At 46.7% G+C, this 57,671-nt stretch carries 47 protein-coding genes (1 of these 47 running past the window's edge); 22 read left to right on the top strand and 25 right to left on the bottom strand.

The window, feature by feature from the left end; genetic code table 11:
- On the bottom strand, positions 1-478 hold the 5' portion of the coding sequence (locus OM95_RS06545) for a hypothetical protein (RefSeq protein ID WP_041871670.1). The gene continues 134 nt to the left of window position 1, outside the view; only the first 478 of its 612 coding nucleotides appear in the window; it begins with the start codon at positions 476-478; its stop codon lies off the left edge, out of view.
- A 217-nt stretch (positions 479-695) separates the two neighbouring features.
- Between OM95_RS06545 and OM95_RS06540 the strand changes: the two genes are divergently transcribed.
- Positions 696-1,331 carry a phosphatase PAP2-related protein gene (locus OM95_RS06540; RefSeq protein WP_041871668.1) on the top strand — a complete coding sequence of 212 codons (636 nt, stop codon included), beginning with the start codon at positions 696-698 and terminating at the stop codon, positions 1,329-1,331.
- Here OM95_RS06540 and OM95_RS06535 read toward each other — a convergent pair.
- The 3 genes from OM95_RS06535 to OM95_RS06525 all read right to left on the bottom strand — a co-directional run bounded on the left by OM95_RS06535 (position 1,328) and on the right by OM95_RS06525 (position 6,905).
- On the bottom strand, positions 1,328-2,080 hold the full coding sequence (locus OM95_RS06535; protein WP_041871667.1) for an alpha/beta fold hydrolase: 753 nt from the start codon (positions 2,078-2,080) through the stop codon (positions 1,328-1,330). The two genes, OM95_RS06540 and OM95_RS06535, sit on opposite strands and share 4 nt — an antisense overlap.
- A 9-nt stretch (positions 2,081-2,089) precedes the next feature.
- On the bottom strand, positions 2,090-6,082 hold the full coding sequence (locus tag OM95_RS06530) for an alkaline phosphatase family protein (protein WP_291515717.1): 3,993 nt from the start codon (positions 6,080-6,082) through the stop codon (positions 2,090-2,092).
- A 238-nt stretch (positions 6,083-6,320) separates the two neighbouring features.
- Positions 6,321-6,905: a YceI family protein gene (locus OM95_RS06525; protein WP_041871665.1), complete on the bottom strand. Its 585-nt coding sequence runs from the start codon at positions 6,903-6,905 to the stop codon at positions 6,321-6,323.
- Between the two features lie 645 nt (positions 6,906-7,550).
- On the opposite strand from OM95_RS06525, the gene OM95_RS06515 reads away from it, so the two are divergent.
- Entirely contained in the window at positions 7,551-8,687 is a 1,137-nt protein-coding gene (locus OM95_RS06515) for a patatin-like phospholipase family protein (protein WP_041871660.1), read from the top strand.
- Here OM95_RS06515 and OM95_RS06510 read toward each other — a convergent pair.
- Positions 8,684-10,552 (bottom strand): potassium transporter Kup, encoded by a 1,869-nt coding sequence (locus OM95_RS06510; protein ID WP_291515715.1) that lies wholly within the window; start codon positions 10,550-10,552, stop codon positions 8,684-8,686. The two genes, OM95_RS06515 and OM95_RS06510, sit on opposite strands and share 4 nt — an antisense overlap.
- Positions 10,553-10,824: 272 nt before the next feature.
- Complete coding sequence (locus OM95_RS06505) at positions 10,825-11,406, bottom strand: NAD(P)H-dependent oxidoreductase (RefSeq protein ID WP_041871658.1); 582 nt, start codon at positions 11,404-11,406, stop codon at positions 10,825-10,827.
- A 74-nt stretch (positions 11,407-11,480) separates the two neighbouring features.
- Between OM95_RS06505 and OM95_RS06500 the strand changes: the two genes are divergently transcribed.
- Entirely contained in the window at positions 11,481-12,176 is a 696-nt protein-coding gene (locus tag OM95_RS06500; protein ID WP_041871655.1) for a PilZ domain-containing protein, read from the top strand.
- Positions 12,177-12,236: 60 nt separating this feature from the next.
- Positions 12,237-13,544 (top strand): hypothetical protein, encoded by a 1,308-nt coding sequence (locus tag OM95_RS06495; protein ID WP_041871654.1) that lies wholly within the window; start codon positions 12,237-12,239, stop codon positions 13,542-13,544.
- On the opposite strand, the gene OM95_RS06490 is transcribed toward OM95_RS06495, so the two are convergent.
- The gene (locus tag OM95_RS06490; protein WP_291515713.1) at positions 13,541-15,064 is read right to left on the bottom strand and encodes a hypothetical protein; all 1,524 of its coding nucleotides are present in this window, start codon (positions 15,062-15,064) and stop codon (positions 13,541-13,543) included. The genes OM95_RS06495 and OM95_RS06490 overlap by 4 nt on opposite strands.
- A gap of 88 nt (positions 15,065-15,152) precedes the next feature.
- Between OM95_RS06490 and OM95_RS06485 the strand changes: the two genes are divergently transcribed.
- On the top strand, positions 15,153-18,209 hold the full coding sequence (locus OM95_RS06485; protein ID WP_291515711.1) for an outer membrane lipoprotein-sorting protein: 3,057 nt from the start codon (positions 15,153-15,155) through the stop codon (positions 18,207-18,209).
- On the opposite strand, the gene OM95_RS06480 is transcribed toward OM95_RS06485, so the two are convergent.
- A complete protein-coding gene (locus OM95_RS06480) occupies positions 18,206-18,709 on the bottom strand; it encodes a TetR family transcriptional regulator (protein ID WP_041871651.1) in 504 nt (167 codons plus the stop codon). The genes OM95_RS06485 and OM95_RS06480 overlap by 4 nt on opposite strands.
- A gap of 141 nt (positions 18,710-18,850) precedes the next feature.
- Here OM95_RS06480 and OM95_RS06475 point away from each other — a divergent pair, with 141 nt between their 5' ends.
- From OM95_RS06475 to OM95_RS06465, 3 genes are read left to right on the top strand one after another with little or no spacing between them, the layout of a single operon-like run.
- Positions 18,851-20,365 carry a GH3 auxin-responsive promoter family protein gene (locus OM95_RS06475; RefSeq protein WP_041871649.1) on the top strand — a complete coding sequence of 505 codons (1,515 nt, stop codon included), beginning with the start codon at positions 18,851-18,853 and terminating at the stop codon, positions 20,363-20,365.
- Entirely contained in the window at positions 20,362-20,940 is a 579-nt protein-coding gene (locus OM95_RS06470) for a LysE family transporter (protein WP_041871647.1), read from the top strand. Before OM95_RS06475 ends, OM95_RS06470 begins: the two co-directional genes overlap by 4 nt.
- Positions 20,937-22,919, top strand: a complete 1,983-nt coding sequence (locus OM95_RS06465; RefSeq protein WP_041871644.1) for a C45 family autoproteolytic acyltransferase/hydolase — start codon at positions 20,937-20,939, stop codon at positions 22,917-22,919. Before OM95_RS06470 ends, OM95_RS06465 begins: the two co-directional genes overlap by 4 nt.
- Positions 22,920-22,962: 43 nt before the next feature.
- Here OM95_RS06465 and OM95_RS06460 read toward each other — a convergent pair whose 3' ends face one another.
- Positions 22,963-23,667, bottom strand: a complete 705-nt coding sequence (locus OM95_RS06460; protein WP_041871641.1) for a transporter substrate-binding domain-containing protein — start codon at positions 23,665-23,667, stop codon at positions 22,963-22,965.
- 79 nt (positions 23,668-23,746) lie between these two features.
- Positions 23,747-24,499 carry an MnmC family methyltransferase gene (locus OM95_RS06455; protein ID WP_041871640.1) on the bottom strand — a complete coding sequence of 251 codons (753 nt, stop codon included), beginning with the start codon at positions 24,497-24,499 and terminating at the stop codon, positions 23,747-23,749.
- A gap of 34 nt (positions 24,500-24,533) precedes the next feature.
- Between OM95_RS06455 and OM95_RS06450 the strand changes: the two genes are divergently transcribed.
- The 4 genes from OM95_RS06450 (at position 24,534) to OM95_RS06435 (ending at position 30,635) form a co-directional block, all read left to right on the top strand.
- Positions 24,534-25,541 (top strand): TIGR01212 family radical SAM protein, encoded by a 1,008-nt coding sequence (locus OM95_RS06450; RefSeq protein WP_291515709.1) that lies wholly within the window; start codon positions 24,534-24,536, stop codon positions 25,539-25,541.
- A gap of 507 nt (positions 25,542-26,048) precedes the next feature.
- Positions 26,049-28,463 (top strand): ribonucleoside-diphosphate reductase subunit alpha, encoded by a 2,415-nt coding sequence (locus OM95_RS06445; protein WP_041871638.1) that lies wholly within the window; start codon positions 26,049-26,051, stop codon positions 28,461-28,463.
- Positions 28,464-28,576: 113 nt separating this feature from the next.
- On the top strand, positions 28,577-29,575 hold the full coding sequence (locus tag OM95_RS06440) for a ribonucleotide-diphosphate reductase subunit beta (RefSeq protein WP_041871954.1): 999 nt from the start codon (positions 28,577-28,579) through the stop codon (positions 29,573-29,575).
- A 136-nt stretch (positions 29,576-29,711) separates the two neighbouring features.
- Complete coding sequence (locus OM95_RS06435; protein WP_041871636.1) at positions 29,712-30,635, top strand: hypothetical protein; 924 nt, start codon at positions 29,712-29,714, stop codon at positions 30,633-30,635.
- Positions 30,636-30,690: 55 nt separating this feature from the next.
- Here OM95_RS06435 and OM95_RS06430 read toward each other — a convergent pair whose 3' ends face one another.
- The 7 genes from OM95_RS06430 to OM95_RS06400 all read right to left on the bottom strand — a co-directional run bounded on the left by OM95_RS06430 (position 30,691) and on the right by OM95_RS06400 (position 36,889).
- Positions 30,691-31,161: a hypothetical protein gene (locus tag OM95_RS06430; protein ID WP_041871634.1), complete on the bottom strand. Its 471-nt coding sequence runs from the start codon at positions 31,159-31,161 to the stop codon at positions 30,691-30,693.
- A gap of 63 nt (positions 31,162-31,224) precedes the next feature.
- Positions 31,225-32,142: an HTTM domain-containing protein gene (locus OM95_RS06425; RefSeq protein WP_291515707.1), complete on the bottom strand. Its 918-nt coding sequence runs from the start codon at positions 32,140-32,142 to the stop codon at positions 31,225-31,227.
- Positions 32,139-32,705, bottom strand: coding sequence for a hypothetical protein (locus OM95_RS06420; protein ID WP_041871631.1), 567 nt, complete (start codon positions 32,703-32,705; stop codon positions 32,139-32,141). The genes OM95_RS06425 and OM95_RS06420 overlap by 4 nt, the downstream gene beginning before the upstream one ends.
- The gene (scpB, locus tag OM95_RS06415) at positions 32,671-34,185 is read right to left on the bottom strand and encodes an SMC-Scp complex subunit ScpB (protein WP_291515705.1); all 1,515 of its coding nucleotides are present in this window, start codon (positions 34,183-34,185) and stop codon (positions 32,671-32,673) included. The genes OM95_RS06420 and scpB overlap by 35 nt, the downstream gene beginning before the upstream one ends.
- Before the next feature lie 2 nt (positions 34,186-34,187).
- Positions 34,188-35,186, bottom strand: a complete 999-nt coding sequence (locus OM95_RS06410) for a segregation/condensation protein A (RefSeq protein ID WP_041871628.1) — start codon at positions 35,184-35,186, stop codon at positions 34,188-34,190.
- A 15-nt stretch (positions 35,187-35,201) separates the two neighbouring features.
- Positions 35,202-36,230 (bottom strand): tryptophan--tRNA ligase, encoded by a 1,029-nt coding sequence (gene trpS, locus OM95_RS06405; protein WP_291515703.1) that lies wholly within the window; start codon positions 36,228-36,230, stop codon positions 35,202-35,204.
- Positions 36,227-36,889, bottom strand: a complete 663-nt coding sequence (locus OM95_RS06400) for a site-2 protease family protein (protein WP_041871625.1) — start codon at positions 36,887-36,889, stop codon at positions 36,227-36,229. The genes trpS and OM95_RS06400 overlap by 4 nt, the downstream gene beginning before the upstream one ends.
- Before the next feature lie 235 nt (positions 36,890-37,124).
- Between OM95_RS06400 and OM95_RS06395 the strand changes: the two genes are divergently transcribed.
- The 8 genes from OM95_RS06395 (at position 37,125) to OM95_RS06360 (ending at position 44,547) form a co-directional block, all read left to right on the top strand.
- Positions 37,125-38,291, top strand: coding sequence for an acyl-CoA dehydrogenase (locus OM95_RS06395; protein WP_041871623.1), 1,167 nt, complete (start codon positions 37,125-37,127; stop codon positions 38,289-38,291).
- An 87-nt stretch (positions 38,292-38,378) separates the two neighbouring features.
- Positions 38,379-39,836 (top strand): peptide ABC transporter substrate-binding protein, encoded by a 1,458-nt coding sequence (locus OM95_RS06390; RefSeq protein ID WP_041871620.1) that lies wholly within the window; start codon positions 38,379-38,381, stop codon positions 39,834-39,836.
- A gap of 19 nt (positions 39,837-39,855) precedes the next feature.
- Positions 39,856-41,058, top strand: coding sequence for an EAL domain-containing protein (locus OM95_RS06385; RefSeq protein WP_041871618.1), 1,203 nt, complete (start codon positions 39,856-39,858; stop codon positions 41,056-41,058).
- Between the two features lie 143 nt (positions 41,059-41,201).
- Positions 41,202-41,423, top strand: coding sequence for a hypothetical protein (locus OM95_RS06380; RefSeq protein ID WP_041871616.1), 222 nt, complete (start codon positions 41,202-41,204; stop codon positions 41,421-41,423).
- Positions 41,424-41,638: 215 nt separating this feature from the next.
- Positions 41,639-42,385, top strand: coding sequence for an SDR family oxidoreductase (locus OM95_RS06375; protein WP_041871614.1), 747 nt, complete (start codon positions 41,639-41,641; stop codon positions 42,383-42,385).
- A complete protein-coding gene (locus OM95_RS06370; RefSeq protein ID WP_041871611.1) occupies positions 42,382-42,771 on the top strand; it encodes a 6-carboxytetrahydropterin synthase in 390 nt (129 codons plus the stop codon). Before OM95_RS06375 ends, OM95_RS06370 begins: the two co-directional genes overlap by 4 nt.
- The gene (locus OM95_RS06365; protein WP_041871609.1) at positions 42,768-43,502 is read left to right on the top strand and encodes a pseudouridine synthase; all 735 of its coding nucleotides are present in this window, start codon (positions 42,768-42,770) and stop codon (positions 43,500-43,502) included. The genes OM95_RS06370 and OM95_RS06365 overlap by 4 nt, the downstream gene beginning before the upstream one ends.
- Positions 43,495-44,547, top strand: coding sequence for a lipid A deacylase LpxR family protein (locus OM95_RS06360; RefSeq protein ID WP_291515701.1), 1,053 nt, complete (start codon positions 43,495-43,497; stop codon positions 44,545-44,547). Before OM95_RS06365 ends, OM95_RS06360 begins: the two co-directional genes overlap by 8 nt.
- A 1-nt stretch (position 44,548) precedes the next feature.
- On the opposite strand, the gene OM95_RS06355 is transcribed toward OM95_RS06360, so the two are convergent.
- Positions 44,549-45,331 carry a DUF455 family protein gene (locus OM95_RS06355; RefSeq protein ID WP_041871607.1) on the bottom strand — a complete coding sequence of 261 codons (783 nt, stop codon included), beginning with the start codon at positions 45,329-45,331 and terminating at the stop codon, positions 44,549-44,551.
- Positions 45,332-45,427: 96 nt separating this feature from the next.
- On the opposite strand from OM95_RS06355, the gene OM95_RS06350 reads away from it, so the two are divergent.
- Positions 45,428-46,129: a YebC/PmpR family DNA-binding transcriptional regulator gene (locus tag OM95_RS06350; RefSeq protein ID WP_041871605.1), complete on the top strand. Its 702-nt coding sequence runs from the start codon at positions 45,428-45,430 to the stop codon at positions 46,127-46,129.
- 31 nt (positions 46,130-46,160) lie between these two features.
- On the opposite strand, the gene OM95_RS06345 is transcribed toward OM95_RS06350, so the two are convergent.
- On the bottom strand, positions 46,161-46,997 hold the full coding sequence (locus OM95_RS06345; RefSeq protein WP_041871603.1) for an alpha/beta hydrolase: 837 nt from the start codon (positions 46,995-46,997) through the stop codon (positions 46,161-46,163).
- 2 nt (positions 46,998-46,999) lie between these two features.
- Positions 47,000-48,280: an acetyl-CoA C-acetyltransferase gene (locus tag OM95_RS06340; protein WP_041871600.1), complete on the bottom strand. Its 1,281-nt coding sequence runs from the start codon at positions 48,278-48,280 to the stop codon at positions 47,000-47,002.
- A 93-nt stretch (positions 48,281-48,373) separates the two neighbouring features.
- Here OM95_RS06340 and OM95_RS06335 point away from each other — a divergent pair, with 93 nt between their 5' ends.
- Positions 48,374-48,928, top strand: a complete 555-nt coding sequence (locus OM95_RS06335; RefSeq protein ID WP_041871599.1) for a TetR/AcrR family transcriptional regulator — start codon at positions 48,374-48,376, stop codon at positions 48,926-48,928.
- Here the strand turns inward: OM95_RS06335 and OM95_RS06330 are convergent.
- The 5 genes from OM95_RS06330 to OM95_RS06310 form a co-directional block, all read right to left on the bottom strand.
- Positions 48,925-50,688: a substrate-binding domain-containing protein gene (locus OM95_RS06330; protein WP_041871598.1), complete on the bottom strand. Its 1,764-nt coding sequence runs from the start codon at positions 50,686-50,688 to the stop codon at positions 48,925-48,927. The two genes, OM95_RS06335 and OM95_RS06330, sit on opposite strands and share 4 nt — an antisense overlap.
- Before the next feature lie 94 nt (positions 50,689-50,782).
- Positions 50,783-51,709 carry a hypothetical protein gene (locus OM95_RS06325; RefSeq protein ID WP_041871595.1) on the bottom strand — a complete coding sequence of 309 codons (927 nt, stop codon included), beginning with the start codon at positions 51,707-51,709 and terminating at the stop codon, positions 50,783-50,785.
- Positions 51,710-51,721: 12 nt separating this feature from the next.
- The gene (locus tag OM95_RS06320) at positions 51,722-52,897 is read right to left on the bottom strand and encodes a hypothetical protein (RefSeq protein ID WP_041871593.1); all 1,176 of its coding nucleotides are present in this window, start codon (positions 52,895-52,897) and stop codon (positions 51,722-51,724) included.
- A gap of 2 nt (positions 52,898-52,899) precedes the next feature.
- Positions 52,900-56,439, bottom strand: coding sequence for a DNA polymerase III subunit alpha (dnaE, locus tag OM95_RS06315; protein WP_041871590.1), 3,540 nt, complete (start codon positions 56,437-56,439; stop codon positions 52,900-52,902).
- 72 nt (positions 56,440-56,511) lie between these two features.
- The gene (locus OM95_RS06310; RefSeq protein WP_041871587.1) at positions 56,512-57,486 is read right to left on the bottom strand and encodes a hypothetical protein; all 975 of its coding nucleotides are present in this window, start codon (positions 57,484-57,486) and stop codon (positions 56,512-56,514) included.
- Positions 57,487-57,671 lie beyond the last annotated feature (185 nt).

The raw sequence follows: 57,671 nt of genomic DNA, 5'->3' as shown, positions 1-57,671 counted from the left end.
CATCAGCCGGGGTCTGCTTATCAAAGAATACGCGCACACCCTCTTGAATGACCATGCGGTTGTTTTTATAGACTTCCATTGTTGCGTAATACGGATTGCAACTTGAATTACCGCACATGGCATGGAAGGCCACCACATAGCCAGCAACATCCACGCGACCGTTGACCTGTTCCGTGCCTGAGTGCGCGGTCGTAACAGGAATTTCTTGATTGTTAATAAGAATCGTCGAGATCACAACACGGGGGCCAGGCTGCCCTTCTGGAGTCCAGTGGCGCGTGACGTTCACAACATCAGCCTCCAAACCTTGCGCGGCGGCCTGTTCTCCGGCGGCTTGAGTTTTTGCACCGTCAACCACCGTCGCTCCCATTTTGTTTTTTTGATAGCGGGCTGCAAACTCTGAATTCTTTTTAGCACAGGCGCTGAAAGAGAGCGCTACTACCGCAAGCAAAGTGATCGTTAAAAATTTAGAGTCTTTCATATCCACCTCAATCACCCTTTACTTGTGCAAGTTAAAAGCCACGCAAGGACAACCCCTAATACCTTGATATCGCAAACAAATCTCACACTGAGACGGCAAGCTTTAAACATCTCTGGGCCGATCAAGACGGATTTTGGCGGGGGTCGTTTAAGGGATCGACAACTTCTGCTTCTCTGACTATCGCAGATACGCTATGGTGAAAACTGAAGGATCGACTATGAGTTTGATTATTAAAAGCCTGCTTGCCGCCTCAGCCGTGGCGATTTGGTTGCTAACGCAAAAATTATTAGGCCAGCGCCGTGAAAAAACAGGGGGGATGATTTACGATTCCCTTCATCAAATCACCGACAGGCTGAACAAGGTTTTACAACATCACCCTTGGGGCGCGCGAGCCTTGTTGATTTCAAGCTCGCTCATCGTCGATGCCCTGGGACTTTTTCTTATTGCCTCTTCTCTTTTCGGTCCTTCGATCCGCCCTCTTTTTGGTTTGTTCTTTTTGTTTGCCCTTCGTCAGATCAATCAGGCGATTACGATTTTGCCGGCGCCTGAAGGCATGATCTGGAAAGATCCAGGCTTCCCGTCATTATTTGTGACCTATGGTGTTTCTAATGATTTGTTCTTTTCCGGGCATACCGCGCTGGCCGTCTTCGGGGCTTTGGAAGTGGCTTCGCTAGGTGGTCCGCTATTTATGGCGTTGGCTGTTTTTATCGTCCTCTATGAAGTGCTGGTTGTTCTTATCTTACGAGCGCACTGGACGATGGATATCTTTGCTGGGGCGGTCACGGCACTATGGATGTTTACCGTGGCAGAAAAACTGGCCCCCGCGATTGATCAGTGGCTTTTGCAGTTTTAAATCTTTTCTTTATCCAGCCAGTTTTCTAACTGATTTAAAATCCAGTGGGGATCATCCAAAAACAGATCGTGTCCCGCATGGGGATGTCTGATCAACGGCAAGTCCCAGGTTTTGGCAATACGCTCTGAGCACGATGGATGCACAACCCGATCTTGTTCTGAAGATAACACCAGAACCGGAACTTCGGGCTTTTGCCGTTGCGGAATCTGCGACGCCAAAGCCAACTGCGATAAAAAGTTTGCTGGACGCAGAGGATACTGTTGGCTGCGCTCTCCCCAGATTGGAGCAATCTTTTTGATGCGCTCCTCAGGAAGGACGCTGGTCATTTTTAGAACACGCTCTTCTTTAACCACGGGGTCTCGTACGGTTGCAAGCCTTGCGATATTGATAAATGCACCCAAGGTCATGCGGTGATAGAACGGGGAATTATTCAAACTTGAGTTCACCAGAACCACAGCCCTCACCTCGTCCGGATAGGCATGTGCCCATTCTAAAGACAGCATGCCACCTAAAGAAAATCCGAAAAGAATTTTTTTATTATCTTGAGGAACCTGAGAGCGCAGCCCTTCAATATTTGGCTGCACTCGCCACGGTGTGGTTTTGTGATAGAACTTGCCGTTACCGATAATATCCGGCGTATGAAGACGATCTTGCGGGAAGCGGGCCTTCATTTCGGGCAGAAAATCCCACCAGTGAAATTCTTCACTGACGATGCCACGAATTAAGACCCACTCTCTAAAACTCGACATGAGCTTCCCTTATGGTTGGAAGCTCAATCCTTTGAAATAAGCTTCCGAAGAATCTTTCGCGTCGTTTGAGTCGTGTTGGATTGTGATCGCCGCGATCTCCATCTCATCCACTGAAACGCCCGGGAAAGCTTTTGCTAAATCTTCCGCCAAGTTGCGCTGGAAGTTCTGAGCCTTACCGAGCATATCTTGGTTATTCAGCAAAAGTTGTTTTGCCTCTGGCAATGTTGCGACGACAATATTTTTGTTGGAGTACCAGTTTTCAAAAATCTGTCCTGCGCTTCTTGTTTCGCCAGAAACCTCGTCACCCCAGTAGTAACCGAAAAGAACTACTTTGTCATTCTTTGGATCGACTAATGTGCGGTCTCCGTTTGCTTTACCCACGCGGATTGTGAACCACACCTGGAAGGCAGAGTCGTCAATACCCGTCTTGCCTTTCACCGGGTCTGCGCCCTTTACACCTTTCGTCACAGCCAGTTTTAGGTTCATTTTTGAAAACTCCACTGGCGAAAATCTGTAGGCCAAAGTAGTCATGCGCATAGAGTTATTAACACTTCTCATCAAAGCCCAAGGCTCACCATTATACTCCGTTGTGATATAACCGAAATCTTTGTTATCATCCAGTCCACCTGGTGAACGAGACTCATAGTTGAACTGATGATCCATGCGGAAGTGAACCATGTTCTTATGGTGGTATTCGATATTAATGCCATTTGGCATGTTCGAACGGGTCGCCGGCGTTACTTTTTTCACCGCCATAATATCCGGAAGCTTTTGCACATCCAACACGGCATAAGGATCGTAACTAAGCTGCGAGCTTGGCAACTTCGTTTTGACCTCATACGAAGAAGCCGGGTCATTCACCGCAGGAATAAGCTGACGGTTCAACTCATGCGAGTTTCCATATGGAAGAACATCCAGCATATGTTCCGCCTTCAATGAATACACGCGAGCCAAATTATCCTTACCGAGACGCACATAACTTTGGGTCTTAAAGGGATGGCGATTGGCTTCCGCTAAGATCACTTGCGCATTCCACACCAAATTGTCCTTATCGTTACCGACATTCAGTTCAGCCATGGATTGCACCAGACCTTTCATAAAGGCCTTTTGATTAAAGCGCGAGGACAAGATTCCCGCCAAGTGATCGGCTTTGATCGTTCCCATATCCAAGGCCATCAGTTTCTGTGGAAATTTTGATGAAGACACGGTCACAACACCATCGTTGCTTTCATCAAACTGACCCAGAATTTTTGTCGCCTTCATGAAGATATGTGAATCTTCCGGATCGCTTTCAAACGTCACCGAGAAGTACCGAGTCAAGCCGATCAAAGAAGATTCATTCTTTCTCCAGAAAGCTTCCATCGCCGTCGGCGTGATGGATTTTGACGCCGTTTTCTCTGTTTTGCAAATTTCAGGACCGTCGTTTTCAGACAATGCCGAAACGAGGGCGAACGGAACATCCGTCGTGTTAAGAATGCTAGAACCATGCAGAGGTGCAGCCACCGCCACAAAACCTTTTACATAAGTCGAGACAAAGGAACCCGCCTTCGTAAAGGCATGAAGTGTATCCACAGCACCCTTCGAATAACCCACAATCAAGTAGCGGGGCGCTTTATGTCCGCGGGCCTGACGAGCTTTGAAGTCCTCACGCAGATACTTAAGAATGATCTCTGCGTTGTAGTCGCTGGCGCAGGTCGCTTCCACAGGGGGAGTGATAACTCGCACACCCATTTCGTCGCTCACCGCATTCAAACCCAAACTGAAAATTTCCCGGTCAAAAATGCTGTTATAAATACCCGGGACATAGACAAGCGTCACGTCTTCAAGTTTTTCATTATAGATCTTCGACAACGCCGTTGGATACACGCGTTCTTCAAGTTCGGCCTCTTTGATCGCCTCTTTCAAAAGATTTTGAACTTGCGACATTTGTTTGGCCGTTGAGCTATTTAGAGCTTTGAAGCTTTTAACGACATCATTTCTTTTAGCCGTCCAAGAGCGTGCAAAACCAAGATCCCGTGTTTCCGGAATATAGGGTTTTTCCTGCACCACGATGGATTTTTCAAGAAGATAGGGCATTTGGTACATCTTCATGACCGCGCGTTTTGCGGGAAGAATGTATTGTTTAAACTGATTCACTGCGGATTCAAGACCCGAAGCATTGGTTTCTTGTTTCCATTCGATCCCTGCTCCTTTTGAGTCCTGAAGCAAGCCGACTTTTTCTTTCACTTTTTGTACTCGGGGATCATTCAGCAAATTATCAACAGATCCTGACGTTAAGACGGCATCCGTGACGGCACCGATATCTTCAGGACTGATCATGGTTGTGACATCAAACTTACTGATATCAAAGCTCATCGGAGTCAGGGCCTGCGACGGAGACTTCTGGAACGGATCAAACTTAAAGGCATCCATAAAACTTTTCATTTCTGAAACCATGAAGTAAGGACGCGTGTCTGAAACAAATCGCGAAATATGCTGGAAAATGCGTTTCTGAGAAAGGTTCTTCGCCTCAGTCTCGATCCCGCGCGTGGCATTTTTCACCACATCCGCAAGAGCCTGCGGGGCGGAAAATTCCGAACGACGAGACGTTTCACCGAACAAAGATTTCGGCTCAATACCTAGGAAAGGCAGAATATCTTTAGAGCGAATTTGCCCCGGAATGGCACGTTTGTTTGAGGCCATCAACCCGTAAGAGGAGGAAGCGGTCAACGAACCATGGGTGCGATACATTTTGGTAAACGCCCCCAGAGAAGAGTTGATGTAGTAACCATCTTTCAAGGTCAAAATAAAATCCGGGAAGTCGAAATTTCTTTCGGAAGCGGATTCCACCAGACGATAAATCGCATCAGGGTAAAGGGAGTTTTCAGAGGCTCTGACAAGGTCTTTGGGTTGAATAGCTTTCGGCGCCGCTTTGGTCGAAATAAATTCCTGCGCGAGACGAAGAACATTGCCGGTTTCGGCATAATAATAGTAAAGCTTGTTCTTTTTGTCGTATTGAATCACCGCACTTCCCTGCTGTGAAGTCACGGCCATTAACGTTTCATTTTCGTTATTACGGTTGATAGTCACCGCCAGATCGAACCAAAGCTCTTTACGGAACTCGTTGATCAAAGTCTGCATGTTTTTACGATCTTTAAGATAGATAGGAGCCCAGGTTCCCAAAGCCATCAAAGGAACAGCCACGTCTTTGGCATCTTTCAGTTGTTGGGCATTGTTAAGGCCGGCTCTTTTAATAACATCACCGATATTAACACCTTCAAGTTCCTGCTCGGGTTTTCCTTCGCTGAAACGTCCGATATTTCCATGGTCGGAAACCAAAACGACTTCAACATCTTGTCCTTTGTCTTTATAGGCTTTTAAAAGACGCTTTAATTCAGCGTCGAGAATTCTCATCACCGGAAACAGACGGTCCTTTTGCGTATGCGCCGTGGAATCAATCGCGCCGATATAACCCGTCAGGAACTGTTTCGGTTTTGCCGCGATAAGATCGTCGACAACAGTTTTGATTTCTAATTTAGGCACTTCTTCTGTGGGGAAATACATCAAAGCTTCAACATAAGGATTAAAGAAATATTCAAAAGCGCCCATGTAATATTTAGGAAAAGAAAGACGGCGATAATAATCGCGAGGATCACCTTGAACCGATTGGGTGGCGTCATCGAAATAAGTGGCTTCCACTGATTTGATCCGGCCTGCATCACCAAAAATATCCGCGGTATGGGTGATTGTTGCCCAAGACAAGTCTGTCATTGAGGGAAAGGGCGCCACATGAGCACCGGATTGAGAGAAGTCTTTGAAGAGGCCTTCGCGTTGCGCCGCCTTGAATGCGAAGTAGCTTAAGCCATCGACACCAATCACAATTGTTTGGACCTTCTGAGGAGCCGCTTCTGCTTTCTTCCACGGCATCGTGAAAGCCTGTGCTTGCGGAGCCGGCGCTGCCATACCTACGATAAAGGTACTTGCCATCGCCACGGTTAAAGCTTTAAAGGTACGGATCTTCATAAGAACCCTCCAAACAAAAAAATGTCTCAACATGAATAAAGGCAAGGAGGATGCCATCGAGAATGCCCTATAAAAGACTTGGCATGTCTCGGTCTGAGATAAGGACAATTTAGGACCACTATTGAAAGAAAGTCCGACGTCGCAGAATGAGAAAGACCTTAAAAGCGAAAAGAGGTTTAAATAAAAAGGGCGCATTTTTTCCATGCGCCCTTTTGTTTCACTGAGAAAATCGAATTGATTACTTCGTCGCAACCAAATTCAAGCTCAATTCAAATTCGTCATTGATAATTTTATCGCCAGCAAGTTCTTTAAAGAAATTGCCTGAACCGTACTTAATGCCCCATTTTGTACGATCTACTTTAACGACCGCAGAACCCGTCACAGAGTCTTTACCAACAACAACTTTTGCAGGAAATTCAATCGGCTGAGTCACACCTTTGATTGTTAAATCACCTTTTACCGTCACTTCGTCTTTTGACTTCGCAGTCACCTTGGTGATTTTGAAAGTAGATGTTGGGAATTTAGGAACATTAAAGAAATCATCATTAGACAGATGACCTACAAGTTTCTTGTTGTACTCAGGATCCTTCACATCATTGTTCGTGATCGAGGCCATGTCGATAACGATATTCGCCGCAGTCAACTGTCCTTTGTTGACAGTGACGTCGCCTTCTTTCACAGCGATCGCACCATCATGCGAGCTGCCAATCTTCTTAGTCCCTTTCCAGGCCACCGTAGAAGCTTTCGTATCAATTTTATAAACATCCGCCGCCTGTGCAGAAACAACACCAAGAACCAACAATGCACTCAACACAAATTTCATTTTTTCTCCTTAAAAAGGTATTTACCTGTTGTCGAACAAACAAACTATTTCGCAGTTACTTAAAGAGATCAACCATCGACAAGAAGAATAAAACTTAGATCCATAAATCACTCTCAACTGACTTTCAAAATCCAGACTTTACGTCCTTCTCAAAAAAAAACCATTCACATTTCCCTAGACCAACTCCAATGACTCCCAAATATTTTCCCGACTTACCTCTCTAGATTCTTCACTTACCCGCATCACAACACACCCCTGCCCTATATTCTTTTGCACACAATCGTCGTGCACCTTTTTAGCGCTGAGTAAAGTGGTTAGCACGAGAAGGCGGACCTCCGGCGCCGCACGACGCGGTACCAAGCCGGCAGAGCGCAGGATGCGCGTGTCCGCCGCAGTGTTAACCACTTTACTCAGCGCTAAAAAGGTGATCCGGGAGTCGAATAGTGACAGAAGAAAATAGAAAGGACTCCGCTCGGGAGTCCTTTTACGAGGTGTTATTTCCTTCAATGGAACCGATAAATCGTAGAGTGATTGTATCGTGCCTCGTTCATACACAGTATCCCCCACTGTGTATTTTCCTTCAAGTCTAGAAATCTTCTTAAACTTCGAAAGTAAAAAGATTAGCGTTTTCCACAGGGGAAAACTATGTCGATAGGTCTAGTGCTTTCAGGTGGAGGAGCTCGCGCCGCTTATCAGGCAGGCGTTATCTCGGCACTGGCAGAGATCGCGCAGAAAAATGGCGTTCAACACATCTTTAAATATTTTACGGGTGTCAGTGCTGGCGCGATTAACGCGACCATGTTAGCCGCAACACCAGGGTGTCGAATTACAGAGGGCAGCGAGAAGCTTCTGAACCTTTGGCGCCATGTTACGGCAGATCAGGTTTACGTCACCGATCCTTTGCAACTTTCTTTTGGCGGGGTGAAGTGGATGGCTGATCTTTCTTTAGGGGGACTTCGACCTCGTTCCCACCGCCGAGCGCTTTTAGACACCAGCCCTTTGCGAAATTTGATTAAGGAGCATTGTGATTTTGCGAATATTCAAAAGAACATTGAGGCAGAAATGTTTTCGGCGCTGGCCATTTCTGCTTTGGATTATTTTTCGACTTCGACAGTCACCTTTGTACAAGGCTCGCCGAAAACTCCCTCTTGGCAGCGCGTCCGCCGACAGTCCGAATCTGCAAAAATTACTGCAGATCATCTACTGGCCTCATCCGCCATTCCACTGTTATTTCCCCCGGTGACGATCGAACGTCGACACTATGGTGATGGGTCGATACGCAATCACTCCCCTTGTGGTCCGGCGATTTATCTTGGTGCAAAAAAACTCATTGCCATTGGTGTTCGTAAAAAACAGGAAGTCTGTTATACATCTCAGCATGTCGAAGACGTGAAGCCCCCCACTGTCGGACGGGTCGCAAGCGTCTTATTGCATGCGGTGATGATGGATGGTTTAGAAGTCGATATCGAAAGACTAGAAAGAATCAACTCCAACATTCTTAAACTTTCTGAGAGCGAACAGGCCACACTTTCCGTCAAGCCGATTGAGTATCTGTGGATTTCTCCGTCGCGAGATTTTTCAGAAATTGCGACCAACAAAGTGGAGCGTCTGCCTCGGATGATACGGTACTTATTGCGAGGCCTTGGTTCCTTACAGGACGCCAGCGAGATCGCAAGCTTCCTTCTTTTTGATCCTGAATACTGTCGCACTCTTACTGAAATCGGCTATGAAGACGGCTGGAAACAAAAAGAGCCGATTGAACGGCTTCTTTCTGGCGATTAAATCTCGACCTGAATACCAACTTCGATAACCTGATTAGGTGGGATGCGGAAGAACGCTGTCGGTCTTTGCGCATTTTTAGCCATAATTGCAAACAGTCTTTCGCGCCAATGCGGCATTCCTGGTTCATCCACTCGGTTGGGAGTTTTATCGGCGATAATAGTTTCGCGTCCCAAGACAAAAGTGGTTTCGGTGACATTGAAGTGAATATCCTTAGAGCGACACGCTTCCAAGATGTGTTTCATCTTAGGGATTTCCATAAAACCATAGTACGCCAAAATACGATACATATTGGGCATGACTTCTTGAATAGAGACCCGGTCTTTTTTGGATACAAAAGGTACTTCCCGAGTTTGAATGGTCAAAATCGCCACGCGCTGGTGCAGCACCTTGTTGTGCTTCAAGTTATGCAAAAGAGGCACAGGCACACCCCAAGGATCCCCCGACATATAGATCGCAGTCCCTGGCGCTCGCAAAGGGGGTTCTCGCAAGATCTTTTGGCAGAAATCCTCTATAGGCATAGAGCGTTCTTTCAAACGACGGAAAAGAACCTGACGGCCCTTCTGCCATGTTGTCATCAGCATGTACACCACAAGGCCAATCACCAGAGGCACCCAGCCTCCATGGGTCACTTTACGAATGTTCGCCGCGAAGAAGGCCAGATCGACAATCAAAAAACCGCCGAAGATGGCCGAGGCTTTTAACAAAGTCCAATGCCACTTCTGCCGGGCGACTTCGAAAGCCAGAATCGTCGTGATCACCATGGTGCCGGTGACCGCAATCCCATAGGCTGCCGCCAAATGAGAGGAAGATTTAAAGGTCAACACCAACCACACAACACCGATAAAAAGAGACCAGTTGACGGACGGGACATAAATCTGACCGATTTCCTGACTAGAGGTATGAACGATGGAAATACGCGGACAGAAGCCCAATTGAATAGCCTGTCGGGTAATAGAAAAAATGCCCGAAATCAAAGCTTGAGAGGCAATCACGGTCGCTGTTGTCGCCAAGATCACCAGCGGCAAAAGAGCCCATTTAGGTGCCATCAAATAAAAGGGATTGGAGACAGCTTCCACGTTATTAAGAAGCAAAGCCCCTTGCCCGAAATAGTTTAAAGTTAAAGCGGGCAAGGCGATAAAAAACCACGCCAAACGAATGGGGCGTTTGCCAAAATGTCCCATATCCGCGTAAAGAGCTTCACCGCCCGTAACAACCAGAACCACAGATCCCAGAACGATAAAACCATGCCAGCCGTTGCGCAGAAAAAACTCTAAGGCATGATGAGGCAAAAGGGCTTCAAAGATATGCGTGTTTTCCGCCATCGAGTGAATTCCCAACGCCGCGAGCGTTGTGAACCACAATAAGAGAATCGGACCGAAGATGATGCCGATCTTCCCTGTTCCATATTTCTGCATCAGGAACAAAGCATTGATGACGAAGATGGTGAGAGGAATAATATAGGGTTCGAAATTGGGCGCCACATACGTCAACCCTTCCATCGCGGAAAGAACTGAAATGGCCGGCGTAATAATTCCGTCACCATATAACAAAGCCGCTCCGAAAAGTCCGATGATCGTCATTAGCCAACGCCGACGGGTCAGGTCTTTATGCTGCTGACTGCGAACAGCCAACGCCATCAAAGAAAGAATTCCGCCCTCACCTTTGTTGTCTGCACGCATGACAAACGCCATGTACTTCACACAAATCAAAATAATCATCGTCCAAAAAATCAATGAGAGAATGCCAATGATATTTTCAGGCGTGGGCTGCAAACCATATTCACCACCAAAACATTCACGAAGAGCGTAAAGAGGGCTGGTACCAATGTCCCCAAAGACCACGCCGAGGGCGCCTAAAGAGACCATAAGGATATTAGAATTCGTTTTATGAGGGTGACCTGAATTATCCACAGGCCGAAAGTGTAGATAAGATCTTTTGTATTGTCACTGAGGCGAAAAATGACGCGCAAAGACTAATTACAGCAAGTTTAGTTGCTTTCAAAACAGGCTCTTTGAGATCATAAAGTCTATGGCACCTAGTTCGATATTTCGTTCTAAATGGTTACTTGCAGCCCTCTTGATCCTTGGCTTGATCTATTTTGAAGGCCGCATTCACAGCAAACTGATCGAGAACGAAGCTACTTCAGCTTCTTTTGCTCGATAAGAGCATTGGCGTCGATTTTAAAAGCTCCCAGCGCTTCGGTGAACTTTTTAAATCCTTTTGCCTGTTTCTCAAGCAATTGTTTAATCAACTCGTCTTGCACTTGCCCTTCTGCATTTAAGATTTTACCCACATTCATAATGAAAACGCGCTCGGGATAAACATAGGCGTTGCGATATCCAAAGACCTGCTGAAGGTGCTCGACAGGACGAAGTGCTCCAAACATCCCACCCAAACCGACAAAGCACACCGGGCGAAATTCAAAAGAGTCCGGAAACTTCATGTGATCGATGAAGTATTTGAGGATACCCGGCATAGAACCATTGTATTCGGGGCAGACCACAATCAAGCCTTCACTCGACAAAACTTTATCGAGATACGGCTTCATCGCATCGGTTGTTTTTCCGTAGTGAATGTCGTCATGCAGATGTTTCTTCAGCTCTTTCAAATCGATAATTTCAACCTGTTCACCCAAAGTTTGATAGACAGATTGAATGTGTTTAGAAATTTTAAGCGTATTGGAGTCAGGTCGATCGGTGCCTGAGATAATGTACTTCATGAATTAAATCTCCTAGACAAAGTGATATACCTTTCGTTGTAATAAAGCACAAGAGACAACTGAGGAGAACATCGGTGGCGAACTCGAAGATTTGGTTTATTCTTTCGGAAGGCCAAGTAAACGGTCCTTTTGATCATGAAGAAATAGAAACTCGCTTAGCATCCGCGAAAGAACCTCAAATCTGGGGCCGCGGCCAAAGCGAATGGATGAATCCGATGCGCTGGCGACAAACCTTAAAAGAATCTTTTCAGACTCTTCCGGCGACGCCTCACGCGGCAGAACCTCAGGGTTTTTGGAAGGTGCGAATCGAGGGGAAAGAAAAATCCCCTATGAAGTATTCTGAATTGATCTCTTACCTGAAAACCCTGAGTGATTTTTCTGCGGTGGATATTTGTGCCGATAGCACGGGCCTTTGGCGAGAAGTCTATGCTGTCCCACGCGTGGTGGAAGATCTGGGCATCAGTCGACGCTCCCACCCCCGCGTTCCGATCGTGGGGACATTGACTTGCCAAGGCAGCAAAGGCGAATTCACATGCCGTGTAATCTCGATCAGCGAAGGCGGTTTAGGTATTAATGACGCCCGTAATCTGCAAATTGGCGAACGCTTTACCGGCACTCTGACCAGCCCTAATCTTTACATCACGGTCAACTGTGCTTGCGAAGTCGTCTATGTCGGGAATGATGGCTATGCAGGTTTGCGTTTTGTCGGCCTTCCTGATGAGTTCAAGAGCTCCATTATCGAATACGTAAATAAATTTGCCACAGCGTAAGATTCGCACAACTCACGGCCCCTTGTGAAAACAGGAAAGCTATGGTTATCATCAACTTCGATGAAGATATTGGGTGTTGTTCTTATTCTATTGCTGACTCTTCCGACGCAGGCCAAACGCAAAACGGAGTGGAGTCTGCACATCGATACAAAACTGGATGCGGTCTATTTCGCACAAGAATATGGTTCAGAAACCAATCAGGACTTATATAAACTTGAACTGGACCCTATCTATGACTGGCGCTATCTGGACAATGTGCGCTTTTTTGTAAAGCCGACCTTCATCGCCAATCCCAATAACAAATCCGAAACGGAAAAATATTTCTTCGATCCTGGCGAAGCCTTTCTGCGCTATCAAACCGAAACATCTTCTCTGCAAGCCGGTTATAATCTTTTTACCTGGGGCGTGACGGACGGTTACAACCCTTTGGATGTGGTGAACTCGAAGCAATATTTCGATCCTTTACACAGCCGCAAAATGGGCACCCCTTCGGTGGTGTGGTCGCAAAACTTTGACAACTGGGATTACGAGCTGGTTTATATTCCGACTCGTCAGGGCGCCGTCCTACCTGGTGAACAAAGTCGCTGGTTGCCGCGCGAGATCTTCGTTCCGCAAACTCCAGAAAACGACCTACTGCTTCTGCTCCCTGAAAGACTCAACTACAGCTATGGCAGCAAGGACGAGTTGGACGACGCTCTGAAGAACAACTACGCCTTTCGCATTCAGCGGCGGGGAAACACCTTCGACTTCGGACTCAGCTACTTTGAAGGCGTGGCCGCTTTCCCATTGATACAACCCGTGGTTACCGGCACCATCGTTTCAGTTTCACCCAAAACCGTGGTCCGCGTGGACCCGGATGTCACGCTGAACGTCACAAACTATCGTATCCGCCAAGGGGGAGTGACGATGGTTGCGAATTCTTGGGACACGTTGTTTAAACTCGCCAGCAGCTATACCAGCAGCATCACGGAAAGTCCTTATTTGCAAAAGTGGACTTTTGAAAACGTCATGGGTCTGGAAAAAACTTTCACTTTCGGCGAAAGTGGTCTTTTGATTGCTGTCTTACAGAAGTCCTTTATCACGACGGAAAAGGAAAACGATTCAAACCTATCAACCACGGAAATTTTTCGCGATGCCTGGATGATCGGCGGCCGTCTTTCCTGGAAAGAGGTTTGGAACTTCTCGCTCTTGGGTCTGTATGATGGGCTTCACGGCAGCAACTACGAAGAACTGACACTGACTCGACGCTTTTGGGACGCGTGGAACTTGAGCCTCACCGCCAGCCTGATTCAAGGATCCAGCGAAACACCGCTAGGAGTCTATGAGAAGAATGACTCCTACACCCTCACACTGTCCCGCTCTTTTTAAGGCGCCAACTGCAATATCAAATCCTGATTTGCCGGAGCCAACACCTTCTTCACTTTTAAACTGACCCCTTCCATAAGCGGAAGCTGAGGGATCTCAAAAGACAAGGTTTTACCCCAGATACCGGCAAGGACTTTATCCCGAATCGTTCCATACAATATGCGTCGGTTCGGTGAGTACTTAGCGACATAGGAAGCATCATAATAAGGCGTCAAACCCAGGGTCGGATTAATGAAAGTGGCAGAGGCCTTGCCGTTTGCAATCTGCAAATTGATTTTTGAATTTAAGGGAACAGACCAGTTCACAAAAGGCACATAAGCGCCCGAGCGAGGGGCCCGCATGCGTGAATACATGTTGGCTTTGACCTGATACTGCAGGCCCGCGCCCTGAATCTCCATGTCTTTGTTTGAATAGACTTCAAAGAGAAACTTTGTTGATTTTGCATAGTCGCGCAAGGCCGGCCAGACAAAAAACTGCAGAAATCGCGAATTCATCAGACTGCTAAAACCCGGCAGCTTATCAGAAGTGATTTGATGAAGCCAGGCATTGGCCGAATACGCTTTTGCCAGAACTTGTTTGACGAAATCCTTAGGTAAAAGAATCTGCGCCTCAGCGCCTCCCCCCACCATCGACCCGGGTGATAAAGTCAGATTTGTAACTTCCTCGTCAGGGGATTTTAAAAACTCAATCTGCAGATGACCTTGCACCAGGGCGCCCGCTTCGCCTTGGTCCGTATATTGATCCACCTTCATTAAGACACGAATATCAGGACGAGACACAATCAACTGACGTGGACTGGAAAAATCCAACTTTAGATCTTGCAGGTAGCTTTCCACATATTTCTTAATGAGGTCTTTTTTAGGTTGAATGAAACTCTCTGAATCGTTGGCCATTTTATCGATCTCAGTTTTCAATAAATCGGCAAATCCTTCGACACCTTCACAGTGGATACCCTCTGAATTCCAACTTCCCGGCGCCCAGGCCACTCGGACTTCCTGAACGACGGCCGACGCAGTGTTCGCCCCCACCGAGGGCCGCAGCGCCAGGGACATCGAGCCTTGCCCTGGCTTCATTATCAGAGACACATTTTTACAAGAGGCTTGAACGCGAAAACGACCGACGATTCCACCGACCACTCTTTCGACAATATGGTCAACACTCACTTCACCAATCACGAGTTGCGCTTTCAGATCTTTAGACATTAACAGTAAAGACGTTTGCTGAGGCTGCAGCGCTGGTTTCTCCAGATGAGTCAGAACTTTCAAAGAAATGTTTTTTATTTTTACAGGAACATCTTGAGCGGCAATTTCCTGATCAGGAAATTGCCAATTCCCTTGAAACTCTTGATTCACGAGGGTTTCCCATTTTTTCGCAATCAAATTTTCTTGAAACTGTCTAGGAAGTGCTAATTGAAATTCTGAGTTAATTTGCGAAACTGAAAGAGCTTCAAAGGAGAAGAACAATGTAAACAGTGATGCAACTAGGCCCTTTGTCGTTATCAAGCTTGATTTAGATTTTCTCATCGTGTTTCCCATCTTCATGTTTGTAGAATACGGCTTATCCCCAATTTTCTAAAGCACTTGTTAAAAAAGAATCGAAAGAAGACAACTGATGAAGAAACCGAAATTGGAAAAAACAAACTTCCCTGATTCCGTCAAAAGAATCTCCATTTCAACTTTGCTTTTAGTTTTTGTGATTACCTTATTAAGCCTCTTTGCTCTTCCTAAATTGCAAACGCAGTACAGCTTAAAGCAGTTTCTTCCTCAGGATAATCCACTCTTGAAGAGAGACGAACATACAAGACAGCTTTTTCAACTTCCAGATTCACAACCGTTCATCATTACAGCAAAGATTTCCCATCCTAGCGAGACCTGGTTTGAAAAAGATAAAATTCAAAGCCTAGAAAGACTCACAGAACTCTTGGCGCACTTTCCAGGAGTTAAAAACACTCTCAGTCTGGCCACGGTTCAAGGCGCACTCAGTAGCGACCATGGTCTAAGTGTGGGGCCGTTGTTAAAAAATCTTCCCACCGAACAATGGCAAAAAGAGACCACCAACAATCCCCTCATCTCACCGACTTTGATATCGAAAGATGGCAGAACTGCTTCAGTCATTGTGAATGTCAAAGCTCTCAACACGACTGAGATTCTGCATCTGCGCCAGAATCTTGAGGTCACTGCCAACGCTGCGGTGCCGTTTTCAAAAGTGGAGATCGGCGGAACTCCGGCGGTACAGACGGACGTGGGTGTTCTTCTTCAGACAGAAATTCGCAACTTTGTGGTCTTGGGTTTTTTGGCCTGTTTCATTGTCTTGGGTTTAATTTTCTCTAATTGGTCACCTTTGATTATTTCGTTTATCGTCATCCTCTGCGCAAATATCATCGTTCTAGCGATCATGGCGTTGGCTGGCTACCCGTTTTCAATTCTATCCAGCACGATCCCCATCCTGACAACGGTCGATGTGGTATCGCTGTGTATCCACACGCTCTTAAGATACACAGAAGAACGTAAAAATCAGCCGCACGCGACCCATAATGAACTGGTCACTTACACCTTCAAAACCTTGTTAGGACCAAACTTCATTGCCTCAATGACCACCATGATCGGCTTCCTAGCTTTACTGACTGTGAAAGTCCCTCTGATCCGGGACTACGGAATCACGGCCGCCATTTCTATCACGACAGGCTGGGTTGTGACGACCTTGCTTCTTTTCCCGATGCTGCACTTTCTGCCGGGTCCCCGAGCTCGCCAGTGGGCCTGGAGTCGTGCGCGCTGGGGACTCTATTTGTTCCGACGTTCTGGAGTGTGGGCCTTCCTGATCATTCTTGTCTCGTCGGCCCTGGCCATCAAAGGACAAAGTCTGTCCTGGTCGGCTCGTCTTTTTGACGACCTTCCCGCCAATCACCAAGTACGTCTTTCCACAGAGACCATTGATAAAGAATTGGGTGGGATGATTCCTATCGACATTGAACTTAAGGGCTCGCCAGAGACGTGGAACGACCCCACCTTATTAGCCCGCCTGGATCAGCATCTTTCCGACATTCGCGCCCTGCCAGGAGTGGGTAGTGTCGTGGGATTGCCCGATCTGGTGGCGGCGGCAAACCTGCATCATTCGCGTCTGCCCGCCAGTCGCTCTTCGACAGCAGAAGTTTTTTTCCTGTACTCGCTATCTAGCAACAGTCCACTGAAAAATTTCTTAAATACGGACTCGTCAAACACTCGCATTTCGGTTCGCACCCAAGATCTTCCCGGTAATGAATTACATTCACTGGTCTTGAAGATCAAAAATCTAACTGAAAAAAAGTTTCCCGAACTTAGCACTGAGATCACAGGCATGGGTTCAACAATTCATCATTTGAATAATGAACTATCGCATGAGCTGATTTTCGGCTTTTGGCAATCCATGGCCGCAATCTGTCTGCTTTTGATTTTCGTCTTCCGCTCTGTGCGTTGGGCCTTGGTCGCGTGTATTCCTAACCTGGTGCCGCCGGCAGCCTTGTTGGGCTTCCTGGCTCTATCCCAAACCCCGATCAAACCCAGTGTGGCAATCATCTTTTCCATCGCCTTGGGTTTGGCATTTAACAACACCGTCTATCTTTTGGAAAGACTGCGCGCGATTCAAAAGAAATATCCGCGTTCACGTGAATTGGAAATCGAAAAGACCCTTTGGCGGGAAGGCAATCCCTGTTTGATTTCTAGCATGACTTTACTGGCTGGCTTTTCAGTATTTATGGCTTCGTATTTTGCCATGAATCGGATCTTTGGATTTTACATGCTTTTATCCATGCTGGCAGGACTGGTGGGTGATTTGATTCTTCTGCCAACTTTGTTGAAAAGTTGCCCGTGGCTTTTGAATTCAGTACCGTGGAAAAAGGAGAAAATAATGGCGACTGCATCTGCGATCTTTATGGCTCTTTTCATCTCGTTCTCACCAACACCGACATTTGCGCAATCCCCCAGCGGCGCACCGACGGTCCAACAGATCGGCGAGCAGATGAGTCAACGCCTTCGCGCCAAGGATGAGGAACTGCAGATTTCAATGAAAATCATCGAAGCCGACGGCTCCAGCAAAGAACGCGAGATGCGCATCTGGCGCTTAAGCCCCAGCAAAAAAGAACACTATCTGATGGTGCGCATGCAAAAGCCTCAGGATCTTAAAGGCACAGCTTTGTTAGCCACTTTAAAAAATGAACAGGAAGACAAATGGATCTATCTACCCTCTTCCAAACAGACCCGTCGCCTGACGGGGGAAAGCGGACAAGGTGGTATTCTGGGCTCAGAACTCAGCACCGAAGACTTTGATTTCAATCGCGAACAAGGTGCGCAGAATGTCCTTAAGAAAACCGTCGAAGTGAAGGGAAAGAAATACTATCTTATCGAAAGTGATGTGAATTCGACCTCACCGAACTATTCTAAAATTATCAGCTTCATCCAAGCTGATGAATTTTTACCCATGAAATCAGAATGCTATGACAAGCAAGGAAAGCTGCTCAAAGTTCTTGATGTTGTGGGATATAAAAAAGTGTCACCGACAAAGTGGCGCGCATCAAAAATTAAAATCCGCAACGTCCAAAACAACCGCGGCACTGAAATAGCGATTTCAGGTGTAAAATTAGATCAGGGACTTAAGACATCCCGCTTTACACCGAAGGCTCTTGCGGACAATTAGCGGCGAATATAGTCTTCGAAAAGATCAGCCACTTTTTCTGAAGGGAGCTGGAAAGTGATCGCCCCCAGCTCTTTCAGATACACTTCAAGAACTTGGGTTTCACTCAAATGCGGAAACTCTTTCTGCAAAGCCTGCAGCAACATTGCTTCGGCGTCGTGGATCATTTTTCCAATTTCGCTATCTTTATTTTTGTTCAGATAATAGAGCACAAAAAGAAAGGGCATTTTCTTAACGTCCTCAAGAATCTGCTTCAGACGATCGCGAATTCCCATAGTCCGTGTCCGTTCAAAATTCCAAAAATTCGCGATCACAAACTTATAGGCCTCTTCCAAGGCCGTCTTTTTCTCTTTACCGAAGTAGTAATATATCAGAGAGCGGGTGACTCCCGATTCCCGGGAGATATCTGAAAGTGTCCAGGCCAGATGACCCTTCGCCACTTCCATTTTGAGGATTGCATTGCAGACGGCGAAATAGATGTCTTCTTTGGACTGTGTTGCCATAATGCAATTTTGACAAAAACCCTTAAAATCTGTCAACCGAAGTCGGCGAATTCGACAGTTTTACCGCAAACCTGTCAAGGGAACTCCGCGACATAAGACCTAAACCGAAATAGATTCCTCCCATCAAGAAGGAGACTTTTTATGTTTGCGGTCGATTCAGTCGTGCGAGGCTTAGGGCAAAAATACTTAAAGACCTATTCTCAATACATGAGCGTCAGCCGTGAAGATCTTTTAAATAAACAAGAAAGAAACTTCACGAACATGAAGCGCTCGCTGAGCGGCACGCGTATCTATAAAGACCTTCGCTTGGCGCACATTAAAAACTACGAGGAATTCGTCACGCACGTCCCCGTCTACAATTACGATGACTACGCCCCTTATGTCGATATGATCGCGGCGGGACACAAAAACATTCTCTTTAAAGATAAAGTGGAATACTGCGGCCTTTCTTCTGGAACTTCAGGAAAAGACAGCAAGCGAGTTCCCTACAACGAGCGTATGATCCGCATGTTCTTAAAATCCCAAAAAAGGATCGCCAGCAAGATGAGTACGCTGGAACCGGATATCAATTTTCTAAAAGTGGGTCGTCTGACTTTCGGTTCCGATCCCTATCTTTACACTCAGAACAATATTAAATTCGGATATATCTCGGGCATCTTAAGCACCCGCGTTCCCAAGGCCCTCGCAAAGACCACCTTTCCCTCAAAAGAGGTTCTGGCGATTTCCAATTGGGACCGCAAAATCGACATGCTGATCGAAGAATCCCTGCACCAGGACATCCAGGTTGTCAGTGGAATTCCTACCTATCTCATCAGTATCTTTGAGGCCATACTGCAAAAGACCGGAAAAAAAACCATCAATGAAATTTGGCCGCGACTGAAGGTTTTTATCTATGCGGCGACACCTATTAAACAGTACACCGAAAGACTTAATAGACTTGTTGGCCATGAACTGAACTACTACGGCGTCTACGCAGCCACAGAAGCCGCCATCGGCCTTCCCTATGAGAAATATCAAAACGGCAGACAGAAATATTTTCTTAACCCCGATCTCCTTTACTCTTTCACTCCGGTCGAAGGCGAAAAGAGATCTCTGGGACTTCACGAAATCCAGATGGGTGTTCCCTATTTTATCAACGTCGGCACTCCCAATGGCCTTATCCACTATTGTATGAAAGACGTCATCAGCTTCCAGCAAAACGGCGAGGATCTTGTTTTTGAATTCGTCGGAAGAAAAAGCACAGGAATGAACCTTGCGGCGGAAAAAGTGTCTGATGACGAAATTCTGGACTGCTATCTTTCCACCAAAAACATTCGCAACGTTGATTTACGCCACTTCTTTCTTTCACCGGTCTTAAACAACGGCAAGACCTCTTATCATTGGACCTTATTTGTGCCGGCCCATGCGGCTATCAATGCGGACGAGGTCGCGGCCACTCTTGATGCGGAAATGAAACGCCTGAACGGAGACTACAAAGATTGCCGCGAAGTGGGCGTTCTGGGGCCAGCCCAAGTCTCTGTGATGAGCGCGGACTACCTGCAAAAATACTTCGAGAGCAATCGCAGTCGTGGTCAGTTCAAATTAAAGACGACTTTTGAAACAGCTGAAGAATATTTGCACTTCATGCGTTTGAATATTTCCGGAGAAATCCAATGATTCTTTGGCTGATCTCGATCGGTTTTATCTCGGCATTCGCCTTGGGGCCCGCGAGTTTTAATATCATTCGCAGCCTGGTCGCTGAACGCTCTTGGCCTTGGAAGTCCATTGCCGGCTTTCTGGTCGGAGATGTGATTTACATCGGTTTAGCTTTGGCTTTATTGCAAAGTCCCTGGCTGCAACAAGAATGGCTGCGGATCCTTTTAACAATTTTAACAGTCATTTGCCTTATTCTTTATTCCGCCAAGATTCTTCTATCTGCCAAAGCTTCGACGTCTTTAGAAGGCGCGATTCGTCCGCCCTCTTTTAGAAAAAGTTTCTTGCTGACGATGGGCAATTTTCATCTGGTATTTATTTATGCGGGTCTCTTTTCCAATATGGCAGCTGCAACCACCTCGGCATTATTGATCGGAGCTCTGTCTTACACATTGGCATTTTTGGTCAGCTTCGTTCTTCTTCTATTTGTTATCAGTCATTTTAAAAGCCATTTAAAACAAATTTTACGCCATCTGGAAGTCATCGCCGCCTGCGGTTTTTTAACTTTCTCGGCGTATTTATCTATGGGGATCCTATGAAGAAAATCTTAACCCTTCTGATATTTTTAACACCCGCTCTTACCTGGGCGGACTGCACGCTGATCCGGGAACTCCAGGGCCAGAAACATTTTGTCTGTGGCGCGGAAGGCGCAAAAAATAAAGTCCACGTTTTAGATCTTAAAGGTGGCTTTGCCGAGACGGCGTATTATCACGGCCTCTTTTTACGGCCTGAAATTGAAAAAGGAGTTTTAAAAGGCGTTCAGACTCAAGTCGCACGCGCCTTTGCGGGCCTTTCCGCACAAGAACTTGATCAGATTCTTCTGGTTAAAAAATGTGTTTTAGATAACTACCGATCCAGTGTTTCAGAAGAGTTCAAATCTGGAATCAAAAACCTGTATCGCGGTTTAAAAGATGCCGGCAGCCAAGTGGGCTGGAAAGAATTTGAAGAAACCAATTATATGGTGGAGTTTTCTATTTTTGCCGACTCTATGCAAAGACAATTGGAACAGAATCCACGCAAAGGAAGTATGAAAGTTTTTGCATCATGCGCTCCTTACTTCGTGGGCAGTGCTCTCTTAAAACCTTTTAAGAAGATTGCGCAGGGACTTCGTTCAATAAAAATGGGGTGCACAGGGATCAGTGCGTCTGCGACAAGCTCCAAGGATGGAGCCCTCGTTCATGGACGAAATTTTGATACCGGCCTTCTGGGATTCTATGAACCGCAGCAGGTGATTATCATCAACCGACAAAAGAATGGAATCACCTCAGTGGGATTGGCGTCAGCCGGCCTTCACTATGCCGGCGGCATCAGTGGAATTAACAATTACGGACTGGCGGTCAGTTTGCACGAATTGCAAACAGAAGGAACACAAATCCGTTATGAAAATGGCAGTTCCGATATAGCTCCTTATCTTTTGCACACCATTTTGATGAATGCGAAAACCTTGAATGAGGCCATTCATCTTATTCAAACTCGTAAAGGCTTTGGCGCCTGGACCTTCTTTATTTCTGACTCAAAAACAGATGAGGCGGCGTCGATCGAACTCAGCGGTAATACCGTGGCCGTGGCGCGCAGATCAAAACAGACGTTTTTAGGTCAAAGTAATCATTTCGTGGCACCGAGTACAAGTGCCGAAGGTTACGAATACAGCCTTAACAAAACCCTGGAAACGCGCGCTCGTTTGACTCACGTGCACCGCACCTTGAAGGAAGATTTTGGTCAGATCGATGCGCAATGGGTTATCAATCGCTTAAGCGGACACACCGATGAATTGGTGGGCCCCCGCAGTTTTGGTCGCACCACGACGAAAGTTTACACCGCTGCCACGCACGTCATGGTCCCGGCAAGACTAGAATGGTGGATGAGCGTCGCGGAAACTTACCCCACCAACCGGTCTCCTTTTATTGGCTTTAGACTGACAACGAACCCCGATTCTCCGGTCGAAGTTTTAGGCGTGAAACGCGCCTGGGAAGATCCGACAAAGACGGCTTGGTATGATTCGATGAAATATTATGTTCAGGCTTATCTCACTAACGAAGCCGATCATAGCAGTCGAAACGGTTTTGATAAAACATTGGCTTTATTGCAAAAGGCCTCAGACACAGCCTTAACAGATGGTGTTTACGAGTTTCCTTATCACTTCATGTGGGCGCGAATTAAAATTCATCGCGCGGCCAAAGCCATCATGGAAGGTCAGCGCGAGGAAGCCTATTTGGATTTGACTCAGGCTTTAGAAACACTCCAGGAGATTTCTTTAAAAACGGGGGACACTCTGCATCCCTATGAACAGTTTCAAGTGCAGCTTTGGCAGTACCGCGCCGAAACTTTAAAACCGCAAACCAAAACCAATCCTAGCTTGCGGCAAAATGCACGCCTGGTCGCGCAGGGAATTCTGAAAGATTTATTGCAGAAGTATCCCCGCCAGAGTGAGCTTTACGATTTACAATGGAGTCTTAAGGAAGAAGCCCAATTGTACATTGTTCTTGATTCAGATATTCGTTTAGGAACTGTCGAATAGTTCCGAGGGCTTCACCAGGACCCGGTGGGGCCCTTTCCTTTCTTTAAGGACTGGCTTTAAAAATTCTTTCCAGACTTCCATCTTTTTTCATCGCGTCGATGGCTCGGGTAAAAATCTGGGCCAGTTCTTTACCTTCTTCGTCGTCATGAAAAGCGTAAAAGACCTCTTGTTCGGAAAGAGGTGCGTCCTTATCGAACTCAATATCCTTTTCTCCACTTAATTGCAGAGCCTTCAAACCCGAGCGTGCTTCCACCACAAACGCATCAATCTGTCCTTGCGCCAGCTTACGCATATTGAGAATGTCATCGGCAGCGTATTCGAATTTGATTTTTTTATTCTGCACAAGTTCTTTTGCATAGACATAGCGGAAGGTCAGACCCACCTTTTTTCCCTCTAAATCCTTAATGCTATTTACAGCACGGCCTTTCTTAAAGAAAATATGATCGACTTTAAAATAAAAGGCGCTGGATCTTACATATTTCTTGGGCACGAAGGCTTCCATCCCAGGAAAAAAAACCTGCACCTTATGACTGCTGAAGGCAACCAGGGCCTTGCCGGTGGGATACACACTGATATGGATTTGTTTTTTACTGCGTTTGGCGATCTCTTTTGTGAGATTGACGAAAAGCCCTCGCTCTGAACTTTCCACCAGCAGGGGGATGGGTAAGGTCGCAAACTCGATCGTTTTCGCCCAAACGCCTTCAGAGACCAAAAATATAAGAACCAATACGCACCAGAAAAAACGCATAACTTAGTAGAGATTTAATGCGTGTTTTTTTCAAGAGCAAAATAAACAATTTTTAAATGATCTCGTTTTTCCCCAATGTTCAGCTCTTTATTCCGAGCGTGGAATTTCTTTTCCCTTGAAATCCTTCACGGACAATCACCTGGAAGCCCTGATTTTTGAGGGCTCTTTTCAGCGCGCCCTTGCACGCATAGGTGGAAAGAATACAGGACTTCGCCGCCCCTTGCTCTAAAAAGGCGTTTAAAAAACCCTCTTCCCAAAGATAAGGCGAAGTTTTCGAGCTGAACGCATCATAAAGAATGCAGTGATACTTCGCAACCAAGCGCACTTCTTTGGACAGAGAACCGAAGATATCTTCTTCTTTTGCGAAGTGCTGCCTTAAAAACAACTTCACTGCTTCGGGAGTCAAAGTGGTGCCCTTAAGAACACTGGCGAGCATCTGTTCATAGGTCGCCGTCACCTCGGCGTGGAGAACTTCATTTTTATCGTGCAACCACTTAAAGAAGAACTTCCGCAGTTCAGGCACACTTTCGTAACTCGTGATCAAGCCAATATCGGAAGGCGCTTTATTCTGCAAAAGGGCCTCGCGCGCAATCACTGTTTCGATATACCCCAAGCCCAAGCCGACAATCAAAAAGTGAGGCTTTTCTACGTTGTGCAGAACTTCCTTAATGGGCTCTCCGTAAATCAGCAGTGTTTCCGTGCAGGCTCCGCCAGAATGATGCATGGACTCGCCGCGATCTTTGGAAGGATCCAGCGAGGCCAAAAGACGCAGACTCGGACTAAGATCTCCGGTGATTTCTATTTCAAATCCTATATCACTCCATGCTTTCATTGACTTCCCGCAGTAGAAACTTGTACAAGAACCTATGGAAAAAGGCTGGTTAGGACTTCCCTATCATACAATCAGTGAGCACTACAATAAGCTCTTTGGCGAAAAGGTTTATAAGGTGCCGGTCTCGGTGGTGGATGATTGTCCGAATCGACGCGGCCTTAAAGGTATGCAGACGTGTGTTTTTTGTGACGTCTGGGGTTCCGCCGCCAACGCCGAAAGTCTTTCCATGGAGCTGCGTCAGCAGATTGAAACCTATCAATCCAAGATTGGCGCCCGCTATAATGCCAAAGCTTTTTTGATCTACTTCCAAGCCTACACCAACACTTTCACCAAAGTCTCAGCTTTGCGGCATAACTTTGATGTGGCTTTGTCTTACCCGTGGGTGAAAGGCTTCACTGTCGGCACCCGTCCCGATTGTCTGTCTAAATCCGTTTTGGATCTTTGGCAGGAGTATCATGAAAAATCTTTTGTCGCTGTCGAACTGGGCGTGCAGAGTTTTTTCAACGATCAACTGGAGTTCATGCGCCGAGGACACACGGCCGAAGCTTCTTTAGAAGCCATTCATAAAATCGCCGCGAACACCAAAGTGGATCTGGGAATTCATTTGATCTTTGGAAATCCGGGCGAGACGGATGAACACATTGTTAAAACAGCCGAGATCGTGAACACGCTGCCCATTACGAACGTGAAGCTGCACAATCTGCATGTTCTAAAAAACACGCCTCTGGAAGGTCTTTATCACAACGGTGAATTTTCACCTATCGATCGGGAAACCTATGCTCAGCGCGTGGAGCTTTTTTTACAGCATCTTTCCCCGCGCTTTGCCATGCACCGACTGGCCGCTTATTCGTCGCGGTGGGATGAATTGATCGCGCCCGAATGGACCAAAGATAAAATGGGCACGCATCAGTACATTATTGACTATCTGCGAGCGCGAAAATCCTATCAATCACAGAATTTTTTAGCGGAAAACGCGACAGATCTAGAGCTACAGTCCGTTTTACGCCAAAAATCTGTCCCGGTGTCGCCAACGCATGCTTAGTTTCTGTACAATTTAAGATCGTGTAAGATCAGTACAGAGAAATTCCCGTTTAAAACAGCTAAAAACAGACTTTTCAAGCTGGACTTTGGTTTTACGAGGTAAAATCACCAGCTCTTGCTAATTTTGTTTGCAGCATATTTATGTCAAGCGCTTCACCTAAACTGCTTAATTGATGAGCAATGTCACAAAAAAGTTGGCGTTATCGCAAAAAATATTCTTGCAACTTCGAAGAAAGAATTACACAGTTGGAATTGAGATCGATACCCGCCTTATTGATGAGGCACCTGAAAGAGACCCCTAGATATAGGGGTTAGCCGAAAGAAGAACTGACGGCCACTTAAGGGAGGTTGACGAGTAACAACTCTGGACCAACAGCTAAGGATTAGCGATTCAGTCTCTAAAATAACACACATTTATATATTGAGCCACGAGCTGATTTTTTACGAGGGGTGAAAAATCGGCCGGGGATTTTTTTGCCCAAACGGAACGGGGCAGAGGGGATACATCATGTTGGAAACAACAGCTCACATCATGAGAGTTAAAAAAAGAGATGGCACGCTAGAGCCGGTCGACGTTACGAAGATCGTTGAGCGCGTGACTCGCAACTGCCAGGGCCTGACTCAAGTGGACCCACTTCGTGTTGCGACAAAAGCCATCAGCGGTCTTTATGATGGCGCCACAACAAATGAACTTGATAATCTTTGTATTCAAACAGCCTCCCTGTTGATCGGCGAAGAACCTGAATATTCTCGTCTGGCGGCTCGTCTTCTTTCTATCTATATTGATGAAGAAGTTCGTTCTCAGAAAATCCAATCTTTCGCAGACTCAGTGGCTTTCGGTCACTCCGTAGGTCTGTTGTCTGAGACGACTTATAAATTCGTGGAAGCGCACAAAGCGGCTCTTTGTGCTGCGATCGAGCCTTACCGCACAGATCGTTTTGAATACTTCGGCCTAAGAACTGTTTACGATCGCTATCTTTTGAAAAATCCAACTTCTCGCCAGGTGTTTGAGACTCCTCAATACTTCTTCATGCGCGTGGCTTGCGGTCTGGCTCAATCCGTAGAAGAGGCTATCGAGTTCTATCGTCTGATTTCTTCTCATGACTATATGGCTTCCACGCCCACCCTTTTCAATTCCGGCACAACTCGTCCACAGATGTCTTCTTGCTATCTTTTGGATTCCCCAGAAGACGACTTGAAAGCGATCTACGACAAATACTCTGACATTGCGTTGTTGTCTAAGTTTGCCGGTGGTATCGGCGTAGCTTACTCTCGTGTCCGTTCTCGTGGTTCTTTGATCAAAGGAACAAATGGTCATTCCAATGGCATCATTCCTTGGTTGAAAACCATGGATTCTTCCGTCGCGGCTGTAAATCAAGGTGGAAAGCGCAAAGGCGCCGCCTGTGTATACTTGGAAACATGGCATGCTGACATCGAAGAATTCCTTGAAATGCGTGACAACACGGGTGACGAAGCCAAGCGTACTCATAACTTGAATTTGGCGAACTGGGTTCCAGACTTGTTCATGAAACGCGTGGAAGCAGATGCGATGTGGTCTCTTTTCGACCCACGTGTAGTGCCTCACTTTGTTGACACCTATGGTCCTGAATTCGAAGCGGCTTATGCTGAAGCTGAAGAGAAAAAAATGTACGTGAAACAAATCAAAGCTCGTGATTTGTACTCGCGCATGATGAAAACGCTGGCGCAAACTGGAAACGGTTGGATGACGTTCAAAGATGCCGCGAATTTGAAAGCAAATCAAACTGGCGAACCAGGCAACGTGATCCATCTTTCCAACCTCTGCACAGAGATTCTGGAAGTGACTTCGAAGTCTGAAACAGCTGTTTGCAACCTGGGTTCTGTGAACTTGGGACGTCACGTGGAAAACGGTCAGTTCAACTTTGAAAAACTGGCGAAATCCGTGCGTGCGGCTGTAAAATATTTGGATCGTGTTGTTGATATCAACTTCTACCCTATCCAAACGGCACAAGACTCCAACCACAAATGGCGTCCAGTGGGTTTAGGTGTGATGGGTCTTCAGGATGCTTTCTTCCAATTGAAACTTCCTTTTGATTCCGCAGCGGCTCGTGATTTGTCGGCAAAAATCCAAGAAGAGATTTACTACAATGCGCTAGTGACTTCTTGTGAACTTGCTGAACAATTCGGCCCTCACGGTGCTTATGAACAAACAAAAGCAGCCAAAGGCTTGTTGCAATACGATCTTTGGGGCGTGACTCCGTCTCAACCAGAGCGTTTTGAAAAATTGAAAGAAAAAATCAAAAAGCATGGCTTAAGAAACTCTTTGATGATTGCGATTGCGCCGACGGCGACGATTGCCTCTATCGTGGGTTGCTACGAAGCTATTGAACCGCAAGTTTCCAACTTATTTAAACGTGAAACACTTTCTGGTGAGTTCATGCAGATCAACAAATACTTGGTCTCTGATTTAAAAGCTTTGGGCTTGTGGAACGAGGACCTTCGCAATGAAATTAAGATTCAAGATGGTTCTATCCAGGATGTTGCGGCTATTCCTCAACAATTGAAAGAATTGTACCGCACTGTTTGGGAAATTCCGATGAAGTCTTTGATCGATATGGCGGCGGATCGCGGCGCTTACATTGACCAGGCTCAGTCTTTGAACTTGTTCATGGAAAGCCCCACTATCGGTAAAGTTTCTTCGATGTACATGTATGCATGGAAGAAAGGTGTGAAGACGACTTACTACTTGCGCTCTCGTCCTGCGACGAAGATTGCAAAAACGACAGTGAAGTCTGGAAGCAACAGCATGGATTTATCAGCAGACGCGGTCAACACCGTGGATGCAGCTCCAAAAGCTGAAACTGCACCTAAGAAAACTTACACAGATGCTGAAGTGATTGCTTGCTCTCTGGAAAATCCAGAGGCTTGCGAGGCTTGCCAATAAGCGGGGAAAATCCCGCAAAAGTGACGGTGTCCCTCGGGGACACCGAAACTGAACAGCGACCTCGGTCGCGTAAAACCGCTCCCCTGGAGCATTTTTTTTCGGAGAACGTTTTTATGATTTTAGATCCCGGCTTTAACTTAACTCTGCGCCCTATGAAATACCCCGTTATGTACGAAATGTACAAAAACGGAATCAAAAACACTTGGACTGTTGATGAAGTAGACTTTTCAACCGACCTGGTGGACCTTCATACAAAACTGACACCAGCAGAAAGACACTTGATTTCTCGTCTAGTGGCTTTCTTTGCGACAGGTGATTCTATCGTCGGCAACAATTTGGTTTTGAACTTGTACAAACATGTGAATGCACCAGAAGGCCGCATGTACTTGTCACGTCAGCTTTACGAAGAAGCTTTGCACGTTCAGTTCTATCTGACTTTGTTGGACACTTACATCCCAGACCCTGAAGAGCGCACGGCGGCCTTCGCTGCTGTTGAAAATATCCCGTCGATCAAAAAGAAAGCGGATTTCTGCTTTAAATGGATTGATTCCATCAACGAGTTGGACTCACTTCAAACCAAAGAAGATCGCCGTCGTTTCTTGATGAACCTGATCTGCTTTGCAACTTGCGTGGAAGGCTTGTTCTTCTATGCCGCTTTTGCTTACGTTTATTTCTTGCGCTCAAAAGGTTTACTAGCGGGTCTTGCTTCCGGCACAAACTGGGTCTTCCGTGACGAATCCATGCACATGGCTTTTGCCGTGGAAGTTATCAAGACGGCGCGCAAAGAAGAACCAGATCTTTTCAACTCACAAATGGAAGACATGGTTGTGCAAATGCTTGAAGATGCGATCGAGTGCGAGATGGAGTTTGCCAACGACGTCCTTCACTTGGGTGTTGCCGGTCTTTCTGCAAAAGACATGCGTCAGTATCTTGAGTACTGCGCCGACCAACGCCTGGAGAGCTTAAACATTGCTCCACGCTACAACGTGAAAAATCCATTCGCGTTCATGGAGCTTCAAGATATGCAGGAACTTGCTAACTTCTTTGAAAGACGTGTTTCTGCTTACCAAGTCGGTGTCAGCGGTGCCGTTGCTTTCGACGAGACTTTCTAAGTAAACGACTTAGGATGCTGCGGCGCCGATGGCGCGGAAGCTGGACTCCTCTTCGGGTCGCTATTAACATGGCGGCCTAACAGGAAGTGCTGATATAAAAAACACAATACTTTGGACCTTATTCTTTCTGATCTGTATGGGGGTGGGATTTCTTCACGGAGTTCTACCCCAAGGTCTTTCCCGATCTTATTTTATCAGTCCCACAAAAATTCAAATTTTTACCACTGATGAAGTTTTCTTTCCCTTAGAAATTCGCAAAGAACTTGAAGATGAACTCAACGTGAAGTTTTCAGTCACAATCACCCGAGATTGGGATGCGATTTTAGCCAACACCGTGGCAAGCCCCGCCGTGGACATCATCTTCTTGCCATCGTTCTGGGCGAACACTCTGGCTCGACAAGATCTGCTCTTAGATATCGCGCAAACCCGCCGGGGTCTGCAGAATCGGGTGGCTTCAGACTTCCTGTCGATCAAATCAACAGGCGCTTTTCACTTTTTTCCTTTTTACTGGATGAAGACTGGTATCCAAACCTCCAAGGAAGAAAGTTTTACCGAGTTTTTAAAAAACAAGTCTGAATCTTTCCTGTTACTTCTGGCTGATGAAGATCTGCTCTTAAAACACTTTCAACTTTGGAAAGAACAAGGGCTGTTAAATGAAGTCCTACAAAAGAAAGTTCTAACCCTTCAGCTGGATCAACTAGATCGGGATCTTCCTGAAGAAGGTGCCATGGAAGGACCTTTAAGTCTGGAATCCAAAGAGACGAACACATCTTTCGTAAGCGCACTTCTTGTCTGGGGGGCCGCGATTCCGGTCAACTCTCCCAATAAGGATTTGGCTTTGGAAATTCTTGAAACCCTTAGTTCCACTGAACGCCAGGAAAGAACTTTACTCAAAACACCGTTTAATTCGGCTTTTTCAACAGTGACGGCGAACTCGATTCCTTTGAATCGACGCGCGGATTTTATTCGTGATTTAAGATTGAAGGACACCATCATCCTTGAGACGAAAGATCAGGATGCCAAGAACAAGCTAAAGAATGATTTCAATTTAATTCTTTAATAGCTACGCAAATGTGAACGAAGGACAACTTGCGCCAGGGCTATTAGACGAGCTCTTAAGGTTTTATCAGAGTTAAACTTGAGGCGCCTTGAACTTCGTTCACAACCAGTGTGCCCGCCGAATCATAAGCGTAAATAATCACCTTCAGGCCGTAAGAACCCGAAGCAATGGAATCCAGATTGAAGGCAAAATTAAACCGTCCGTTTTTACAAGTCGCCGTATTACTGCCCGTATTTAGATCAATGATTGTTAAAGCAGAACCGCCATTCATCAAATAAATGCGATGATTGGCGTACGTCGACACATAACATTCACCAGAAATATCCGCCTTTGTTTGACCGGCTGTCGCCGTGATCTGAGGAGTATCGACCTTCAAAAAAAGTTCTTCTGACTTTGGAGTTTTATCGACCGCGTGAGTGGAGGGATCATCCTTTTGATCTGTCAGTAAGGAATTGCCTTGGATTGGCGAACACGCTGCCAATACGGTCAGGCTTAATAAAGCTGCTCCCTTAACTAAAGATTTCATAGATCCCCCACTTATCCAGGATAAATGAGAGATCGGAAGACTTGGACCAGAAATTAAATAAATCTAATTTTGAGACGCAAAAAGAGCCTTGGGCCCTTTTAAAGCGCGTTCCAAAATGAGAGGGTCCACAAAAAGGAAGTACGTCGAGACCATTGTCGTCGCAAAAGGTCCTAACCCCATGAAGATCCCAATGCCCGCATGGAAAAACACCCCCAGAATCAACCACAGGTTGCGCGTCTTAGGCCAAGCCACCATCGCTGGGAAATAGATTTCAAAGATGATCGTCAGATAAGCGATCACCGGAATGATCCAAGGAATCGTTCTGAGGAAAGAAAAATCGAAGGTCGTCATTTGCGGATTGGCCATCACACTCCAAAGAGCGGTTCCATCCCACCAGCTTCCGCCTTTAAGTTTTTCCCAGCCCGTGTAGGCATAAAGAACGGAAATCTGAACCTGCATCATGCGAATCATGACAGAGCTTAAGACATCCGAAGACTTAAACGTGTTCTTTTTACGCAGCAAATTTAAAACACTCAAACGCTCACAGGATTGAGTGAAAGACATATAAAACAGGAAAAGAGCGGCAATGATATCAGCGCCAAAATTCACCGAATAGTTTCGCTGAATAAAACCCGCGTCGATAATCCAGGCGGCCCACATCAGCCATCGCCCACCGATTCCCAATGTCAGTAAAATCAGGAAAACGATCAGCAATGAGTGCATGATCATATTCAGGGAATCAGGCCAAAACGCCCAAAGAAAGAGCGGCCGATATAGCTCAGGCATTACTTCCAAAGCCATAGGGCGCGAGATCCAGGCATTCTCGCCGTAGTAACCAAGATTGAAGGCTCTGATGGCATAGAGATAAACCATCGTGCCACAAAGCAGAATGCGCATATAGGCCAAACCCAAAAGGTTCTGAGGCGCAAACCAAAACTGATCCCACTTTTGCCAAAGACTTTTTAAAGACGTTTTCATCATAACGCCTCCTCGTCCGCACCACCGGTGCAGGAGTAATATTCACGCACGTACTGCAATTCTTGAGAAAGATCCTTGACCGTTTCGTCCCTTCTTAGAACCACTTGATCTAAAGGAGGCACAGTCTCTATCACGTGCTCCATTTCCACGGAACTGGCGCCGGGATACTGCTTACAAAGCCAGGGGCCATAAAGTAATCGCAGACGTTTAGGCTCAATCACCATAAATCGCATGGCATAGAGTTCCCGCTTTCGGGTGGCATTGGAAATGCCTTTGTTCTTTTCGGCGGGAAAATAGCCCTCAACAGGCTCTTGAACGTCGTTGCCTTCTTCGTCTGAAAAACGAACCGTATAACGAACATACATGGTGTGGGCAGGATCTGGAGAGAAGAAATTCCAGCTGGCGTTCAGCCCCACAGTATTGGCGTAGGGCGTGATAAAATTCGCTGTCGCTCGCCCAAAGTAAGCGCCTACGTTGGGCATAACGAACATAGTAAAAATGTTATAGACAATCCAAAGGCTTAATAAAACCTTAAACGGAAGCATCCCCTTCTTCGTCAATGTCATCAGCTTCTCCTAGGAATGGCAATTCCTCATCTTCCGCTGACTCTTCATCGCTGTCAGCAAAAAGTTGATCATCAGAAGCTTCATCCATATCCGTGTCGTTATCAAAAGATTCGATAGCTTCGGTAAGCTCCTTAGAAACTTCCCCCTCTTCCATCATCTCTTCAGATTCCGCAGCCTCTTCCGCCAGCAAAGCTTCTTCGACACTATCGCCTTCTGAAGCAGCTTCAGCAGAAGCATCTGCTGAACCCGGGGTTGATTTCATAAACGTCGCTTTTTTCTCTGCGGCCATCGCCACAAGGGTGGTTCCCGCTGCCAAAGCTTCATCGTACTTCTTCAACCAGTTTGCGTCTCGAGTTGAAACCGGTTCGCCAAAGGCCAAGGCATCACGAATATTCTGAGCCCGTTCCTGATCGCGTTTTTCCGCCTGACGACGCTTTTCTTCTTCGAAGAAGTTGGTGGTTGTCGCAATATCTTCAAGCTGCTCTTGAATTTTCATCAACTCGTCTTCACCTTGCGAGTAAGCACCCACAAAAGTTTCCGACATTGAATCTGTGATCGAAGCCAGAGTTGGCTTTTCTTCAGCTTGCTGCTCATCAATACCTTCAGGCAACAATTCATCGATCTGAGACAAAGTCGGAAGTTCCTTGATCGAACGAAGACCAAAGATTTCCAGGAATTTTTTCGTCGTTCCGTATTGCATAGGACGACCAGGAAGTTCGGATTTACCTTCAAAACTAACAAGATTTTTTTCCATCAAAGCGCGCAACAAGTGACCGGATTCCACGCCGCGGATTTCGTCGATTTCCGCTTTTACGGTCGGTTGTTTATAAGCCACGATCGATAGAACTTCCAAAGCTGGACCGGAAAGCTTGAATTGACGAGCTTTCAAAGTGCGCTTCAGGAATTCCATATTGTCGATTTTAGTACGCAGTTGATAACCGCCGGGAACTTCTTCCAAGGTCACACCACGACGCCCACCTGCATATTCCACAGCCAATTGATCCAGAGCTCGGCGGATTTTGTCGCCGCGGATATTTGTGCCTTTAAAGAGCAGCTTTAAAGAGGCCAAGCTGACCGGACGATCACTTGCAAAAAGCACACTTTCTACGATGCTTTCCAGACGCTCTTCTTCAACGAACTCGACTTCTTCGATTTCGGCGGAGTCAAAATTATCAAGCTCTGTTCCTTCAACAGAAACATCGTCGTCTTCAGAAGCTTCCGCTTCCATCTCGGCAACGTCGTCTTCGCTGGCTTCCGGAAGGAAACCTTCGGTTTCTTCTTCCTCGTTTAAAAAGACGGAAGCATCGGATTCGATACCATCAAGTTCCATGTCTTCGGACGCATTGTCGTTTTCTGATTCAGAAAGTTCAACCGCTTCGACTTCAGCTTCAATTTCCGTGGCTTCAACTTCCACATCCATCACTGCCGTATCAGTTTCTGCTTCAACTGGTGCTTCAAGATTTTTCTTTTTTCTGGCCATCTTTATACTTCCGTTGCGTCGTCTTTAAATAGTTCGTTTTCCATTGCTAGGATTTCGTCATCCGTGGCGATATCTAGACCTGATTCCAGGGCTTCCGCTGAGGAACCGTCCTCAATAAAACCCAATTGCATTTGCGGGTTGGCTTCTTCCAACTTATCTTCCGCATCTGTCAGAAGGAAATCCTCATCCTCCTGAATCTTTTTAGACTCTTCCATCATCTTTTCAGCGACCTGGTCTGCGCGCATAGAGTCGTACTCTTCCACTCGAGCCAAGACATCCGTTTCGATTGGTTTTTTCGCATCCACCCAGATGTCCGCATACGCTTCCGTCTGGTAAAGACCTACAAAACCCATTTTTCCAAGTTCTAACAAAGACAAGAACGTGATTAAAGCCTGGCGTGCACGGTCTTCTGTCGCCGTCACCAATTCCATCATCGTCACGCGTTGGCCCACGATCAAACGATCTTTGATCTCTAAAACGCGGCTGGCGATCGATTGTGCCTTCGCGGCAACCTGATGAACTTTCTTCTTAACTGAGCGCAAAACTTTGCGATAGGTCGAAATCAAAGAAAACAGCGCATTTTCTTCTAAAATAATCTCTTCTTCTTTTTGATCCAAAGATTCGCGAGTTCCTCGCAACCAGACATCACGTCCAACCAAAGGACGTTCGTAAAGAAGTTTGGCCGCTTCCTGATACTTTTGATACTCCAAAAGTTTTTGCACAAGTTCTTTGCGCGGATCTTCCGCCTCTACAACCTCGCCATTTTCATCATATTGAGGAAGAAGCATGCGGGATTTAATTTGAATCAAAGTAGAAGCCATCGCAACGAATTCGCCGGCGACTTCCAGATCTAATTCCTTCATCAATTTGATATAATCAAGATACTGCTTGGTGATCTCATGGATTTTAATATCCATGATGTCCATTTCTTCTTTACGGATAAGATAAAGAAGAAGCCCCAGCGGTCCTTCGAATTTAGGCAACTGAACTGTAATACTCATGAAATTGGATCCCCTCTACCATTTCATACTGGAACGAACTATCTCTAACGTCTTTTGGGCTTCCTTGCGCGCTTTGTCGCATCCAGCGTCGATGATTGAATCAAGCTGACCTGGATTATTCAACAACTCTTTTTTCTTTTCTCTTGGGCCCGCCGAAAGTTTTTCGATGTTGGCAGCCAACCGAGCTTTACAATCTCCACAACCGATTCCTGCAGAGCGACATCCTTGTTCGACCCAGGCAATATCTTCGGCGGAGGAATAAAGTTTATGATAGCCATACACCGAGCACTTCGTCGGCTCCCCCGGATCTTCGCGACGAACGCGTGCCGGGTCCGTGACCATCAAATTCACCTTTTTTTTCAAATCTTTTTCGCTGTCTTCCGTAAGGAACAAAGTATTTCCGTAGGATTTGGACATCTTGCGCCCGTCAAGACCTGGCACCAGAGGAATCTCGGTCAAAAGAGGATTCATTTCTGGCAGCTTTGCTTTGTACAAGTGGTTAAAGCGACGCACCAATTCACGAGCTAGTTCCAGATGCGAAACCTGATCTGCACCTACCGGCACAGCGTTCGCACGATAAATAGCAATGTCGGCCGCTTGTAAAACCGGATACGCAAAACGACCCAAGTTATGAGTGTCGTTGGCTTTCATTTCCTCAATGGCGTCTTTCCACGTGTTCACACGCTCTAGCCAACCCATCGGAACCATGTTCGCAAAGATCATGAAAAGTTCCAGGTGCTCGGGAACGCGACTTTGAATAAAGATCGTCGCTTTCTCGGGATTGATGCCCCAAGCGATAAACTCGGCCACCATTTCACGAGTCCACGGGGTGATGTCTTTCGGTGATTTGTAGGCAGTGGTCATACCATGCCAATCCATCGCCCCAAAGAAACACTCGTGCTCGTTTTGCAGATCCAACCAGTTTTTCAGCGCTCCCCAGTAATGTCCAATATGCAAACGACCTGTCACTCGCATTCCAGACATCACACGCAATTTTTTCACCGGAGTTGCAGGTGGTGGGGTTTGTACGACGTCAGAACTCATATACCAAAGCCCCCTAAGGCAAGACCAACAAGGCTGTTATAGCTCCAGAAAACCGGAATCGCGAGAATGCGCAAAGCACCGGTTAAAACCAACGCCATTAAAATCATGCTGGTAATATGCTCGTTTTGTTCGAGCTTATAATTTAATTGAGCTGGCAGAAAGCGCGCTAAAACTTTTCCGCCATCCAAAGGGTGAAGTGGCAGAATGTTAAAAAATGCCAGGAATAAATTCGTGACGATAAAGGTCTTTAAAATCTCAATCAACCCGCTGGCGTAAGACGCCCCCAGGAAGTACTTGGCAACAAGCGCAATCAACGTCGAACCGACAACGGCGAGAAGAATATTTGAAAGCGGACCCGCTAAAGCGATCCAAAACATATCCACCCGGGGGTTCTTCAGGTTGCGCTCATTCACGGGAACCGGCTTCGCCCAGCCGAAGAAGATCGGCGTCGCCAAAACAATAGAGATGATCGGCAGCACCAAAGTTCCAATCATATCCATGTGCGCCAAGGGGTTCATCGTTAAACGCCCCATCATCTCCGCGGTATTGTCACCGCGGCGACGCGCAACCCAACCGTGGGCATACTCGTGAAAACAGAGTGCAAAAAGAAACGGAATAAAATAAATACCAATCTTGGCGCCAATCTCGACGAAATCCATATCACCTCACGCTAAATCACACCTAGACCCTTGTCTAGTGTGTCGAATCACTTGCCCAATTAAAGTGCAATCAGTGTAACACAGCTTGTTAAGAGAAAAGCTCTCGTCTTTCCAAGGCCTTGAATAAATTCGTCTCGCATTATAAGTTGGGACCCCTGTTATAAAATAACGTTTAACTAGAACCGATGACTTATTTCCTTCCTTGGAAATAAGCACCAGGACGAAGGAAGAAAATATGTCTGACACTACGAACGCTCGTCCAGCACTCACAATGCTTTCTGAAGACGAAGCCGCGTTTAGAGACGCTGTAAGAGCTTTTGCTGAATCTGAAATCAAGCCTCATGTGACACACATGGATGAAAAAGCAGAGATGGATCCTGCCATCGTAAAAAAACTTTTCGAAATGGGTTTAATGGGCATCGAAACTCCCGAGAAATTCGGCGGCGCTGGCTCTACTTTCACAATGGCCTGCTTGGCGGTTGAAGAAATCGGCCGCGTTGACGGCTCTGTTTCAGTTCTTGTCGACGTTCAAAACACTTTGACGACGAATGCTTTTCTAAAATGGGGAACACCGGCACAACAAGAAAAATACTTGAGCAAAATGGCGTCTGAATGGGTCGGCGCGTACGCACTTTCAGAATCGTCTTCAGGCTCTGATGCCTTCGCTTTGAAATTAAAAGCAGAAGACAAAGGCGACAAATGGGTTTTGAACGGTTCAAAACTTTGGATCACTAACGGCAAAGAAGCCAATGTCTTCATCGTCTTCGCCAACATCGACATCGCTAAAGGCTACAAGGGTATCACCGCTTTCATCGTTGAAAAGTCATTCCCTGGCTTCAAAGTTGGCAAAAAAGAAGACAAACTTGGTATCCGCGCTTCTTCAACTTGCGAACTTCTCTTTGAAAACTGCGAAGTTCCTAAAGAGAACGTTCTTGGTGAAGTGGGTAAAGGTTATAAAATTGCCATCGAAACTTTGAACGAAGGTCGTATCGGTATCGGCGCGCAAATGATCGGTATTGCCCAAGGCGCTTACGAAGCCGCTCTTGGTTACGTCAAAGGCCGTGAACAATTCGGTAAACCTATTGCCCACTTCCAAGGCGTGCAATTCCAGTTGGCCGAAATGCGCACGGAACTCGAAGCCGCTCGCTTGATGGTTTACAATGCCGCTCGTTTAAAAGATGCTGGCCAGGATTTCATCGAAGCTGCGGCTATGGCAAAACTTTACGCTTCTCGCGCGGCGGAAAAGATCACTTCTAAAGCTATCGACTTGTTTGGTGGTAACGGTTTCACCAAAGAATACCCCGTCGAAAAGTTCTGGCGCGACGCTAAGATCGGTCAGATCTACGAAGGCACCACAAACATGCAATTGCAGACAATTGCAAAGATGGAACTGGACAAATAGTTCCCTACAAAGGGTCTCGAAAGAGACCCTTTTTCTTTTTCATGATTCATTCTTCTTTTTCCTAATAATTGTGGTTAAACTTAAGAAATGAATTACCTTCTTGCATTGCTGCTGCTTCTTAGTCTTCCCTCGTCTGCGACCGAAAAAACTTTTCGCCTGCACTTAGCCACAGAGCCCGGGGGCCTAGACCCCAACAAACAAAGAACCTCTTCCTCCAGCTACGTCTTGGGCAATCTGTATCGAAATCTCTTTTCCTTCGACGATCAAAAAGGACTGATTCCTGATTTAGGCACCAGTTGTAAGCGGGATAAAAACCGGACGCTTTTAACCTGCACCCTGAAGAAGGATTTGCAATGGAGCGATGGCACTCCGCTAACGGCGGAAGACTTCTTAAAGACTTATCTTAAAATTCTAAATGTAAAGAATGCCTGCCCGCGGGCCGATCTTCTTTTCAAAATCAAGAATGCCGAAGCCTTTTATAAAGGCGAAGTCGACGCTAAAAAGTTAGGAGTTTCGGCTCCAGACAAACACACCTTAAAGTTTGAATTCGCGCGACCCGACGCAGATTTTGAATACAATCTAGCGAATTTTCTTCTCGCCCCTACCAAAGAAAACCTGAGCGCTTATTCCGGACCTTACAAACTCAAGGAGTGGAAAAAAGGACAGAAGCTGGTTTTAGAGCCCAACTCTTTCTATAAACAAGGCCACCCCCAGCGTCCACTGGTGGAGTTTCTTTTTATCGAAGAAGACACGGTCGCACTGCAGCTCTATGAAAAAAACGAGTTGCAGTTCTTGCGCCGTTTGCCGACCTTGTTCATTCCCACTTATAAAAAGCGCAAAGACTTTCACTGGTATCCCGTCATTCGCCTGGACTATTTAGGTTTTGGACCGGAACTTTCCCAAGATGAAAATATACGCAAAGCTTTCACCTATTCATTGAACTACGTGGAGTTACAGAAGATTTTCTCTTCCGAGGGCCGCCCGGGTTGCATAGGACTTCCCGATGCCTGGTTCCCTGCGAAGGCGCCCTGTTTTGATTTTGATTTAAAAAAAATACCACCGACAAAATCCACGAAGACCTACACGTTGATGTTTTCTGCTCTTGGCGGAGAAGACCACAAGCGGGCCACAGAATGGCTGCAGGATCAGTGGTATAAAAATGCCAAGTTGAAAACTCATCTGGAAGTGAAAGAAAACAAAACCTTCTTGCAGGTGTTGCAGCAGAATCCTCCCGCCATTTTCAGAAAAGGCGTTTCGCCGGATCGTCCGACCTGTCTTGCGGCGCTGGAAACCTTCGCCCCTTTCAATCCGGAAAACTATCTGCGCATCAAATCTGCGGAATACGATCAGATTTTGTCCGCTTTGTCCCAAGCTCAGAAACCCGCAGAACAGAAAAAATGGTGTCTTGCCGGGACCGAGTACCTGATGAAGAATCACTTGATGATTCCTCTGGGAGCTATTCATTTCTCGATCCTTGTGAAGCCGGAATTCACGGGCTGGAGAATGAATCAAATGAATCAGCTGGACTTGTCTGACCTTCATTAAAGCCTCTAGAATAAGGTCTATGAATTCAGCAACTCAGTCCGTCGATATACATAAAGATCAGATCATTTTTAACGAGGGTGATGCTGGCGACTGCGCTTACATCATTGAAAAAGGCCGGGTGCTGATTTATCTCAGTAAGGATAAAGAAGACATTCCTTTAACCATTCTGGGTGAAGGCGAAATCTTCGGCGAAATGGCTTTGATCGACAACCAAAATCGTTCCGCCTCAGTCCGCGCTCTTGAAGATGTCCGCCTGGCTATCGTGACCAAGCAGCAAGTTCTAGAGCGAGTTTCCACCGCAGACAAAGTCGTACAACTGCTGATGCGCGTTCTTCTTAAGCGCCTTCGCCGTAAAAACATCAATACACCGGCGGGCACGCGAATTTCCGATGTTGAGTTTGATAATTCGGGTGCGGGCGACGATGGCACACAGACGGCTTTAGATCAGATTAAACTTGAAAACCAAATCTTCCAGGCCTTTCAAAATAAAGAATTTGAACTTTTTTATCAGCCCATCGTGAATTTGAAGACTAAACAGATCAACGGCTGCGAAGCGCTGTTGCGCTGGAACAGCCCACAACACGGTCTGGTTTCGCCGAACCTTTTTATTGATGTGATTGAAAATTCATCCATGGTCATTCCCATTGGCCATTGGATTATCAATCAGGCCCTGAAGGATTTGCGCACAATTCAGGATCAACTTCGCCAGAGCCAAAAGGGCAAAATGGCGGAAGACTTCATGATGAGCATTAACATCTCGGGTCGGCAGTTCACTCATTCTGATTTCGTAAACAATCTGGAAGATTTACGCGAAAAACATGATCTTCAGCCTAAGAACATCAAATTAGAAATGACTGAACGGATTATGATGGATGGGGCTATCGCCCTGGATGCCTTAAAGCAATGTCACAATCAGGGCTATGCGATTTCCATTGATGATTTCGGGACGGGTTTTTCCAGTCTTCAATACCTGACACAGATGCCCATCAGCTTCCTGAAAATCGACCGTTGTTTTGTTATGAAGCTTCTGAATGATCCTAAGTCCAAAGCCGTCGTCAGCTCGATCATCCACTTGGCACATGCGATGGATATTGAAATCATCGCCGAGGGCATTGAAAACAACGAAGAGGCACTCGTCTTAGAAACGCTGGGAGCTCGCTTCGGTCAAGGGTATTTATTTTCAAAACCCGTCGATCTGGGCCGCTTCTTAAAGCTCATTTAATCACAGCAAGGCTGTCTCAATCCGGGAAAACCTCGACTTTCAGAGGGTTTCTTGGAAAGCACTAAAGTCCGTTTAATGACCTCCGATAAGTCTAATGTCTTAAGACATTCAACCAGCTTAAGATTTCAACTGGAGGTCACAAAATGGCTGACAAAAAATTTGAAAAGCAAATTCCCAATAACGTAGTTTCCCTTGAATCGGCTCGCTGCTGCGGCGAAGGCTGCAAAAAGAAGTCCGAAAAGGCGGGATTTTGCGCTGAGCACTTTGAATGGTTTAAGGCCGGTCTGATTACGAAAGAAGGCATGAAAGCGCCTGACTTCGACAAGAAGTACTACCATTACACGGCCGCTAAAAAAGTGGCTTAGTTGTTCCTACTTCAAATTCCATCCGTTTAAGACCAGGTCTCCCAACCTGGTCTTTTTTTATTTTTGATCAGGGGATTTGCGCCCAAAAGACCGTGAAAAGAACAAGGCCCACAAAGAAGTATCTGAATCCAACACTAAACGCTTCGCGCATCGACATGTCTTCTCTTCGGTCCCCGACTTTGCTAGTATGAGTCCAGTTTAGGAGACCTCAGCCCATGAAGAAGGCAGCGCTTATCACAGGAGCCAGTAGCGGAATCGGAGCCGCCACTGCCATTGAATACTCTCGTAACGGCTATTTCATTTATCTTATGGGTCGAAACAAAGAACGCCTGCAGGAAACGGCCCTCCAGTGCCGCAGTGGCGCTTCGATCCTTTCTTGCGATATGACAGATGAAGCGGCTTTACAAAAGCGACTGCAAGAAGTGCTCAGTGCAAAGATTCACCGCCTGGAAGTTTTAGTGAATAATGCCGGCATCTTTGCAACCCACGACTTCGTTGAGGGAACTGACGATCTTTGGAAACAACAAATGGAGATGAACTTCTTCATTCCCGTGCGCGTGGCCCGTGCCTTCTTTCCTTATTTCAAAGACCATGGTGGAGGCAGTATCGTGAATATCTCGTCCACTTTAGGACTTCGCCCCACAGCAAACACCGGCGCGTATTCCGCCAGCAAAGCAGCTTTGATCAATTGGACGCAAAGTCTGGCTTTGGAAGGCGGCCCGCTAAAAATTCGCGTGAACTGTGTCTGCCCGGGTATTGTCGACACCCCTATTCACCAGTTTCATTCTTTGGCTGCGGATGCAAAGAAAGAAGCTCTTAGCCAGATGTCGAGCCTGCAACCTTTAGGTCGCATCGGCACAGCGGAAGATATTGCGAAAACTGCTTACTTCCTGGGAAGCGATCTTTCCAGCTGGACGACAGGAGCTGTTGTTGCCGTTGACGGAGGCATCAATCTCGCATGATGCTTGTTTTAAAAAGTCCTTTTAGCAGCGCGCATCTTTATCAGCAGCCTTTGTGGAGTCCTGAGGAAAACACGAAGACGTTCGGTCGCTGCTATACCGAACACGGTCACGGGCACAACTACAAACTGGAAGTGGCTTTTCAGATTCGAGATTCCGAGATCACCGAACAAAAGAAAGAACTGCAAAAGCTTTTGGATTCGCTGACCCGTGCCTTGGATCACGAACACTTGAATTTTGTGATCCCGGAATTTAAAACGCAGATTCCAACTACGGAAAACATCGCTTTATATTTTTTAAATAAACTTAAGGAACGAGGACGGGATAAGGATGTCGCCTACCTGCGCCTTTATGAAATGGACAATTTGTGGACGGAGATCCGCCGATGAGTGAAGAAAAAGTAAGACTGTCAAAACTGATGGCGGAAAGAGGTATCTGCTCTCGACGTGAAGCGGATGAATATATCTCTAAGGGTTTGGTTCTGGTGGATGGAATCAAAGTCGATCAACTGGGAACAAAAGTGGACCCCAAAGTGAAAATCACATTGGAAGCTCAGGCCTTAAAACAGCAAAAGCGCCTGGCCACCATCATTTTGAATAAACCCATTGGCTGGGTGAGTGCGCAACCTGAACCTCCTTACCAACCCGCCATCAAATTGATCACACCGGAAAATCAGTTCGGTGATTCCAAACTTCGTCTGCGTAAAGAACACTTTGAAGGGTTGGCCGTCGCGGGACGCCTGGATATCGACTCTCAAGGCCTGCTTCTTTTCACGCAAGACGGACGTATCGCTAAAAGAATCATTGGCGAAGAATCCAAAGTTGAAAAAGAGTACATCGTCCGCGTGGAAGGCAAACTGCCTGCGGAAAAGTTAAAACTTCTGAATCACGGTTTGTCTTTAGATGGCAAGGCGCTAAAGCCGGCTAAAGTCGAATGGATCAATGAAGATCAGTTGCGTTTTATCCTGCGTGAAGGCAAGAAACGCCAGATCCGTCGGATGTGCGAGCTTGTCGGGTTGAAAGTGACCGGTTTAAAACGCGTGCGTGTTGGAAACTTAAAGCTCGGAAAACTGCCTGAAGGAAAATGGCGTTTCGTGGAAGAGGATGAAAGCCTTGATTAAACTTTTCCCGGTCTTTTTGTTTAGCTTTCTTTTGCTAAGCCTGGACAGTCAGGCCGAGAACTCGGCTACACCCCCACCGCCAACAAAACCTTACGGAGAATCCTTTTCCGTTTACGTCGAAAACGACACCCGACGCCTGGGGGGACCTAATACTGACAGCGATTACACCAGTGGGATTCGCTTCAGCTATCAGTATGCCGAAGACCTTGAGCCGCTCTGGGTGCCACCTTTGATCGGTTGGTCAGATCGCTTCAAATACGAACGAGATAAATCGACCACGAACTTCGGGATCTCTATTGCGCAACAAATGTTTACGCCCGACAACACGGACACTTCAGAACTTATTCTTAACGATCGTCCCTACGCCGCCTGGCTGTATGTCGCCTTGTCCGCCAATTTAAAAACACCTTCACACAGTCACAATCTGGAATTGGATATTGGTTTGATTGGCCCTGGTGCCTTGGGCGAACAGGCGCAAAATGGATTTCACGACCTTATTAAAGTTCCGACCGCCAATGGCTGGGACAACCAATTAGCCACTGAGCCCACTTTACAATTGAACTACAATCAAAAGATTCGTTTTTATGAAATAGAAACGGAGTCAGGAAGAGTTTTTGATTTCATTCCCTCGACCGGTCTTTCTTTTGGAAACGTTCTTATCGGGGCCCACATCGGCGCCTTGGTCCGAGCGGGAATTCGCCTGCCCGATGATTTTGGTGCATCAAGCCTGTCGTCTGTTGACGGCGAGTCACTTTTAAATCTTAAAATCGGCAAGCAAAATCTTCCTTGGCGACTTTATGGTTTCGCCGGAATCCGAGGAAATGCCGTCGCTCATAACATCTTCCTTGACGGTAATACTATTCACGACAGTCATCGCGTCACCAAATATCCTTTTAACGCGGAAACGGAATTTGGCTATGCCTTGCAGATTTCCCACTGGAGTTATTCATGGCGATTTGTGACCGTATCGCCTGAGTTTGAAGAAAGAAGCGAGTTTAATAGCTACGCCTCTATTTCGATTTCTTATATCCGTGCCTGGGAATAATTCACTTCGCGGGTTTTAAGAAATCCAGACGCAGATTTTCGTAGTACGCGATTTCTTCATCGGTGAAACCCGCTTTTTTTCTTAGGTCGTGATTGAGGGGCTCAATTCGTTTCGGCAAACGAATACGAAGTGCATCCATCCGTTGCGGGAAATCGGTGTTAGGGTCCCTCTTATCGGCTTTGCATATTTCCCGATACCATCGTGACCCAAAATCCACATGGCCGATCTCTTCAAAGTTAATCTGCTTCACGATTTTTTGGATGGTTTGCTTCCCGGCAGTTCCCTCAAGACGGCGAATCAACGTGTCTCCTGCATCCAGCCCACTGCCTTCCAAATAGCGATGCACGATCAAAATGCGATCTAAAAGAGAATCCTCTTGACTGACCGCTTTCCACAACGCCAAGTGCACCGGCCAGTCACCCCATTTAAACCCCAACGACTCGATACCTTCAAGGCACATTCTGAGGTGTTGCGCCTCGGAAACCGTGACAGCCAACAGCTCTTCGCGAAAGCCCACGGGAGCCTCGGGAAATTCCACCAAAGTACGAACCCCCAGCTCCATGGCTTGCAGTTCAATACTGGCTAAATCATGCAGCATCCGGGCCTGTCCTTCCACCGTGGAGAAGCCTTTTTTGGGAGGATGAAGTTTTGGGTGCAAAGTGAGGACATCCCGAGCCGGATCTTCAGGAACAAAGCCTGGCGACTGAAGCTTTAGCGCCTCTTCGCAGGATTTTTCGATGTTTTTGATCTTTTCCCAAATGTCGGGGGTGGAAAAACTGAACATAGGGCCTTTTACATCCTGCTCCCAAAGTTGCCAAATAATTAGTGATTTGCTGCAATAGAGCTCTGGAAAAAGTAAAAAAACACCAGATGGAGTTATATGGGAAAATCGTGGAAAACTGCGGGTAAAGTAGAGAAAGCCCAACAAAAGGGACAAATCTTCACAAAATTAGCCAGAGAGATCGCCGTGGCGGCAAAAGCCGGCGGCCCTGACCCCGCAGCCAACTCCCGTCTTCGTCTTGCCATTGAAGCGGCAAAAAAAGTCTCTTGCCCCAATGATACGATTGAACGCGCGATCAAAAAAGGCGCGGGTCTTTTGGATGACGGCAAGGTGATTGAAGAGATCACCTATGAAGGTTACGGACCGCACGGCGTGGGCGTGATCGTTGAATGCCAGACCGACAACAAACACAGAACAGCCCCGGATATGCGCCATGCCTTCAAATCTCACGAAGGCAACATGGGTGAGGTCGGTTCCGTAGCCTGGATGTTTGATCGCGTAGGACTGCTTGAAGGCGAAAAAGCCGGCAGCTTCGATCCGGACGAAGAAGCTATCGAAGCGGGCGCTAATGAAGTCAGTAAAAATGACGACGGCTCTTACGAGTTCTTCACCAATGCAGACGATCTCGATGCGGTTCGTGATGCCTTGGTGAAACGCGGCTGGAAAGTGACGACTGCGGAACTTTCTTACAAAGCAAAGAACATCACTGAACTTAACGACGAGCAAAGAAAAGACGTCGAAGAGTTTTTGAATTATCTTGACGACATGGACGACACACACCGCGTTCACGCGACTGTGTAAAGACAAAAGCGCCTCCCTGAGGCGCTTTTTTTTATATCTTTCCTGATTGAATAAAGCGCACGACTTTTTCAATAACTTGGGCATCTTTCAAAACACGTCGATGTCCCAATCCTTGAGTCTCTAAAATACCAACCTGAGGCCACAACTTTTGGATTTCTTCGGCGGCGGTGAAACGAACTTCGCGGTCGTCACGATCATGTACAATCAAAGACTTCACGTGCAGTTGACTTCCAATGGCCCCGACATCCATATCATAAGGAGAAATGCCGGCTTTTTCAGCGAGCATTTCAATAAAATATTTTTCCGCCTTGGTATGCATTTGGATAAATTTAAAATAATGATTAATGACTTTTTGATAGTGGGACGGACCCGCGACTAAAATCAATTTTTCAACACGAAGCCCTTTGGCGGCGGCCAACACCGAGCAACCTGCCCCAAATGAATGGGCGATCACAGCCGCAAAAGATCCGAGTTCCTTTTGCGCATCAAGAAGAAATTGAGAGTAATCTCCAACATTGGTCTGAACTCCCAGCGATGCCCCATGCGCAGGTCCATCCAAAGCCACCACGCGATAGCCGGCGGCTACTAATGGTTCCGCGAAGGCAGCCATCTGCGTTCCTCGCCCACTCCATCCATGAATCAAAAGAACCAGAGGGGCTTTTTCGGCCCCCCATTCATAGGCGGCAATGCCTCCACCAAGAATGTATTTCTTAGCGGAAGCAAACCATTCCATTTCAGAAGAAGGACGTGGAACTCTTTGCGGCGTCAGAAAAAGATCCAATGCCGTCTGCGCCGCAAGTTTGGGAAAAACCCGGGAAACAAAACGAAGCCATGCGATCTTCAACTTTTTCGCCAAGGAAACTTCCATAATTATCTTTCTACGATGGCCACCACACCCATACCACCAGCGGTACAAATAGAAATCAAACCGCGGCCCGAACCTTTTTGCGCCAGCATTTTTGCAAGACTGGCCAGAATTCTTCCGCCGGTTGCGGCAAAGGGGTGACCTAACGCCAGACTGCCACCGTTGACGTTCAATTTAGCGCGATCAATGGAACCCAGAGCCTGAGACTCGCCAAGGTGTTTACGGCAGTATTCATCAGATTCCCAAGCCTTCAGAGTACAAAGTACCTGACCGGCAAAAGCTTCGTGAATTTCATAAAAATCAAAATCCTGAAGTTTGAGGTTGTTTCTGCGAAGCATTTTCGCCACCGCGCGCGTCGGGGCCATCAATAAACCTTCACCATTTACATAATCCACGGCCGCATAATCTGTATCCACCAAATAAGCTTGCACGGGAAGTCCGTGGGCTTTAGCCCACTCTTCACTGCTTAACAGAACGGCCGAAGCTCCGTCTGTTAAAGGCGTGCTATTTCCCGCCGTTAAAGTTCCGGTTCCAGTAAAATCAAATGCAGGTTTCAACTTTGCCAGCTTTTCCATACTGGTATCGCCGCGAACGAATACGTCTTTTTTCACGCCCTTAAACTCAAAAACCAGATCCTTAAAAAATCCGGCTTCATACGCTTTGGCGGCGTTCAAATGACTTTGCAAGGCCAATTGATCCTGCTCTTCGCGCGTGATCTTCCATTCTTTAACCATGAGCTCTGTGTGTTGCCCCATGGATAGTCCCGTGCGGGGTTCTTGCACGTTGGGGAATCGAGGTTTGAGATATTCCAATTTTATTTCCGAAAGCTTTGCAATACGGGCAAGAGCATTCGGAGCTTTTTGCGCCTCGGTAAGAATCCAGGACAGTTCATGCGGCAAGACCCCGGCAATATCGCTATTGGTATCCGTACCGCCCGCAATACCGCTTTCAATCTGACCCGAGGCAATTTTTAAGGCAATGTGTGCGGCCGTCTCTAGACCCGTCCCACAGGCACGTTGCACATCATAACCCGGAGTATGAGGATCCAGCCCTGCACTTAAAAGAGATTCCCGGGATAGATTCCAATCCGAGGCATTCTTCATCACGGCCCCCAAAGAGACATCACCCAGAAGTTCACCGCGAATATTCGTTTTATTCACTAGATCCTGCAAAGTCGCCGTCATCAACTGACGATTCGATGTCCGGGAATACTGACTAAATGACTTCACAAAAGGGGTTCGAGATCCCGCCAAAATGGCGACAGGTCGCATAGTTTTGTTTTTCATAGATGGTTCCTCGTGTTTCTTTTTAAACTTGAATCTACCTACCAATAGGTAGATAATAACCCAGAAGGCTTTCGCAAAGCAAGGACGGAAACCATGGATACAAAAACAAAGGCTTTAAGCTTAGGACGTCACTACCTGCAAACCCTCGGTTTTAATGGTTTTAGCTTTCAAACCGTCGCCGACGCCCTGGGCATTCGCAAAGCGAGTCTGCATTACTATTTTGCCTCAAAAGAAGAAATGGGCCTGGCCATTCTTGAAGACTATCAGAAGGCCTATGCGACGTGGGCCCAAAACATCCACGGCTTGCCGGCTGACAAAAAAATGGAGCAAATGCTTCAGATGTTTTACAAAATTGGCAAAGATCATAATAAAGTGTGCCCTTTAGGAGCTTTATGTTCGGACTTCAACACTCTTTCCGAAAAGATTCAGGATCGCCTGCGAGAGTTTCACTTACAACAGCGCAAATGGCTTATTGCTACGATTAAAGAAGGCATGAAAGACAAAATCTTTCGGCAAGACCTCAACCCTCCCATTGTCGCCGACACTTTTCTTGCCGCCATTCAGGGAGGGCTGCAGGTCGCGCGAATTCGCGGAGAAGCCGAAACTTTTAAAAGCATGGTGAAAAATCTGGTGAAAGAGCTTTCCTAAAACGCCTTAGGATCAAAAACTTTCCAGTCTTTTAAATTGTATTTACTAAGAATTTTTTCAAGACTTCCATCCGTACGAGCGCGGATAAACCAGCTTTCCAGATATTCAGGTAGATATCCAAAGTGCGCCTCTTTGGGCGACCCCACCAAAACCAAAGAATTAAATCCCGTCAAAGACGTGGGCAAAAGCTGAAGCTCGGTTCGCGGTTTTTTTAACAGCGAATAACTTAGAACATTATAGTCACCCAAGGCGACATCCACACGACGATCGCCGATCATTTTAATCATTCGATCCGCAACATCCGCTCCGGTCAGTTTGAAACTGCGACCTTCCGAAATAGCCAAACGAGGTCCCCCTCGATAAGTTCCCATGTCTGCAAAAACGACTTTTCTATTTGCCAATAGACTTTCATCAATCAAAGAGTCTTTCGCGCCGGGAGCTAAAATCGCGCCGGTATAGTTCACTCCAAGCTTCGGCCCCACAATACGAATCTGATCTTCGTAACGAACCATGTCGGCAGGAACAATGATATAGTTCACCCGTCCTGCCTGAAGAGCCGCCAACAGACGCGTATTAGGAATACTTTCCAGCTCCAAGCTAAAACCACGCTCTTTCGCGACTTCTTTTAAGATGGCATAAATATAACCACCCCAAGCTCCAGGCCCCTGTTCACAAAGATAGGGACACAACGGCGCCACACCAATCTTGATTCGCAAAATATTTCTTTGATCCGGTGAAACGCGCGGTTTAGAGTCGGGACTTTTGAGCTCGCGTCGATGCAGAAACGACGGAACCCGCCCCATCCAACCCGGATAACGGGCCAGTGTTTTCTCGGTCACGGGATAGGTGGGAATAAGTTTTTTCGCCGAGACCTTTTTCTTGGTTAAATGCGCAATCAATTCACGAGCTGTTTCTCGTCCAAGCTCCGCGCAAAACTGCGCCGAATCAATCACAGTGATTTTTTTATTTTTGATGTTTTGAACCGAAAGGGGATCCCCATCGAAGGTCGCATGAAGTATTTCATGACGTTTTTTTTCATCGAGTTCTTTCACAATAGAAAGACCTCCCCCGTCGTTCACAGTTAAAATAACATCGACACTGCCTTTTTGTGGAAAGTCTTTCAGAAACTGCTTGGCGGCCTTCTGCCCGGAAGAAGGGTCAACGGCCTCGTAACGTTTCAAAACAGAAAAACTTCGCCCCTGATCACGAAGAGCATCAAAAAAACCGTCCACGCGATCAATCGTCGAAGAAACCTTGGGGTATTCAAAAACAACAATGCGCAATTCTTTCGTCTTATCAAAAAGACTGTGTATATAGTCGCCGTTATCACGTCCTCCGGCATAATTATCACTGGTCACAAAAAAAGTGAGATCACCATTTACGATGTATTGATCATAAGCGAATACTGGAATCTTAAGATGATTGGCTTCCTGAAGTGCTCGAGCCAAAGCGGAATTATCGGTGGGTTGAATAACCAAGGCCGCGGGTTTTTCTCTCAGAGCCTCGTCCATTTGTTGAACCTGATTAGTAATTCCCTTACGTCCTTCGCCAGCCACCAGCGCGCGAATGACGATCTTATCATCGCCTTTTTTATTGAAATGGGCGATCTCTTCTTCAAACCCTTTTCGCATCGCCACTTGGCCTTCGATTTTCATACTCCAGTAAAGCGCCGTGACTTCTATTTTCTTCGCCCAAGAAAAAGAAGAACAAAAAGCGATCGCGATAAAAATGAAAATGGCCGAAGGTCTCACTTCAGCCATTATAGTCATTTTATAGAATGAAGCCCAGGGCCTTTATCGATTTAGCAAAAAACAGTTCTGTCATTTTCCATGGGGACAATGCGATCTTTGTTGTCTAGTACAACTCCACACGATCATTTTCCTTAAATCCCGACCCCGAGTGGATAACTGCGATGGCGCCGTCATTACCGAAATAACTAATCACTTCCAGAGTTCCCTTCAAACGACCGGGCACTCGGCCGATGTGACCGCCGCTTTCAGGGTCATAAATGTCGTCCCCATCCTCGGTGACTTTCAAAAGATCTCCGACTTGCAAGCCAGACACGCGGCCCACGTTCAAGTAAATTCGATCGCCGTTGATGGCCGCGATTCTTCCTTCCCAAGTAACCTTATCCAGGGACGCCAGCACTTGCGGTGTGAAGTCCAGAAAGGCATCCTTCACTATGACTTCGATCATATCGGGATTGTTGGAAATAAATTTGTCAGTCTCCACTCTTTCGCCGACGCGAGTCCCTTGCTCTTCGACGGTCACCGTTTTCACAGTGTTAAAAACTTCACGCGCAGCTCGGCCGGTGACCACACGTACCTGCGCCACCACTTCAAAAGCCGTTGTCAAATGACGGACAACCCCCACATTGTCTGCCTTGCGCTTAATGCGAATATCAATAATCTTCCCCTCAAGAACGGCAGTAACCCCCAGCGCTTGCGCCGCTTTAGCCACTTCCGTAAGCTTGTACTGACCACCTTCCATCATCTTGGCAAGATCCAGATTCAAGTCTTTACTATCCAGGGCAATCACCTCACCAGAACGATTGAGGTCCATAATAAAGGCATTGCGAGCACGTTCACGCAACTCAAGTGGTCTTTTATCACCGGCATCCAAGAACGGCAGAACCATCAAGCGTTTGCGAGGTGCGGAATCATCTTTGCGCGCCTCGTAGTTCACATCTTTAATTTCTCGACGCACCGAGGGGCCGGCCCCATCCATTGTCGTGCACGCCGCCAGAACCAATAAGGAAAAAAACAGAATCAAATTTTTCATATATGCACCTCCTTATTGTGCCCATTTCAAGACGATTTCATCTTGTTTTTCGGAAACCTTTGACAGCTTCTTGCCATCAACATCCAGAGCTTCCAATTTTCCCGTTAGCTCCGCCGCCGAAACGGCCGTATCCACTTCAAAGCTTACAGAATCAGAACTTACCAGGCGTTCTCGAATGCTCTTCACTTGTGTGATTTGAGAGCGAATCTTTTCCTTCAGACCTTCCGTCAAGGGCAGAGTATTTCTACCCTGAATCGTCAAACGAATCACCGAAGTTCCCAAAGAACCTCTTTGCCAAGCCTCTAAAACCTGAGAAGCCAAATCGTTGGAAGTGGCCTCAATCACCTCGCGCATCTTTTTATCCACGACGTTTTCAAAACTGCCGTTTTCAGTGTCGTAGCGTCGCGAAACGTCGGCAATAGCGCGGCCGTTACTAACCTGAACAGCGGTCATCCGCACCTCGATGCGATAGTTTTTACCAGAGTCGGTTTTATTCAGAACGACCTGACCATCAATCAACAAAGGGGCGTTAAAATACTGCGAGAAAAACTGTGCATCTTCGCCCGCCACACGCTCATTTTGAAAATCGACAGGAACCGCTGTTCCCAGACCGGCGTCAATCGGCTTCATCGCGAAGAAGTTATTTTTTTGGAACGAGTTGCGCATAGCCTCTTCCAGAATACGCGCTTCTTTAATTAAAAAAGCCTGTTGCGATTTATCGCCCGGAAGCCACCAGCGATAACTTTTCCCCTGCACTCGATCAATCCAACTGATCACCGGTAGAACCACAGGAATAGTATCGTTTTCGTTTAAGAGAGTGCTATCCTGAAGCATTTGCTTAAGATCGCGCAACGACACCTTTAAAGAAACGGACATTTTGTATTCCGTTCCTTCCTGAGTTAAGGACGACGCCTTGGCAAAAGGAATATACCGAGCCGAATTTTTAATAATCTTCGATTGAATCAACGACTTATTCTTAGAAAATCGGTCTTCGCCAATAAGTTCTTTGATGATTTCTTCGGAAACTTTCTGCGAAGCCTGATCCTGAATATCACGACGAGCCCCCTGCGGAGTGGCTTCCTGAGAGACCCCGGTAAAGTTGCGATCGATTAATTCAGATTGTTGAGCTTTTACGGGACTATTTAAAAAGAACATCCATGCTGCCGCCATCACAAAAGCCAAACGCATTACTAACTCCTTAACTCGATAAAATCAGTGCGACCGAAAACTGAGTGCACACCTTCAAAGAATTCATTATTCACAGCTATACCCATCGTTTCCGCCGAGTCCATCAACACTCGACGACTGACTTCAGGGATCTCGATTTCAAAACTCACTGATGTCGATCCCGGATAGTCCTTCATTAAAGAGTGTAAACGGGGATAATCGGCAGGATCAATTTTATCCAGACGAAGCACCATACGTTTTGTCTTTTTTAGGATGTCCTCCATCGGCGAAACACTATCTACCATTATCTTAGCAACACCTTCTTCAACCTCAAGTGCGCCGCCAATCAAGACCGGCCTTTCATCGCGAAGCTGGGCTTCGAATCGTGCATAAGAGTCTGGGAAAATCACCAATTCGCAGGCGCCCGTCAGATCTTCGATCTTCCCAAAAGCCATGCGCGTCCCTTTTTTCGTAATAAGCTCGCGAAGCTCGGTGATGAGTCCTGCGACCACCACTTTCTTTTTGCCCGCGTCCCGATTCTTCCAGTCTTTTTTTGCGGCCTTTAGCGCTTCGGCTTCCGCCGAACCTGGTGCCGGCATTTGCGCCGGAAGCTCTATCACCTTGCACGTTGTCCAGATTTCAGAAAGTGTATCAAAGCCCTTCAAAGGATGATCACTGAGATAGAAACCCAAGACTTCTTTTTCGTAAGCCAGCGAAGCTGTCCGACTCCAAGGTTTGGTTTCTTCCAAAGTCACCTTGGTTTCCGTCGAAGGCCCCAGATCAAAGAGCGAAGCCTGTCCAAGTTCTTTGTCCTTTTGCAGACCTTGAGCCCGATCAAGATACTTCTGATATCCCGCCATCAGTTGCGCACGATGTCCGCCAAAACCTTCAAAAGCTCCTGCTTTAATCAAACACTCAATCACCTTTTTATTGACGCGACGAAGATCGATAGAATTAAAAAACTCATCCAACGAGTTAAACTTTTTATCCGGAAGACTGTTGCGTGCCTCAATGATGGCTTCCACCGCCCCTTGCCCCACACCTTTGATCGCGCCAAGACCGAAATAGATCTCGTCGCCATGAGCACCGAACAAATACTCAGAGAAATTTACATGCGGAGATTTTACCGTAATTCCACGTTTTGCAGCATCCTTAGAGTACTTAACGATTTTTTCCGTATCCGAAAGCTCGGTACTGAGAAGGGCCGCAAAGAACTCTACCGGGTAATGACACTTCAGCCACGCCGTTTGTAGCGTCACAACGGAATACGCGGCAGCGTGAGATTTATTGAAACCGTAGTCCGCGAACTTATACATCAGATCAAAAAGCTCTGACGATTTTTCCTTGTTATGACCTCTTTCGACCGCCCCTTGCATGAAGCGCTCGCGGTGTTTATCCATCTCTTCTTTGATCTTTTTACCCATCGCTCGACGAAGCATATCCGCTTCACCCAACGAGTAACCGGCAATCTTCGAAGCGATCCCCATCACCTGCTCTTGATAAACCATGATCCCATAAGTTTCAGAAAGAACCTCACGGGTGTCTTCAAGCAGATATTCAACAGGGGCCTTGCCATGTTTACGGTCCGTAAAATCCGGAATGTTTGCCATCGGACCGGGACGATACAGCGATGTGATGGCCGTGATATCCGCAAAAGACGATGGACGGATCTTACGAGTGGCGTCGGTGATACCCTCACCCTCGAACTGGAAGACGCCGGCGGTGTCCCCGCGGGACATCATCTCAAAAGTGGCCGCGTCGTTCATCGGGATCATCTTTGAGGTGATCTCTTTGCCACGATTTTTCTTAATCAACTTCAACGCCATGTTGATGTGAGTCAGGGTTTTCAGACCCAAGAAGTCGAATTTGATCAGCCCGATTTTTTCAGCATGCTTCATGTCGTACTGAACGACTTGCTCGCCATCTGCGCCTTTATATAAAGGCGCATGCTTCACCAATTGTCCGTCACCGATAATCACACCGGCGGCATGAATCCCCGCATTTCGCACCATCCCTTCCACGCGCTGAGCAAGGTCGACCAAGGTGGCGACGGTGGGATTCATTTCCATCATCTCTGTTAAACGAGGCTCCATCTCCAGAGACTCTTTAAGGCTGATACCCAATTTATCAGGGATAAGTTTGGTAACCTGATCCACCTCTGAAAAGAGCATACCCAGAACACGTCCCACGTCTTTAAGCGCGGCCCGTGTTTGCAGCTTACCGTAAGTGATAATTTGCGAAACGGATTCCTGGCCATATTTTTCCGTCACGTAACGAATTACTTCTTGGCGCCGATCCTGACAGAAGTCGATATCGAAGTCTGGCATCGAAATACGTTCGGGATTTAAGAAACGTTCAAAAAGAAGGAAGTTTGGAAGAGGATCCAGATCTGTAATTCTTAAACAATAGGCAACCAAAGAACCTGCTCCCGATCCACGACCAGGACCGACGGGAATATCATGATCCTTGGCCCAACCGATGAAGTCTTGAACGATCAGAAAGTAACCGTTAAAGCCCATGCGATCAATAATACCCAACTCATAATCCAGACGACTGTAATATTCTGGCTTCTTATCTTCGGGCACGGCCTCCCCGCGTTCGGCGGCCTCTTCAAAGCGGACCAGCAAACCTTCTTTCGCACGGCGGGCAATATCATCTTTTAAGGAAACACCTTCAGGCGTCGGGAAAGTGGGAAGATGGTAAATGGGCTTTCCATTTTCATCTTTCAGTTTAAACTTCACATCACAGCGTTCCGCCACCTGCAAAGTGTTGCTAACGGCCTCGGGCACATCAGCAAAAAGCTCCTGCATTTGCTCTGGCTTTTTGAAGTAGAATTCGTCTGTGCCCAAACGGAAACGATGCTCATCACTTAAAGTTTTATTGGTGCCGATACAGATCAACACTTCTTGCGCAATCTGATCATCCTGAGTCATGTAGTGAACATCGTTACTGGCGACAACCGGAACACCTGTGATCTTGGACGCTTCAAGCAGGAATGGATTGATCTGATCCCACTCGCGCACACCGGTACGGCACATTTCGAGATATAAACGATCATCGAAAATTTCTTTAAGCTGACGAATTTTTGCCAAGGCAGCATCAGGACCTTCACGCAGGAAAGCATCGGCCACTTCTCCGCGTAAGCCCCCAGTCAAACAAATCAAATCTGAATTGTATTCTTTGATCACTTCATAATCGATGCGCGGCTTCCAGTAAAAACCTTCCTGATAACCGATCGTCGAAAGCTTGCTGAGATTTTGATAACCTTTAAGATTCTGCGCCAGAAACACCAAACGGCGCGGCCCCACATTCACCTGATCGCGATCTTGTTTTTTTTCAAGACGCGATCCCGGTGCGATATAAGCATCCAAACCTAAGATAGGTTTGACGTTATTATCTTTGCAGGCGAAGTAAAACTCCACGGCACCGAACATGTTTCCGTTGTCGGTCAAGGCCACCGCCGGCATGTTCATAGCGGCCGCCTTTTTGGCAATAGCTTTTACCCGGGCCGCAGCTTCTAAAAGGGAATATTCGGAGTGAACGTGAAGATGAACAAAAGACATGATAATTTCATATCTTAGGCCCTTTTTTTATTCAATAAAAGGGGCACCCAGACCCTCACTTCTCACGCTGCATTAAAAGCCGTTAAACTTACTGATAGAATGAAGTTCAACACCCGCTGGAACGAACACGGAATTCAAGTCCAACTCATCGTTTTTAACAGGAATTTTGATCGTTTTTTGGCCCAATCCCGCATCTAACACGATTTTAAGTCGCACTCCAGAAATCGCGGATGGTGACGTCGCTCCATCAATATTCCACAGGGTCACCTGATCCTCCAGAATCTCGACCTTATCACTGTCGGGAACCGTCGGGTCTTTTTCCAAAGAAAATTCCATCACACTGATGCCGTAACCAGCGGCCGTCTCCATATCGACCTGGATCTTCTGCTTTAAAGCTTCATTGGCGTATTTAATCAGCAGGGCTGCTTTCTTGCCTGGCGCCGGCGCCACAAAATCGCGATCGCGCGTGCTATCCTGAGTGATGGCTCCGATGTAGCGATAAGCCAAAGAGGAATTCGGAACAGAGAGCGAAAATGGCTGAGTCACTTTTTCTTTCCACTGCAAATCATTGAACGACATGATCAAGCGGCCGGTGGCAATATTGAAAAGGCGATATCCCGTCATTTCCGCGCAACACCCTCCTAGACCACTCACCAAAACAGGCTGTTCGGGGTGAACGTTCACTTCTGTCGCGGACTCGGTACGTTGCCACAGTGGGGTTTGCAACTTATCGCCCGTGCGCACATTCCACGACGAGGTGCCAACGATGCCTTCCGCGTCCAAATATCTTTGTACAGTCTTTTTGATATTCACTAAGAAAAGTTTTTCGCCGCCATCCGAGGTGTATTGTCGAGAAAGCTCAAAGTCCTGGGATTGAATCAAGGTCGAACGAAGTTCTGATTTTGCATCTTTGTATAATTTAAAACTGGCCGGACCTGAGACTTCATAAAGAAGTTCACTGCTGGCGGCCATGGCGGCAAGAGCAGACAGAACAATTAACAAAGTAACGGCTTTAGAGAGGCGGAAGAAGTTCTTTTTTGTTTTCATGCGCTGAAAACTACCGACTTCTTCCGCAGTTTTCGAGTTACAAAGACACCATTAAAACCGATTAATAATTAGCGCAAGAAAACTCAAAAGGCTCACCAGAAAGAGTTGGCGCATCACCAAAGTCAAAGAGCACCTAGAGCTGCATCTTTATCTCTACATTGCCAAAACGAATGAAGACAGATTCC

Source organism: Bdellovibrio sp. ArHS (assembly GCF_000786105.1).
GTDB lineage: Bacteria > Bdellovibrionota > Bdellovibrionia > Bdellovibrionales > Bdellovibrionaceae > Bdellovibrio.
The sequence above is the reverse complement of the archived record's forward strand: the minus strand, read 5'-3'. Positions and strand labels throughout refer to the sequence as shown.

Excerpts from the sequence above, each read along its gene's own strand:
- OM95_RS06540 (WP_041871668.1), top strand. The coding sequence starts at position 696 with ATGAGTTTGATTATTAAAAGCCTGCTTGCCGCCTCAGCCGTGGCGATT.
- OM95_RS06535 (WP_041871667.1), bottom strand. The coding sequence starts at position 2,080 with ATGTCGAGTTTTAGAGAGTGGGTCTTAATTCGTGGCATCGTCAGTGAA.
- OM95_RS06530 (WP_291515717.1), bottom strand. The coding sequence starts at position 6,082 with ATGAAGATCCGTACCTTTAAAGCTTTAACCGTGGCGATGGCAAGTACC.
- OM95_RS06525 (WP_041871665.1), bottom strand. The coding sequence starts at position 6,905 with ATGAAATTTGTGTTGAGTGCATTGTTGGTTCTTGGTGTTGTTTCTGCA.
- OM95_RS06515 (WP_041871660.1), top strand. The coding sequence starts at position 7,551 with ATGTCGATAGGTCTAGTGCTTTCAGGTGGAGGAGCTCGCGCCGCTTAT.
- OM95_RS06510 (WP_291515715.1), bottom strand. The coding sequence starts at position 10,552 with ATGGTCTCTTTAGGCGCCCTCGGCGTGGTCTTTGGGGACATTGGTACC.
- OM95_RS06505 (WP_041871658.1), bottom strand. The coding sequence starts at position 11,406 with ATGAAGTACATTATCTCAGGCACCGATCGACCTGACTCCAATACGCTT.
- OM95_RS06495 (WP_041871654.1), top strand. The coding sequence starts at position 12,237 with ATGAAGATATTGGGTGTTGTTCTTATTCTATTGCTGACTCTTCCGACG.
- OM95_RS06490 (WP_291515713.1), bottom strand. The coding sequence starts at position 15,064 with ATGAGAAAATCTAAATCAAGCTTGATAACGACAAAGGGCCTAGTTGCA.
- OM95_RS06485 (WP_291515711.1), top strand. The coding sequence starts at position 15,153 with ATGAAGAAACCGAAATTGGAAAAAACAAACTTCCCTGATTCCGTCAAA.
- OM95_RS06480 (WP_041871651.1), bottom strand. The coding sequence starts at position 18,709 with ATGGCAACACAGTCCAAAGAAGACATCTATTTCGCCGTCTGCAATGCA.
- OM95_RS06475 (WP_041871649.1), top strand. The coding sequence starts at position 18,851 with ATGTTTGCGGTCGATTCAGTCGTGCGAGGCTTAGGGCAAAAATACTTA.
- OM95_RS06470 (WP_041871647.1), top strand. The coding sequence starts at position 20,362 with ATGATTCTTTGGCTGATCTCGATCGGTTTTATCTCGGCATTCGCCTTG.
- OM95_RS06465 (WP_041871644.1), top strand. The coding sequence starts at position 20,937 with ATGAAGAAAATCTTAACCCTTCTGATATTTTTAACACCCGCTCTTACC.
- OM95_RS06460 (WP_041871641.1), bottom strand. The coding sequence starts at position 23,667 with ATGCGTTTTTTCTGGTGCGTATTGGTTCTTATATTTTTGGTCTCTGAA.
- OM95_RS06455 (WP_041871640.1), bottom strand. The coding sequence starts at position 24,499 with ATGAAAGCATGGAGTGATATAGGATTTGAAATAGAAATCACCGGAGAT.
- OM95_RS06450 (WP_291515709.1), top strand. The coding sequence starts at position 24,534 with ATGGAAAAAGGCTGGTTAGGACTTCCCTATCATACAATCAGTGAGCAC.
- OM95_RS06445 (WP_041871638.1), top strand. The coding sequence starts at position 26,049 with ATGTTGGAAACAACAGCTCACATCATGAGAGTTAAAAAAAGAGATGGC.
- OM95_RS06440 (WP_041871954.1), top strand. The coding sequence starts at position 28,577 with ATGATTTTAGATCCCGGCTTTAACTTAACTCTGCGCCCTATGAAATAC.
- OM95_RS06435 (WP_041871636.1), top strand. The coding sequence starts at position 29,712 with ATGGGGGTGGGATTTCTTCACGGAGTTCTACCCCAAGGTCTTTCCCGA.
- OM95_RS06430 (WP_041871634.1), bottom strand. The coding sequence starts at position 31,161 with ATGAAATCTTTAGTTAAGGGAGCAGCTTTATTAAGCCTGACCGTATTG.
- OM95_RS06425 (WP_291515707.1), bottom strand. The coding sequence starts at position 32,142 with ATGATGAAAACGTCTTTAAAAAGTCTTTGGCAAAAGTGGGATCAGTTT.
- OM95_RS06420 (WP_041871631.1), bottom strand. The coding sequence starts at position 32,705 with ATGACATTGACGAAGAAGGGGATGCTTCCGTTTAAGGTTTTATTAAGC.
- scpB (WP_291515705.1), bottom strand. The coding sequence starts at position 34,185 with ATGGCCAGAAAAAAGAAAAATCTTGAAGCACCAGTTGAAGCAGAAACT.
- OM95_RS06410 (WP_041871628.1), bottom strand. The coding sequence starts at position 35,186 with ATGAGTATTACAGTTCAGTTGCCTAAATTCGAAGGACCGCTGGGGCTT.
- trpS (WP_291515703.1), bottom strand. The coding sequence starts at position 36,230 with ATGAGTTCTGACGTCGTACAAACCCCACCACCTGCAACTCCGGTGAAA.
- OM95_RS06400 (WP_041871625.1), bottom strand. The coding sequence starts at position 36,889 with ATGGATTTCGTCGAGATTGGCGCCAAGATTGGTATTTATTTTATTCCG.
- OM95_RS06395 (WP_041871623.1), top strand. The coding sequence starts at position 37,125 with ATGTCTGACACTACGAACGCTCGTCCAGCACTCACAATGCTTTCTGAA.
- OM95_RS06390 (WP_041871620.1), top strand. The coding sequence starts at position 38,379 with ATGAATTACCTTCTTGCATTGCTGCTGCTTCTTAGTCTTCCCTCGTCT.
- OM95_RS06385 (WP_041871618.1), top strand. The coding sequence starts at position 39,856 with ATGAATTCAGCAACTCAGTCCGTCGATATACATAAAGATCAGATCATT.
- OM95_RS06380 (WP_041871616.1), top strand. The coding sequence starts at position 41,202 with ATGGCTGACAAAAAATTTGAAAAGCAAATTCCCAATAACGTAGTTTCC.
- OM95_RS06375 (WP_041871614.1), top strand. The coding sequence starts at position 41,639 with ATGAAGAAGGCAGCGCTTATCACAGGAGCCAGTAGCGGAATCGGAGCC.
- OM95_RS06370 (WP_041871611.1), top strand. The coding sequence starts at position 42,382 with ATGATGCTTGTTTTAAAAAGTCCTTTTAGCAGCGCGCATCTTTATCAG.
- OM95_RS06365 (WP_041871609.1), top strand. The coding sequence starts at position 42,768 with ATGAGTGAAGAAAAAGTAAGACTGTCAAAACTGATGGCGGAAAGAGGT.
- OM95_RS06355 (WP_041871607.1), bottom strand. The coding sequence starts at position 45,331 with ATGTTCAGTTTTTCCACCCCCGACATTTGGGAAAAGATCAAAAACATC.
- OM95_RS06350 (WP_041871605.1), top strand. The coding sequence starts at position 45,428 with ATGGGAAAATCGTGGAAAACTGCGGGTAAAGTAGAGAAAGCCCAACAA.
- OM95_RS06345 (WP_041871603.1), bottom strand. The coding sequence starts at position 46,997 with ATGGAAGTTTCCTTGGCGAAAAAGTTGAAGATCGCATGGCTTCGTTTT.
- OM95_RS06340 (WP_041871600.1), bottom strand. The coding sequence starts at position 48,280 with ATGAAAAACAAAACTATGCGACCTGTCGCCATTTTGGCGGGATCTCGA.
- OM95_RS06335 (WP_041871599.1), top strand. The coding sequence starts at position 48,374 with ATGGATACAAAAACAAAGGCTTTAAGCTTAGGACGTCACTACCTGCAA.
- OM95_RS06330 (WP_041871598.1), bottom strand. The coding sequence starts at position 50,688 with ATGGCTGAAGTGAGACCTTCGGCCATTTTCATTTTTATCGCGATCGCT.
- OM95_RS06325 (WP_041871595.1), bottom strand. The coding sequence starts at position 51,709 with ATGAAAAATTTGATTCTGTTTTTTTCCTTATTGGTTCTGGCGGCGTGC.
- OM95_RS06320 (WP_041871593.1), bottom strand. The coding sequence starts at position 52,897 with ATGCGTTTGGCTTTTGTGATGGCGGCAGCATGGATGTTCTTTTTAAAT.
- dnaE (WP_041871590.1), bottom strand. The coding sequence starts at position 56,439 with ATGTCTTTTGTTCATCTTCACGTTCACTCCGAATATTCCCTTTTAGAA.
- OM95_RS06310 (WP_041871587.1), bottom strand. The coding sequence starts at position 57,486 with ATGAAAACAAAAAAGAACTTCTTCCGCCTCTCTAAAGCCGTTACTTTG.